Here is a 43260-nt window from a genome sequence, read left to right on the forward strand (position 1 = left end):
GCCCCTCGACACCCGCCCCACCGAGCCACCGGTCGCTGACCCCAGCGAACCGGTGGCCTCGGGCAACACCCCGGCGGCGGCCGACATCGCCGCCATTGCCGGGCTTGGCGCGCAGTTCGACCCGGCCCGCAATCCCGTTGCCGACCTGGAAACGGCCAAGGTCGAGGCCCAGCGCGGCAACAAACGCATCATCCTCGAAGTGGGCAACGCCGCGTGCGAGCCCTGCCATGCGCTGGATGAAGCTGTGGAAGGCAATGGCGATCTGCGCCGCTTCCGTGATGCCCACTACGTGTGGGTGAAGGTCAACGACAGCGCCGAGAACCCGAACGCGGCGTTCCTCGGCCAGTTCCCGCCGCTCGAAGGCGAGCACCCGCACCTGCTGGTGATCGATGCCGACGGCACCCTGCTGGCGCCGCAGCCCAGCGAAGCGATGCGCAAGGGCAAGACCGTGCAGACCGCACGCGTGATGGCGTTCCTCAAACAATGGGCGCCTGACCGGTAGCGCCCGGGCCTCCCGCCCGCTGTCCGGACATCCACGCGCGGCGTGGATCTACAGATCATTACCCTTCGGCCGTTAATGGCAAGGACCTCACTGCGCCATCCGGCGCGACCGGAGCGCCCATGCACAGCGACCACGCCGAACGCCTGCCCGAACCTGCCAGCCCGTTGGCCGAAGGAGAGGCACCCGATGGCGTGAGCCTGCCTGCGCAGGAAGCCCTGCTGGACGACGCCGGCACCGGCGACGACGCGCTGGAGTTGGCACCGCCGCGGCATCGGCTGCCGCAGATTGCCCTGCCCGACAACGTGGTGCTGAAAGGCGCGGTGCAGAAGCTGGTGGAACAGAAGGCGCGGCTGGACCGACTCGCCGCCGAGGGACAGCTGGCCGGCCTGCTGCCGCCGGAATGGCACGGCAACGGCGTGCGTGCGATCGACCTGGCCAGTTTCGTGCAGGGCGTGCTGCCGTTCCTGCAGCCCGCTGAGCGTGGTGAAACCGCACCGGCCCGCCTGCCGGTGCGCCATGTACTGGGCGACGACAGCCGCTGGGGCCTGGCCGACGTACCCGAGCCAAAGTCGCTGGCCTGGTACCTGGCCAGTGATGACCGCGCCAACGCGGGCAGCAAGGATGTCGCCGAGGCTTATCTGGTCGGCGCGCTTGGCCTGGCCTGGATGCAGGAAGGGCGCAGCCGCCCCGGCTTCCTGCGTGCGATGGACCAGGACAGCCTGGCGGCCCGGGTGACCATGCTGGGCTACCCGCCGCCGAGCGAGCTGGCGTTGTACAGCGTGACCGCACACGGCCAGCCGCAGATCTGGTGTGTGCATGGGCGGCGCAGGCTGCGTCCGCTGGTGGCGCCATGGCTGAGCGTGCCGCTGCTGACCGCCTATGGCGTGCCCGCACCGGTGGCGTGGCCAGGCAGCTTCCCGCCCGTCGAGGCCGTGGCCGAGGCGATTGCCGCCGCCCGTCCAGGCAGGCTGCTGCCGGAAGTGGATCTGGGCAGAGTGGTGGCGAAGATCGCCGAAGATGCCTCGTCCGAAGCCTGGCAGCCGGTCAGCCTGCTGCAGCTCAACACCTGGTCGCCACGCTGGCCGTTTTTCCTGGGCACCTTCGTCGGCCTGCCGTCGCTGCTGCTGGTGACTGCCGCACTGGCGTTGCCCGGGGCAGTCGAAGCGGCCACTGTCGCCGCATCGCTGGGCTTTGCAGGTGGCGCCATCGGCGCGCTTGCGGTGCCGTGGATCCATGCGCGGCGCAAGCATCTGAGCTGATCGAGTGGGTCATCCACGCATGGCGTGGATCTGTCGATCCTTGCTGAGTGGAGGCTAGGGATCGATGTCTTCAGCAGTGAGTTCCATGCGTTGCCGGGCACGCTCGGTGGCGGCCTGCAGTCGTTGCTTGAGGACTTCCCGGGAGGGAAGGGAGGTCAGGTACTCCGCCACATGGATGCCTGAGCGGTCCAGCTCCAGCAACTCGATCTGGCCTGCCTTCTTGCCTGTGCAAAGGATGATGCCCAGCGGCGCCTCTTCACCTTCCTCTCGTTCATAACGATCCAGCCAACGCAGATAGAGCTCCATCTGGCCCTTGTACGCTGGCTTGAAGTCACCCATCTTCAATTCGACGGCCACCAGCCTGCGCAGGCGGCGGTTGTAGAACAACAGGTCGAGATGGAAGTCATCGTCGTCGATCTGGATGCGTTTCTGGCGGGCGACGAAACTGAAGCCTGCCCCGAGTTCAAGCAGGAACCCCTGCATTTCACGCAGGATGGCGCCTTCCAGTTCCTGTTCGTCCCAGCAGTCCTTCAACCCGAGAAAATCCAGTACGTACGGGTCGCGCAGGACCAAGCCCGGGGAGAGCTGCTGGTTCCTGCGCAACGCCGACAGCTCATTGGCGATTGTCTGTTCGGGCTGGCTGGAGAGTGCTGTGCGTTCGTACAGCATCGAATCGATGCGCTGGCGCAACATGCGGACACTCCAGCCTTCCGTGCTGGCCATCTGGGCGTAGAAGTCGCGTTTGAGTGGATCAGACAGCGGAATCAGCGCGATGAAATGGGTCCAGCTCAATTGTCGTAGCAGTGATACGACAATCTGCTCGTCGGCAAATGCGATGGAGAACTGCACCATCCTGCGCAGGCTCTTTTCACCGAACGAGCCGCCGAACTCGGTAGACAGCGTTCTTGCGATGCGCTTGAACAGGACCTCCCCATAGCGTGCCCGATGTCCACCCATCTGATCGACATGGATGCGACGTCCTATACGCCAGTAAAGCAGCGTCAGTTCGGCATTGACGGTCCTGACCATTCCGGCGCGGGCCGTGGATATCAGTGTCCGGATATCAGCCAGCAGGTCGTTGGTATGCGGCAGGGTGGGGCGCGGTGTGTCATCCATGAGGTGCTTTCCATCAGGGTCAGGGCTCGGCAATCACCCGCAACGCACTGGCATAGCCCTTGGCGAGACTGGTCAGGTCAAGCAGCCGGTTCAACGACAGCAGCAGGCCTGGCTGGCAGGCCTTCAGGCGATGATGCTCAAGCCAGGCCTCGGTGACGGTTTCCAATGTGGCCAAGGCCTCATCGATGCGCTGCAGGTCGGCATCGCGGTCGATGGGCCCGGTGGTGGGGTGATGGGGGCGTGTCATGGCGAAGCTCCGTAGCGGGCCGCCGGGAAGGCGGCAGGCGATGCGTGGTTGAAAGACCGCTCAAACGCGAAAACGGTGGGCACCAGGCCCCACGCACCGCCCGCCATAAGGCAGACCCGGCTGCAGAATGGCGCCCACCGTAAGATGGGCACCATGGGTGCAGCGTCGTTACGCGTTTGAGTGACGGGCTTTCAACCCCGGCAGCGGTGCTCCGCTGCGCGCCTACCCTCGGACCGATGGGACCGGTAGTCCAATAGGCAATGCCACTCGATACGCGAATGTCGATACAGCCGCTCTGTCGGTCAGGACTCTACCGGCCCGATGCCGAAACATCAGGTGGTAAACGCGACACGTTGAGTCGAACCCGGCCGAAAGACCGTTCGTCGGCGGGCCATGAACACCGCGCGCTGCACGTCATCAATGGCCTGCGCCGGATCCCTCACAGCGCAGCCCGCGACATCATCCACGCCTGGCGTGGATCCATGTGTCGACCAAGGTCGACACCTACCAAGAGCGGCGGCGGGGGGCGCCGCCCCGGGGTCAGACCCCTTCGCCCATCCGCTCCAGGCCATCGCCGGCCAGGCGCAGGATCAGCTTCTCCAGTACCTGCTCTTCTTCCTCGCTCAGCACCGACATCAACTTACGGGTGATCTCGATCACCATCGGCGCGATCGTCTCGTAGACCTCGAACCCCGCCGCCGACAGCGCCAACACCGAACGGCGGCGGTCATCGCCATGCGTCTCACGCTTGATGAAACCGCGCTCCAGCAGGCGGGCCACCGCGCGGCTGACCGCGACCTTGTCCATCGCGATGCGGTCGGAGACCTCGCTGGCCGACGACCCGGGGTACAGCGCCAGGATGGTGATCACCCGCCACTCCGGAATGGCCAGGCCATAGCGGTCGCCGTACAGCTTGGCGATGTTGCCGCTGACCCGGTTGGACAGCACGCTCAGCCGGTACGGCAGGAACTGTTCCAGGTCGAGCAGGACGTGGGAGGCACGCAGGCGGGTGGAAACGGGATCGGCGGGGCTCATGTTGCGGTGCACCTTGCTGGTGGTTTCAAGTGTAACTATAAGTGTCGGGTCCGTACCCTGCATTCTCGCCGGGTCCAACCCCGCCCGCACCTGGTTTGTGCCGATGCGGCACCGATTCGGAGCCACGCCATGAATACCGCAGTCCCGTCCGCCTCGCATCCCAACCCCGGCATGCAGGTCACCACCTTCGAAAACCCGATGGGCATCGACGGCTTCGAGTTCGTCGAATTCGCCGCACCGGCCGGCCGTGGTGCCGAGCTGCACGAGTACTTCCGCAAGATGGGCTTCAGCGCGGTGCTCAAGCACAAGCAGCGTCCGATTACCGTCTATCGTCAGGGCGACGTCAACTTCCTGGTCAATGAAGACCCCGATTCGTTCGCCGCCGACTTCGCTGAAAAGCACGGCCCGTGCGCCTGCGGCTTCGCCATCCGCTTCAAGAAGCCGGGCGCGGAGGTCTACCAGACCGCGCTGGGCAATGGCGCCGAAGCCATCGCCTTCAAGCCGGAAAGCAGGGCGGTCAACGCCCCGGTCATCAAGGGCATCGGTGACTGCATGCTGTACCTGGTGGATCGCTACGGCGCCTCGGGGAGCATCTATGACGGCGACTACGAGCCGATCGCCGGCGCCGAGCTGCGCCCGAAGGGCTTCGGCCTGACCTTCATCGACCACCTGACCCACAACCTGTACTTCGGCAACATGCAGCAGTGGTCGGACTACTACGAGCGCTTGTTCAACTTCCGCGAGATCCGCTACTTCGACATCAAGGGCCTGAAGACCGGCCTGGTGTCCAAGGCGATGACCGCGCCGGACGGCATCGTGCGCATTCCGCTGAACGAATCGTCCGACCCGAAGAGCCAGATCAACGAGTACCTGGACGCGTACAAGGGCGAGGGCATCCAGCACATCGCCTGCTTCACCGAGAACATCTACGAAACGGTCGAAGCCATGCGCGCGCAGGGCGTGGATTTCCTCGACACGCCGGAGACCTACTTCGATGTGATCGACCAGCGCGTGCCCAATCACGGTGAGGATGTCGCCCGCCTGGCGAAGAACAAGATCCTGATCGATGCCGACCCGGAAACCCACCAGCGCAAGCTGCTGCAGATCTTCACCCAGAACTGCATCGGCCCGATCTTCTTCGAGATCATCCAGCGCAAGGGCAACGAAGGCTTCGGCGAAGGCAACTTCACCGCGCTGTTCGAGAGCATCGAACGCGACCAGATCCGCCGCGGCGTGCTGTAAGGTTTCCACCACGGCACCCTCCCACCGGTAGCGCCGGGCCATGCCCGGCGGCTTCCCCAAGGCTTCCAGGAACCTCCATGTCCCCCTCCATCACCGCCCGCGGCTACCAGTCCGGTTTCGGCAACGAGTTCGCCAGCGAGGCCGTGCCCGGTGCGCTGCCCGTCGGCCAGAACTCGCCGCAGAAGGTGGCCCATGGCCTGTATGCCGAGCAGCTGACCGGTACCGCGTTCACCGCACCGCGCGGCAGCAACCGCCGCAGCTGGCTGTACCGGATCCGTCCGGCGGTTACCCACGGCGAGTTCACTCCCTTCGCGCAATCGCAGCTGCAGTGCGATTTCAGTGCACAGCCGGCGTCGCCGAACCAGCTGCGCTGGAGCCCGCTGCCGCTGCCGGAACTGCCCACCGATTTCGTCGAAGGCCTGTACACGATGGGCGGCAACGGTTCGCCCGACGCGCATGCCGGTGTCGGCATCCATCTGTACGCGGCCAACCGTGACATGGTCGGCCGCTACTTCTACGACGCCGACGGCGAACTGCTGATCGTGCCGCAGCTGGGCAGCCTGCGCCTGCTGACCGAGCTCGGCGTGATCGAGATCGAACCGCAGCAGATCGCGGTGATCCCGCGCGGCGTGCGCTTCCGCGTTGAGCTGCCGGATGGCCCGAGCCGCGGCTACATCTGCGAGAACTTCGGCGCACTGCTGAAGCTGCCCGACCTGGGCCCGATCGGTTCCAACGGCCTGGCCAATCCGCGTGATTTCGAGACCCCGCATGCCGCGTTCGAAGACGTCGACGGCGATTTCGAACTGATTGCCAAGTTCGACGGCCGCCTGTGGCGCGCCCCGATCAATCATTCGCCGCTGGACGTGGTCGCCTGGCACGGTAACTACGCGCCGTACCGCTATGATCTGCGCCGCTTCAACACCATCGGTTCGATCAGCCACGACCACCCGGATCCATCGATCTTCCTGGTGCTGCACTCGCCCAGCGACACCCCGGGCACCAGCAACATGGACTTTGCGATCTTCCCGCCGCGCTGGCTGGTGGCGCAGAACACGTTCCGTCCGCCGTGGTTCCACCGCAACATCGCCAGCGAGTTCATGGGCCTTGTGCATGGTGCCTACGACGCCAAGGCCGAAGGCTTCGTACCGGGTGGCGCGTCGTTGCACAACTGCATGAGCGGCCACGGTCCGGATGCCCCGACCTTCGACAAGGCCTCCAATGCGGACCTGTCCAAGCCGGATGTGATCAAGGACACCATGGCCTTCATGTTCGAGACCCGTGGGGTGATCCGCCCGACCGCGCAGGCGCTGGCAGCAAGCCACCGGCAGGGCGATTACCAGCAGTGCTGGAACGGCCTGCGCAACAATTTCCGTTGATCGTCTGCATCCACGCATGGCGTGGATCTACCGGGAATCGCGATATCGCGTGTACGCGTAACGTGGATCCATCCGGGCACGTGATGTAGTAGATCCACGCCATGCGTGGATGCTGTTCGCCGGTTCAGGCAATGGCCGCGAACGCGCTGCAATGCTCCACCGGCAGCGCCTCCATCAGCCGCTGCCGCACGCGCTGGCAGTACCCTTCCGAGGTCAGCGCCGGCAGCACCTGCAGCGCCGATTGCATCACCCGCAGCACCTCGCCTTCGGCACGCGCCTGCTGCAGGTCGCGGAACAGCGCCGCGGCGTTGGGATGCCGCTGCATCTCCAGGATCCCCAGCACATAGATGCGCGCGGCAACCAGCGAGCGGCGGCGCTCGACCGGCGCGGCAGAAGCGGCAGTGACTGACGGCGCCAGCGGAGCCGTCATCGCAACTGGCGCAGGTGGCGTGGAGGCGGGTGTGTCCGCAGCGGTCACCAGGTAGCCGCCTTGGATCAGCTGGATCACCATCGCTGCCGCGTCCTGCCCCAGCAGTGCGGTCAGCTCGGCGATGCTGCGCTGGCCATCACAGAGGATCAGCAGGCGTCGCTGGCGCATGTCCAGCGGTGCGCGGTGGGCCTGCAGCGCGGTTCGGGCGAGGTCGGTCTTGCGCGGTTGCATGGGGAGGACAGCCAAGTCGGTGCTCGCCGAGCCTGAATGAGGGCGATGAAACCGCGATGACAATGCAGCGCCTGCACGCCGGCTGCGGTAGCGTGCACCCACCCTGTGCCAAGGATACGCACCGATGAAGCATCTCCCGATGGCCGGCCTGCTGCTGTTGTCGTTGGCCGCCTGCAACCGTAGTCCCGACACCGCCGCACCGGCAGCGCCGCCCGCGGCCACCGCACCGGCGAAGGATGCCTCCGTTCCCGCCGACGCCGACCTGGCCACCGCTTCGCCGGTGGATCCGCGCAGCGACAGCCCGGCACGCCTGGATGGCTTCGGCGGCGCCACGCTGGGCGCAGGCATCGCCGAGGTCCGCAGTGGCTTCGGCACCCCCTTGCAGGGTCTGGGTACCGACGCCACGGGCAAGCCGCTGCCTGCCGACGATGCCAATGAAGGCTGCTATTTCCTGCGCCCGCAGGGGGCCGAAGACCCGCGCCTGATGTTCGAGGCGCGCAAGCTGGTCCGCTACGATGTACGCAGCCCGTCCATCGTCGCTCCCGGTGGCGGCCGGGTCGGCATGACCCTGGGCGAGCTGCAGGTGCTCTATCCCGAGCGCGCCGACGTCGGTCCTGACAAGTACGACGACAAGGCCCAGCACCTGCGCGTGCGCCCGGCGCAGGACGGAGCGGCGATCATCGATTTCGCCCTCGGCGCTGACGGCAAGGTCGGCGCCTGGCGGGTCGGCAGGACCCCGCAGGTGGACTACGCCGAAGGCTGCGGCTGATCGGCCATCCTCGGCTCACCCGCCGCGGGTGGGCCGAGCGTAGAATCGCGCCACGACCGCTGGGGAGCGCCCGATGATCGCTATTGCCATTGCCTGGTTCCTGCTCGGCCTGCTGTTGCTGGCCCTGGGTGGGGACTCCATCGTCAAAGCCGTGTCCGGCCTGGCGCAGCGTTTCGGCGCCAGTGCATTCACCGCAGGCCTGCTGTTGCTGGGTATCACCACCTCGCTGCCGGAGCTGGCGGTCAACGCCCGCGCGCTGGTGGTGGGCCAGCCGGAGCTGGCCTTGGGCAATGCCGTCGGCAGCAGCGTGGTCAACCTCGGCCTGACCCTGGCGGTGGCCGCGATGGTCTCGCCGTTGCTGCTGCGCGCGCGCCTGCAGGCCGTGCTGTGGTGGGGGCTGCTGGCCGCGGGCCTGCTGCTGATCGTGTTCGGACTCGATGGCCGCCTGCTGCGCTGGGAGGCCGGCGTGCTGGTGGCCGGGTTCGTGGTGGTGCAGTTGCTGCTGCTGCGTCGCGGACGCCATGAGAGCGCCGAGGTACAGGCGATCATTGCCGAGTCGGCCCTGAGCCGCACCAGCCTGCCGTTGAACGTGCTGCGCCTGCTGGTTGCCGCACTGGCGTTGTATTGGGGCGCGCGCCTGGTGGTCGGTGCCGCCGCTGATTTCGGCGCCGCGCTGGGCTGGACGCCGCTGCTGGTGGGTCTGCTGCCGGTGGCGATCGGCACTGCGTTGCCGGAGGTGGCGGCCGCGGTCGCGGCAGCACGCCGTGGTCACGGCGACATGGTGCTGGGCCACGTGCTCGGCTCCAGCGTGGTCAACCTGATGCTGGTGATCGGTGCGATGGGGCTGCTGCAGCCGCTGGCGTTGCCAGCCTCGTTCGTGCGCCTGGAACTGCCGGCGCTGCTGGCCTTCGCACTGGTGCTGTACCCGATGCTGCGCGGCGACCTGCGCATCAGCCGCATCGAAGGTGCGGTGCTGCTGGGCGCGTTCGTGGCCTGGCTGGGGCTGGAAATCGCGCTGGTCACACCGGTCTGAGGTAGTGCCGGCCGCTGGCCGGCAACCTCGGCGAACTCGCAGCCAGGCATGGCCTGGCTCTACTGGCGGTTATCCGGGGTCGTGCCGACCAACGGTCGGCACCCACCGTCAACGCGCGGTGGTTTCCTCTTCCCGCTCCGGTTCCGGCGGGGGCAGCTGCTCGTCTTCGGCACGCTCGTTGCCCGGCAGGCTGGGGCGCGTTTCCATCAGCAGCGACAGTGCGGCCTTGGCCATCAGGTGCGCGCTGATCGGTGCGGTGATGAACAGGAACACGGTGATCAGCAGCTCGCGCGGCTGCGGGTCCTGGCCCAGGAAGATGTGGTAGCACACCGAGCACACCAGCACGCAGCCCACGCCCAGCGTGCTGGCCTTGGTCGGTGCGTGCAGGCGCTTGAAGAAGGTGGACAGCTTCACCAGGCCCAGTGCGCCGACCAGGATGAAGAAGCAGCCGAACAGCAGCAGGATCGACAGCGCGATCTGGATGAAGGTGATCATTCGACGATGTCCCGGCGCAGCACGAACTTGCTCAGCACCACGGTGCTGCCGAAGCCGAGCATGGCGATGATCAGTGCCGCCTCGAAGTAGATCGCCGAATTGAGGTACATGCCGAACAGCATCAACTCGGCGATGGCGGTCACCGACAGCGTATCCAGTGCAAGGATGCGGTCGGGCACGGTCGGCCCGCGCAGCAGGCGCCAGGTGGCCAGCAGCATGGCCAGGCCGACCACGTGCATGCACACCACCAGGGTGGTCTGGATGATCTGGAATCCAGTCATGGGAAGATCTCCATCAACGGGGCTTCATAACGGCGCTTGATCGTGTCGATCAGCTCCTGCGGGTCTTCCAGGTGCAGCACGTGCACCAGCAGGAATTTGCGGTCGTCGCTGAGGGCGGCCGACACCGTGCCGGGGGTCAGGGTGATCATGCTGGTCAGCGCGGCGATGCCGTGGATGTTGGCGATGTCCAGCGGCAGCCAGATGAAACCAGGGTGGATGTTCTTTTCCGGGCCCAGTACCTGGATGGCCACGCGGATGTTGGACATCAGGATGTCCCACAGGGTCACCAACAGCAGCTTCGGCAGCGGCCGCAGGGTGCCGATGCGGGCGAACTCGCGGTCCAGGCGCGCGGCGAACAGCGGAATGACCACGCCCAGCAGCAGGCCCAGCAGGAACTGGCCGAGCGTGAAGCTGTCGGACATCAACAGCCAGAACACCACCACCATCACGCTCAGCGCGGGCGAGGGCAGCAGGCGGCGGATCGGGGAACGCTTGGCGGTCATGGCTGGCGGATCTCCGGCGTGGTCGCGCGCAGCTGCTGCACGTAGTCGCCCGGATGCAGCAGCTGGGTGGCGATGGCGTCGGTGTGCTGCATCAGCGGGGCAGCGAACAAGGTCATGCCGATGCCGTACGCCAGCAGGATGCAGGCGGCAAACAGCTCCACACGGCGCAGTGGTGCCTTGCGCGGTGGCGGTGCATCGGGATCGGGCAGCGGCACGCGCCAGAACAGGCGGATGCCGCCGCGGGTCAGGCCCATGATGACCAGCAGGCTGCTGACCAGCACTGCAGTCCACACCGCGCCGGTGTACTGCGCCGGCATGCCGGCCAAGAGTGCGGCCTTGGCCAGGAAGCCGGACAGCGGCGGCAGGCCGGCCACCGACACCGCCGCAATCAGGAACAGCACGGCCGGGGTCTCCTTGCCGGGCATCGGTGCGATCACTTCCTTGCGGTCGCTGGCGCCGCCACGACGGCGTCGGATCAGGTCGGCGACCAGGAACAGTGCGGCGGCGACGAAGCTGCTGTGCGGCAGGTAGTACAGGCCAGCCGACAGCACCTGAGGCGTGCCCACCGAAAAGGCGATGAACAACGTGGCCGCCGAGACGATCACCAGATACGAAATCAGCACGCGCAGGCGCGCGGCGGCCAACGCGCCCAGGCCACCCAGCACCAGCGTCGCTACGCCGGCCCACAGCAGCCAGTCGCGGCCGTAGCCGGCCATCGCCCCCGCATCCTCGCCGAACCACAGCATCTGGATGCGCAGCACGGCATACAGGCCCACCTTGGTCATGACCGCAAACAGCGCCGCCACCGCCGCCGGCGCACGCGCATACGATTCGGGCAGCCACAGGTACAGCGGCATCAGCGCGGCCTTGGCACAGAACACCAGCAGCAACAGGCCCATCGTCGCCTTCACCAGGGTCAGCTGCGCAGGCGGCACTTCGGCGATGCGCTGCGACAGCTCGGCCATGTTCAATGAACCCAGCGAGGCGTACAGCAGGCCCAGTGCGATCAGGAACAGGGTCGAGGCGGTGACGTTGAACACCACGTAGTGCAGGCCGATGCGCATGCGCAGGCCACGGCCGCCACTGAGCAGCAGGCCGTAGGAGGCGATCAGCATCACCTCGAAGAACACGAACAGGTTGAAGATGTCGCCGGTCAGGAAGGCGCCGTTGAGGCCGACCAGCTGGAACTGGAACAGCGCATGGAAGTGCGGTGCGCGCCGGTCCCAACCCGAACACGCATGCAGCAGGCAGGGGATGGCCAGCAGCAGGGTGGTCAGCAGCATCCACGCCGACAGCCGGTCGGCCACCAGTGCGATGCCCAGGCGCGACGGCCAGTCACCCAGCAGGTACACGCGGATGTCGCCGCCTGCGGTGTCGGCGAACAACACCCCGACCACCACCGCCAGCGCGCCCAGCGCGGTCCACGCCACGGCGCGCTGCACCTTTGGCCCATAGCGGCGGTGTTCAACGAACAGCGACAACGCAGCGCCGAGCAGCGGTACCAGGATCGGCAGGATCACCAGATGATTCATGCGCGGTCCTCATCCCGGCGCGGCGGTGCATCGTCGTCCGGCTCGTGCGCGTCCACGTGGTCACTGTGGTTGTCGCTGCGGCTGCGCATGGCCAGCACGATGCTGACGGCGGTCATCGCAAAGGCAATGACGATGGCGGTCAGCACCAGCGCCTGCGGCAGCGGATCGGTGTAGTTGCCCAGGTGGCTTTCCACCCCTTCCTGCAGCACCGGCGCCTTGCCCTGCACCACGCGGCCACCGGCGAAGATCAGCAGGTTGGTGGCGTAGGACAGGAAGGTCATGCCGAGGATCACATCGAAGCTGCGCGCGCGCAGCAGCAGGTAGATGCCGATGGCGGTCAGCACGCCGATCGCAGAGGCCAGGGCCAGTTCCATCAGTGCATCTCCCCCGTTCGTGCCGAGCGGCGTTGCAGGTCGATCTCGCCCTTGCGCGCGGTGCGCGTCCGCGAGGGTTTGACGGTGGCCATCATCGACAGCATCAGCATCGCGCCACCGAACACCACCAGGTACACGCCGATATCAAAACCAATCGCGCTGGCCAGCGGTACATCGCCGATCAACGGCAGGTGCAGGTCCAGGTGGCCGCTGGTCAGGAACGGCACGCCGAACAGCATCGACGCGGCGCCACTGAGGATGGCGATCAGCAGTCCGATGCCGATGCAGCGGATGTAGTCGAAGCCGAAACGTGACTCCACCGAGGCGGTGCCCTGGATCACGTACTGGATCAGCAGCGGCACCGCCAGCACCAGGCCGGCGATGAAGCCGCCGCCCGGCGCGTTGTGGCCGCGCAGGAACAGGAAGATGGAGACCGTCAGGGTCAGCGGGAACATGATCTGGGCCAGATCGGCCGGCACCGGCAGCTTGATCGGCGGACCGGGCATGATCTGCTCCGGCGCCATCCGCGTGCGCCGCAGCAGCGCATGCACGACCAGTGCGGCAATGCCGAACACGGTGATCTCGCCGAAGGTATCGAAGCCACGGAAGTCGACCAGGATCACGTTGACCACGTTCTGGCCGTACGCCTCGGGCAGGGCGCGGGCAAGCAGCTCGCCGGCCATGGTGTTCGGCGGCAGGGTCATCGCGCTGTAGGCCAGCGCGCCCAGGCCGGCACCGGCCACGATCGCGATCAGCGCATCACGGCGCTTGCGCCAGCGCGGCCGCTCCGGGCCGGACTGTGCCGGCAGGTAGTTCATGCCCAGCAGCATCAGCACCAGGGTCACCATCTCCACCAGCAGCTGGGTCAGCGCCAGGTCCGGTGCGGACAGGAACACGAAGGTCAGCGCCACCATCAGGCCGACGCCGCCGACCAGCAGCACGGCCAGCAGGCGCTGCTTGTACATGCGCAGGGTCGCCACCGCGCAGGACATCATCACCAGCCACAACGCCCAGCCCAGCAGCGGTATCGGCTGCGGTCCGGTCCATTCCGGCGAGGCCGGGTTGGCGATGTAGGGCGCGGCGGCGACCACGATCGCCACCAGCACCAGGCCCAGCAGCATGCGCTGCAGGCTGCCGTTGGCGATGCCGGCGGTCAACCGCTGCGCACCGGCCGACAGCAGGTCCAACTGGTGGTGGAAGACGTTGCGTCCCGGCGTGGTGTTGGTTACCGCATGCAGATCGATCAGCTTGCGCAGGCCGAAGTAGAGGGCCACGCCACCGACCACGCCAGCGGCGCTCATCGCCAGCGGCAGGTTGAAGCCATGCCAGATCGACAGGTTGTACTCGGGCATCGCGCTGCCGAGGATCGAGGCGGCTGCCGCGTGCAATACCGGGGCTACGGTCACGGCCGGGGCGATACCCACCGCCACGCAGATCACCACCAGGATTTCCACCGGTACCTTCATCCAGCGCGGCGGCTCGTGCGGCACGCGGTCCAGGCCATGCGGGCCCTTGCCGAAGAACGTGTCGTGCACGAAGCGCAGGCTGTAGGCCACGCCGAACACACCGGCCAGCAGCGCGGCGATCGACACCGCCGTGCGCATGGTGTCGGTGCCGCCCGCCGAGAGCGCTTCGGCGAACAGCATTTCCTTGGACAGGAAGCCGTTGAGCAGCGGGATGCCGGCCATCGCCAGCGAGGCGATGATCGCCAGCGCGCTGGTGAACGGCATCAGCCTGCGCAGGCCACCGAGCTTGCGCATGTCACGGGTGCCGGTCTCGTGGTCGATGATGCCGGCGGCCATGAACAGCGAGGCCTTGAAGGTGGCGTGGTTGATGATGTGGAACACGCCGGCGACCACCGCCATCGGCGTGGACAGGCCGAACAGCAGGGTGATCAGGCCCAGGTGCGAGATCGTCGAATAGGCCAGCAGGCCCTTCAGGTCATGCTGGAAGATCGCGTTCCAGGCACCGATCAGCAGGGTGATCGCACCGATGCCGCTGACCGTGTAGAAGAACAGATCGCTGCCGGCCAATGCCGGATGCAGGCGCGCCAGCAAGAAGACGCCCGCCTTCACCATGGTGGCCGAGTGCAGGTAGGCCGACACCGGGGTGGGCGCGGCCATCGCGTGCGGCAGCCAGAAGTGGAACGGGAACTGCGCGCTCTTGGTGAAGATGCCCGCCAGCACCAGGAACAGGGCATAGGGGTACAGCGCGCTGGCGCGGATCTGCTCGCCGGCGGCCAGCACCACGTCCAGGTCGAAGCTGCCGACGATGCGGCCGATCAGCAGCACGCCGGCCAGCAGCGCCAGGCCGCCGCCACCGGTGATCACCAGCGCCATCCGCGCGCCCTCGCGCGCGTCCTGGCGGTGCGACCAGAAACCGATCAGCAGGAACGAGCTGATGCTGGTCATTTCCCAGAAGACCATCAGCAGCAACAGGTTGCCCGACAGCACCATGCCCAGCATGGCGCCCATGAACAGCAACAGGTAGGTATAGAAGCGGTGCGCGTTGTCCTGGCTGCTGAGGTAGTAGCGCGCATACAGCACCACCAGTGCGCCGATGCCCAGCACCAGTCCGGCGAACATCCAGGCCAGGCCATCCAGGCGCAGGGTGAAGTCCAGGCCGATCTGTGGCAGCCACGGCACCATCGTGCGCACCACCTGGCCATCAAGCACCGAAGGGGTCAGCCAGGCGAGGATCGCCAGCCCCCCCAACGGCGCCAGCGCCGCCAGCCAGGCAGCAGTCGAGCGCGAACTACGGGGGAAGGCTGCGACAGCCACTGCCATCAGGAACGGCAGGGCCAGCAGCAGGGGCAGGCTGGGGAGCATGCAGGGAATCCATGATTCACGAGCAGGTCAGGGAGCATAACAGGCTGCCAAATGTCGCCGAAACCCATTGAACAGCGATCAATTGCATGTAACGTGCGCTGATTCATTTTTTCTGCGATGCAGCATGCCGCGCGGATGACCCATCAGGACCCGGTGGGCAGGTCCACCCTACGCCCACGCAGGGACAGCGCAGCCCCTGTCGCACAGGGACCGCCGCCGCTGGGCGGGGCAAGGTGAGGAGGTCACCGCGGCAGGCTGGCAGGCGCGCCGTGCAGTGTCGGTGATGGGATCTGCCCGTTCAGGAAACGAAGGCGTCGACGCGGCGACGCTGGTCAGTAGCGCCAGTCGAGCTTGCGATAGGCCTTGGCCATCACCCACGCCGGGCCGATCAGCAGGTAGGTCAGGTCGGTCAGGAAGCTGGGCTTGCGGCCTTCGAACTTGTGGCCGATGAACTGCGCGATCCAGGCGACGACGAATACGCCGATGGCCAGCGAGCGCAGGTTGTGCAGGCCGATTTCCGCTTCCAGCAGCCGGCACAGGCAGCCGAACACGAAGAACTGGATGAGCATGCCGATGCCCAGCGGACGCGACAGCTTGTTGTAGAAGCACCAGGCGCTGAACATCGCCAACGCCGACCAGATGCCGTACTGGAACCAGGTGATCAGCGGCGGCACGCACCACAGCAGGGCCACCACCGACCACAGGATCGACGGCACCGCCACCACGTGGATGCGCTGGTTGACCACATTGCGGTGGTCGTCGGAGTAGCTGGCGAAATAGCGGTCGATCGGACGCGCAAGCTGGGTGCTGGTCTGCATGTGGCCAGCATACCCCGGCCGGGGCCGGCAGTAGAGCCAGGCCATGCCTGGCTTCAGTTTCGCGGGGTTGCCGGCCAGCGGCCGGCACTACCAACCGCCAGTAGAGCCAGGCCATGCCTGGCTGCAGTTTCGCCGAGGTTGCCGGCCAGCGGCCGGCACTACCAACCGTCAGTAGAGCCAGGCCATGCCTGGCTGCAGGTTCGCCGGGGTTGCCGGCCAGCGGCCGGCACTACCAACCGGCAGTAGAGCCAGGCCATGCCCGGCTGCAGGTTCGCCGGGGTTGCCGGTCAGCGGCCGGCACTACCAACCGGCAGTAGAGCCAGGCCGTGCCTGGCTGCAGGTTCGCGGGGTTGCCGGCCAGCGGCCGGCACTACCAACCGGCAGNAGAGCCAGGCCATGCCCGGCTGCAGGTTCGCCGGGGTTGCCGGTCAGCGGCCGGCACTACCAACCGCCAGCAGAGCCAGGCCATGCCTGGCTGCAGGTTCGCCGAGGTTGCCGGCCAGCGGCCGGCACTACCAACCGGCAGTAGAGCCAGGCCATGCCTGGCTGCAGTTTCGCCGAGGTTGCCGGCCAGCGGCCGGCACTACCGACCGGCAGTAGAGCCAGGCCATGCCTGGCTGCAGTTTCGCCGGGGTTGCCGGCAGCGGCCGGCACTACCGCACTCAGAACGCCCCCGCCACGCGGGCCGGGGGCGCAGGGGAATCAGTCGACGCTGATCCCGGCCAGGCGCTGCAGCGCCTCGGCGTACTTGGCGCGGGTGCGCTCGATGATCTCCGCCGGGATGCTCGGGCCCGGGGCGGTCTTGCCCCAGTCCAGCGTCTCCAGGTAGTCACGCACGAACTGCTTGTCGTAGCTCGGCGGGCTGGTGCCCACTTCGTACTCGTCGGCAGGCCAGTAGCGCGAGGAATCCGGCGTCAGCATCTCGTCCATGATGTACAGGCGACCGTCGGCGTCGGTACCGAACTCGAACTTGGTGTCGGCCAGGATGATGCCGCGCTCGCGTGCGTAATCGGCCGCGAACTTGTAGATGCGCAGCGTCGCGTCGCGCACCCGCTCGGCCATCTCCGCACCGACCGTCTTCACCATCGCGTCGAAGTCGATGTTCTCGTCATGGTCACCAACGGCGGCCTTGGTCGAGGGGGTGAAGATCGGTTCGGGCAGCTGCTCGGCCTGGCACAGGCCGTCGGGCAGCTCGATGCCGCTGACCTTGCCGGTGCGCTGGTAGTCCTTCCAGCCGCTGCCGATCAGGTAGCCACGGGCGATGGCTTCCACCGGTACCGGCTTCAGCTTGCGGGTGACCACCGCGCGCTTGGCGTACAGGGCCGCGTCCACGCCCTCGGGCAGCACGCTGGCCACATCGATGCCGGTCAGGTGGTTGGGCATCAGGTGCGCGGTCTTGGCGAACCAGAAGTTGGACACTTGGCAGAGCATCTCGCCCTTGCCCGGGATCGGGTCGGGCAGGACCACGTCGAACGCCGACAGGCGATCGGTGGCGACCATCAAGAGGTAGTCCCCCGGTGGGGTACCGGCCGGCAGTCGCTCGCGCGGGATATCGAACACATCACGCACCTTGCCGCGGTGGCGCAAGGGCAGGCCGGGGAGATCGGATTGCAACAGCGTGGTTGGCACGGGCACTCCTGGGGCTTCGTCGAGACGGCTGCCCAGGGGACCCGGCGGGCCCGCAACTGGTCAGCGGGCGGCCTAGTGTAAAGCGGTCCGGGCCCGCTGTGACGTAAAATGAGCGTCCATTTCGTCGGCCGACCCCGGAGCGCCATGCGCTGGTACGGAAAACTGCTCGGATTCATCGCCGGGGCCCTGCTGTTCCGGCCCAATCCGCTGTTCGGCGCGGTGGTCGGCCTGTTGCTGGGGCATGCCTTCGACAGCGACTGGTTCCGCCTGAACAAGGAGAACCCGTACCGCGAGCTGGGGCTGACCTCCGAGGCCACCGATGCCGAGGTCGAGCGCGCCTACCGCAAGCTGATCTCCCAGTACCACCCCGACAAGCTGGGCGGCGCCGCCCCCGAGCTGCAGCAGCAGGCCGAGCAGAAGTCGCGGCGCCTCAACGCCGCCTACGACCGCATCAAGGCCCTGCGCAAGCGCTGACCCCATTGCCCCGCCTGCGGGCGGGAGACCCCTTTCCCCGTTCCGAAGGCCCCGGCCATGTCCAACTGCCTCATCGCTCCTTCCATCCTCTCGGCCAACTTCGCCCGCCTGGGCGAGGAAGTCGACAACGTCCTGGCCGCAGGCGCCGATTGGGTCCATTTCGATGTGATGGACAACCACTACGTGCCCAACCTGACCATCGGCCCGATGGTCTGCCAGGCCCTGCGCAAGCACGGCGTCACCGCGCCGATCGACGTGCACCTGATGGTCGAGCCGGTGGACCGCATCATCCCGGACTTCGCCGAGGCCGGTGCCACCTACATCAGCTTCCACCCGGAGGCCAGCCGCCACGTGCACCGCACCATCCAGCTGATCCGCTCGCTGGGCTGCAAGCCGGGCATCGTGCTCAACCCGGCCACTCCGGTGGACATCCTCGACTGGGTGCTGGACGACCTCGACCTGGTGCTGCTGATGTCGGTCAACCCGGGCTTCGGCGGCCAGGCCTTCATTCCGTCGGCCTTGGACAAGCTGCGCGCGGTGCGCCAGAAGATCGATGCCAGCGGCCGTGACATCCGCCTGGAGATCGACGGTGGCGTGAAGGCCGACAACATCGGCGAGATCGCCGCTGCTGGCGCCGACACGTTCGTTGCCGGCTCGGCCATCTTCAACGCCAAGTCCAGCTACCAGGACGTGATCGCGCAGATGCGCGCCAACGTCGCTGCAGCACGGGGCTGAGCCATGAGCACAGTGGCCGTGTTGAACATCCGCCCGGCCACCGTCGCCGACGCCGGCCTGATCCTTCGGTTCATCCGCGAACTGGCGATCTACGAGAAGGCTGAGCATTCGGTGCAGACCGACGAGATCGGCATCGCCGAAAGCCTGTTCGGCGCCGACGCCACCGCCCGCGCGCTGGTCTGCGAGGCGAACAGCGAAGCCATCGGCTACGCGGTGTATTTCTACAACTATTCCACCTGGCTGGGACGCAAGGGCATCTACCTGGAAGATCTGTACGTGAGCCCGGAAAAACGTGGCTCCGGCGCGGGCAAGGCGCTGCTGAAGTACATCGCCCGCCAGGCGGTAGCTGAAGGGTGTGGTCGCTTCGAGTGGTCGGTGCTGGACTGGAACACGCCGGCCATCGAGTTCTACACCGCAGCTGGCGCCAGACCGCAGGACGAGTGGACGGTGTACCGGTTGGAAGGTGAGGCGCTGAAGGCATTCGCCGGGTAGGCCGAGTCCTGGTGACTGGTGTGCCGATGAAATACGCCATTGCCGCACTCCGCCAGCGGCTGCCGGCCTCGATTGCTGTCTGCAGGCAGGCGCTGGAGGCTTCCGGCGGTGACCTGTCACAGGCGCACGCCTTGGTGGTTGATCAGCTCGTGGCCGATTACGGGAACCGCACAGGGTTGGGGGCCGCCGAGGCCGCCATCGAGTTGCAGGCCGCTGGCCATGACGTGGAACGCGCCATGATGCTTTGGCGACGCCGCCACCCATCGCCGCCGCCGCGGCCATTGGCGGCGCTTGAAAAGGGATGGGCGCTGGCAGCGGAGCTGGCTTTGGCGGACACCGGGTTGCGCTGTTTCGCCCATGTCATTCCTGGCGAACAAGACACCTACGAGCTGCGCTTGATCACCCACGCCGCACGCTTCACCGAGACCGCCTATGGCTTCGACTACGACTACGCCATGCAGGACGCGCAGACGCGGGTGGAACGCAGGTTCGTGACCGGAATTGCGGCGCTCGACCTTCTGTTGCAGGAGTTCGCAATTGATGAAGCGATGTTGTGCAGCATCGATGCCTTCGACAGCTGCCTCCTGCACGGTCCCATCGAGGCTTACCTGTAAGCCGATATGCAGCGCCGCGCAGCAAAAAAAAAGCCACGCCAAACGCTGGCGTGGCCTTGCTGCATGCGTGGGAGGCTGATCCTGCCTCCATCCGTCGTCCCTGCTATGGCCTTCCATTCTCCGGGTGGCCGATGACACCTGCATGACATGCCGCGCGGGCGAGCCCAGCGTCATGACCTGAACGGTTGCCTCGGCCTTTCACTGGCCACGAACGCGCGGTTGCTAGCCTGTGCCGCCCTTCCCTGGAAGCACCGCATGAGCACACCGCGCTGGCGCCTGATCCTCAACGGCAAGTCCGCAGGCAACGATGACCTGCGCGAGGCCGTGGGCCATTGGCGCGAACGCGGCGTGCAGCTGGAAGTGCGTGTGACCTGGGAAGACGGTGATGCCGAGCGCTACGTCGCCGAGGCCATCGACCACGGCGTGGACGTGATCGTGGCCGCCGGTGGCGACGGCACGCTCAGCGCGGTCGCCGAGACGCTGGCGCATCGCGACGAGCCGGCTGAGGCGCTGCCTTCGCTGGCGTTGGTGCCGATGGGCACCGCCAACGATTTCGCCGCCGCCGCGGGCATTCCGGTGGAGCCGCAGGAGGCCTTCGCACTGGTTGCCAGCGGCCACCCACGCCCGATGGATCTGCTGCGCGTCGATGCCGACGGCAAGCCCTGGTGGTGCGCCAACCTCGCCAGCGGTGGCTTCGGTACCCAGGTCACGGTGGAAACCGATGCCGGCTTGAAGAAGATGCTTGGCGGTTTGGCGTATGTCATTACCGGCATCGCCAAGCTCGGTCGTATCGAACCGATCACCGCGCGCCTGAGCGGGCCGGATTTCCAGTGGGAAGGTGGGTTCATCGCGCTGGGTATCGGTAACGGCCGCCAAGCGGGTGGTGGCCAGCAGCTGTGCCCGCAGGCACTGATCGATGACGGCCTGCTGGATGTCACCGTGGTGCCGGAACTGGAGGGTGAAGTCGCAGCCACCCTTGGACAGATGCTGACCGGCGGCAAGGAGGCGGCGCTGGAGCGTGTCGCCAGGCGCGCGCAGCTGCCGTGGTTGCAGATCGACGCTCCGCAGTCGCTGACGTTGAACCTGGACGGCGAACCGGTGCAGGCACGCCGCTTCCGCATCGACTGCGTGGCGGGCAGGGTGCGGATGCATCTGCCGGATGACTGCGTGCTGCTGTCGGAACGCTGAGCGCGCGAGGACCGGCCGAGGGACGCGATCGACGCCGGTCGCAAGCCGGAGCGGGGAGATCGCGGGCCCCGCAGCAGGTACAGGGAACCCAAGGTCAGCCGCGGCGGATGGGCCTGGGCGAAGACAAACCGCCCGTCGCCAAAGGGTTTCCCTGCGGCCAAAGCTGCGATACAGTCATTGGGTGTCCAGCCTGACGACCCCGCATACCCTTTCTTCCGCACGCCGTTGGTGGCGATGGTGGCCTGTTGCCGTCGTCCGTCCCCATAACGCTGTGTCCCGGAAGGAAAGTCGTCTTGATCTCGCACGCTCAGTTTCAGCAGCAGGCCGCTGAAGGCCACACCCATATCCCCGTTGTCCGCGAAGTGCTGTCCGACCTGGACACGCCGCTTTCGGTCTATCTGAAGCTCGCCGACGGCCCCAATACCTACCTGTTTGAATCCGTCGAAGGCGGCGAGCGCTTTGGTCGTTACTCGATCATCGGCCTGCCGGCGCGCCGCGTGTACGCCTTCCACGGCCACACCCTGACGGTGCGCGAGGACGGCCAGGTGGTGGAAACCCGCAAGGTGGCCGATCCGTTTGCCGAGGTCGAGGCGCTGCGCAGTGCCCACTCGGTGCCGAAGCTGGAAGGCCTGCCGGGCTTCACCGGTGGCCTGGTCGGCTGGTTCGGGTTCGAGTGCATCGGCTACATTGAGCCGCGCCTGGCATCGCCGGCCGGCCGCGACGAGTTGGGTACGCCGGACATCCTGCTGCTGCACTCCGATGAGCTGGCGGTGTTCGACAACCTGAAGGGTCGCTTGTACCTGATCGTGCATGCTGATCCGCGTGTCGAAGGTGCCTTCGATCAGGCCCAGACCCGCCTGGATGCGCTGACCGCCAAGCTGCGTGCGCCGGGCGCGGGCTATCCCGCACCGCTGACCAGCGACGTGCTGGACGAGTCCGATTTCGTTTCCGGCTTCACCCGCGAAGGCTTCGTCGATGCGGTCCAGCGCAGCAAGGAGTACATCCGTGCCGGCGACATCTTCCAGGTGGTGCTCAGCCAGCGCCTGAGCGTGCCGTTCAAGGCACGCCCGGTGGATGTGTACCGTGCGCTGCGGGCACTGAACCCGTCGCCGTACATGTATTTCCTCGATGTCGGCGACCTGCAGGTGGTCGGTTCCTCACCGGAAATTCTGGTACGCCTGCAACATACCCATGACGGCGTGGGTGAAGTGACCGTGCGCCCGATCGCCGGCACCCGCCCGCGTGGTGCCACGCCCGAGCTGGATCAGGCGCTGGAGGCAGAACTGCTGGCCGATCCGAAGGAGCGCGCCGAGCACCTGATGCTGATCGACCTGGGCCGCAACGACGCCGGCCGCGTGTCCAAAGCCGGTACCGTGGAAGTGGGCGAGCAGTTCGTGATCGAACGCTACAGCCACGTCATGCACATCGTCAGCGAAGTGACCGGGCAGCTGCAGCCGGGCCTGAGTTACGCCGACGTGCTGCGCGCCACCTTCCCGGCCGGTACGGTCAGCGGTGCGCCGAAGATCCGCGCGCTGGAAGTGATCCGCGAGCTGGAACCGATCAAGCGCAATGTCTACGCCGGCAGCATCGGCTACATCGGCTGGCACGGCGATGCCGATACCGCGATCGCGATCCGCACCGCCGTGATCAAGGACGGCCGCCTGTACGTGCAGGCCGGCGCCGGCATCGTCTACGACTCGGACCCCGACAAGGAGTGGGACGAGACGATGAACAAGGGCCGCGCGCTGTTCCGTGCCGTCGCCCAGGCCGCCAAGGGCCTGTGAGTTTCCCCGTGCTGTGGCCTGCGCCGCAGCACCCCTCGCTGTTTCCATTCAAGACAAGGAGTACCGGATGAAGCTGCTGAGCGCATTGCTGTGGTTGTCGCTGCTGGCCACGATGGCCCCGTCTGCCTGGGCGCAGGCCAACACCATTCCCTCGCAGCCGCACCTGCTGGTGAAGGGCGAGGGCGCGCGAACGGTGATGCCGGACCGGTTCACCTTCGAACTGCTGGTCAAGTCCACCGATCTTCAGCCGGATACGGCGCGCTCGCGCGTGCAGGGCAATGTCGATGCGGTGCTGGGTGCGTTCAAGCGCAACCATGCACTTCCGGCAAGCGTGGTGGCGGACAACCTGACCATCCAGCCGGACTACCGCTACAGCGTGCAGGGCAAGCAGGAATACTTGGGGACACGGGTGAGCCGGCGCCTGAAAGGCAGCTTCGGCACCACCGGCGACCTGCAGGCCTTCCTGCGCGCGGTCGATGCCAGCGATGACCTGCAGATCAGCAGCATGCGGCCTGGCTACTCGAAGGAAGCCGCACTGCGTGGCGAACTCAAGGCCGAAGCGGCAACGCAGACACGCGCCTCCGCCAAGCTCCTTGCCACGGCCTATGGCGCGCGCATCACCGGCCTCTACAGCATCTCCGACGTGGCCCCGAACTTCGCCTACGGCGTGCAGGCAGGCAACTGGCCCCGCAGCGGTGACATGGTCACACCTCCCAGCCCGCCGGCTCCGGCACAGACCAGCATCGAGACAACCGGCTCGCGCGCGCGCGAATCCATCGAAGCCGGCCCCATCACCTACACCGAAAACGTGTACGCCATTTTCCTGATAAGCGACGGAACCTGACCATGTTGTGGATGATCGACAACTACGACAGCTTCACCTACAACCTCGTGCAGTACCTGCAGACGCTGGGTGCCGAAGTGAAGGTGGTGCGCAACGATGCGATGAGCGTGGACGAGATCGCCGCGCAGAAGCCCGAACGCATCGTCATTTCGCCCGGCCCGTGCACGCCCAACGAAGCGGGCGTGTCGCTGGAGCTGATCCGGCGCCTGGGCCCGACTACGCCGATCCTCGGCGTGTGCCTGGGCCACCAGGGCATCGGCCAGGTCTACGGCGGCACGGTCATCCGCGCCGGAAACATCATGCACGGCAAGACCTCGCCGATCCGCCATGAGGGCAAGGGCGTGTTCGCCGGCCTGCCGGACGGTTACCAGGCCACCCGCTACCACTCGCTGGTGGTGGACAAGAACAGCCTGCCCGACGCGCTGGAAGTGACCGCGTGGACCGAAAACGAGGATGGCTCGATCGAAGAGATCATGGGCCTGCGCCACCGCCAGTTCCCGGTGGAGGGCGTGCAGTTCCATCCCGAATCGATCCTCACCGAGCATGGTCACGCGCTGCTGCGCAATTTCCTGCAGCGCCCGGCTGCCTGATCCAAGGAGTATTCCGATGAGCTTCTCCCCCCAGGAAGCCCTGCAACGCACCATCGAACACCGCGAGATCTTCTTCGACGAAATGGTCGACCTGATGCGGCAGATCATGCGTGGCGATGTCTCGCCGATGATGACCGCCGCCATCCTCACCGGCCTGCGCGTGAAGAAGGAAACCATCGACGAGATCGCCGCCGCGGCAACGGTGATGCGCGAATTCGCGCTGGCGGTGCCGGTTGCCGATACCACCCACCTGGTCGACATCGTCGGCACCGGTGGCGATGGCTCGCATACCTTCAACATCTCCACCTGCGCGATGTTCGTTGCCGCTGCGGCCGGCGCGCGCGTGGCCAAGCATGGCAACCGCAGCGTGTCGTCCAAATCCGGCAGCGCCGACGCAGTCGAGGCATTGGGGGCGGCGATCGAACTGCAGCCGGCGCAGGTGGCCGCAGCCATCGAACAGACCGGCATCGGTTTCATGTTCGCGCCGATCCACCATCCGTCGATGAAGGTGGTGGCGCCGGTCCGTCGCGAGATGGGGGTGCGCACCATTTTCAACATCCTCGGGCCGCTGACCAACCCGGCCAGCGCACCGTCGGTGCTGATGGGCGTGTTCCATCCCGACCTGGTGGGCATCCAGGCGCGCGTGCTGCGCGAACTGGGTACAGAACGTGCCATGGTGGTCTGGGGCCGCGACAACATGGACGAGATCTCGCTGGGCGCCGGCACCCTGGTGGGTGAGCTGCGCGACGGCAAGGTACGCGAGTACGAGATCCATCCGGAAGACTTCGGCATCGCCATGTCGGCCAGCCGCAACCTGCGCGTGGACGGCCCGGAGCAATCCATTGCCATGCTGCGCGCGGTGCTCGACAACGAGCCGGGTCCGGCGCTGGACATCGTCGCCCTGAATGCGGGCGCAGCGTTGTACGTGGCCGGCGTAGCCAGCGATATCGGCGACGGCCTGGCCCGTGCCCGCGCGGTCATCGCCGACGGCAGCGCCCGTGCCCGCCTGCAGCAGTACGTCGATACCACCCGCGCGCTGGTTGCCTGAGCGCGCGGTTCAGCCTGACCCACCCGATGGCCGATAATGGTCGTCCTCACCGCCCCAGCACCGACCCGACGACGATGAGCGATATCCTGCAGACGATCCTGGCCCGCAAGGCCGAAGAAGTAGCCCAGCGCCGCGCCCAGCGGCCGCTTGAGGAGCTGCAGGCCGCGCTGGCCGATGCGCCGCCGGTGCGCGGTTTCGTGCGCGCGCTGCAGGCCGCCGTCGCCAATGGCGATCCGGCGGTGATTGCCGAAGTGAAGAAGGCCAGCCCGTCCAAGGGCGTGATCCGCCCCGACTTCCGCCCGGCCGACATCGCGGTCAGCTATGAGTTCGGCGGCGCCAGTTGCCTGTCGGTGCTGACCGACGTGGATTTCTTCCAGGGGGCCGACGTCTACCTGCAGCAGGCCCGCGACGCCTGCACGCTGCCGGTGCTGCGCAAGGACTTCGTGATCGACGCCTACCAGGTGGTCGAGGCGCGCGTGCTTGGCGCCGACTGCATCCTGTTGATCGTCGCCGCGCTGGACGATACGCAGCTGGCCACGCTGTCCGAACTGGCGATGTCGCTGGGCATGGACGTGCTGGTGGAAGTGCACGACATCGACGAACTGGAGCGTGCGCTGCAGGTGCCGGCGCCGATGATCGGCATCAACAACCGCAACCTGCGCACCTTCGAGGTGTCGCTGCAGACCACGCTGGACATGCGCCTGGCCGTGCCGCGCGACCGCCTGCTGGTTACCGAGAGTGGCATTCTCGGGCCGCAGGACGTGGCATTGATGCGCGATGCCGGCATCCACTCGTTCCTGGTCGGCGAGGCCTTCATGCGCGTGGAAGAGCCGGGCGAGGGTCTGCGTCAGCTATTCTTCGCAGCATGAAAACGCACTATCCAACGCCGCGCGAGGATGCGCCGCTGGTGGTCTTCGACTTCGACCACACCCTGTATGACGGCGATTCGGGCACCCACCTGTTCGCTTCGCTGATCAAGCGCAACCCGCTGCGGATGCTGGCGGCGCTGCTGGTCACCCCGATCGCCGGGCCGATGGTGGCGATGCTGCCGACCCGCCGTGCCGGTATCTCGGTCTATGTCTGGATCGGCAGTTTCGGGCTGCACCGCGCGCGTGAGTTCAACAAGGTGATCGACGCCTACGTGCTGCGCAACGAGGCGCAGATGCGCGCCAAGCTGTTGCCACAGGCGCTGGAGGTGTTCGCCGCGCATCGTGCCAAGGGCGACCGCGTGGTGGTGGCCACCGGTGCGCCGCCGGAGCTGGCCCGCGCGATCCTGGCCTTTGTCGCTCACCAGGACGTGCCGGTGATCGGCACCGAAGTGGGGCCGCGTCTGGGCGGGGTAGGGCCGACCCGACACTGCCACAACGAAGAGAAGATGCGCATGCTGCGCGAGCGCGGCTACGGCGACATCGACATCGCCTATTCCGACAGCACCGCCGACCTACCGCTGCTGCTGGCGGCGAAAGCGCCGGTGGTGGTCAACCCGAAGCCGGCCAAGGTGGAATTCTTCCGCCGCATGCTGCCGGCCGGCACTCGCATCCTCAACTGGGGCTGCGTGGACCGCGGTGGCGACAAGATCTGATGCATGAGGTCCGCCGGGCATGGCCCGGCGCTACCGGATGGTTGGCAGGGTAGCGCCGGCCATGCCCGGCGAGCGCTCAGCGGTGCAGGTACCCGAACAGTGCATGGCCCACCTGGAACAGGCTGATGCCCAGCACCAGCACGCCCACTGCGACCAGCACCCAGCGTTCCTTCACCCGCTTCACCAGCACCGCCGCCACCGGCGCGGCCATCATGCCGCCGATCAGCAGCCCGGCGACGATCTGCAGGTGCTGCACCCCCATCGACAGCAGGAACGTGGCCGAAATGGTCAGGGTGACCACGAACTCGGCCGCGTTGACGGTGCCGATGGTGGTCCTGGCCTGGCCACCGCGGGCGAGCAGGGTGGAGGTGGCCACCGGGCCCCAGCCGCCGCCGCCGCTGGCGTCGAGCAGGCCAGCGAAGAATCCCAGCACCGGCACCCGGCGGATCTCGCCCTTGGGCATCCAGCGGCCGGCCGCGCGGGCCAGGATGATGATGGCCAGCACCAGCAGGTACAGGTAGATCAGCGGGCGGATCAGGTCGCCAGGGACCTGTGTCAGGACGTACGCACCGAGTGCACCACCCAGGGCGCCGGGCAGCGCGAGGCGGAAGAACAGGCGTTTGTCGACATTGCCTGCTACCAGATGCGACACACCGGATGCGCCGGTGGTGAACACTTCAGCGGTATGGACGCTGGCGCTGACCTGTGCGGGAGGCAGCCCCATGCTGAGCAGCACCGATGAAGAAACCAGCCCGAATGCCATGCCCAGCGCACCATCGACCAGCTGTGCGCCAAGGCCGATGAGGATGAACCACCAGAATTCGCTGCTCAGTTCCATGGATCGAGCCTAGCGGAAGCGGGTGTGCGGGACATGCGATGGTACGTCGCACGTATGGCGATCCGCCGGGCATGGCCCGGCGCTACCGGCGCAGGTGTTGTGGCAGCGCCGGGCCATGCCCGGCGGACACCGGGTGGTCAACGGGTGCCGTACAGCACCACGGTCTTGCCGCGGGCGTGCAGCAGGCCGTCGGTCTGCAGCTTCTTCAGCACCCGGCCGGCCATTTCGCGCGAGCAGCCGACCAGGCGGGCCAGTTCCTGGCGCGAGACGCGCAGCTGGCTGCCCTGCGGATGGCTCATCGACTCCGGCTCCTGCGCCAGATCGTGCAGGGTGCGCACGATACGGTCGGTGACATCCAGGAACGCCAGGCGGCTGGCCTTGCGGCTGGTGTCCAGCAGGCGCTTGGAGATCTGCTGACCCAGCGCGTACAGCAGGCGCGGGGCATCGGCCGACAGCGGGCCGAGGAACAGCTGATGCAGGCGCTCGTAACTGATTTCGGCCAGCTCACAGGCGGTGCGGGTGCGCAGGATCACCTCGCGGCGGTCCGACTCCACGAACAGGCCCATCTCGCCGACGAACTCACCGGCGCCGAAATAGCCCAGCACCAGCTCACGGTCCTCGTCCTCCTCGGCCATGATCGAAACCGAGCCGCTGATGACGTAATACAAGGTTCCCGCCGGGTCACCGGGTCGGAAGACGTCGGTGCGGGTGGGATAGCGCCGCCTGTGGCTGTGTGCCAGGAAGCGGTCGATTGTTGCGATGTCCAAGGCCAATGGGCTGCTAGCTAGGCGCACGGTTGACACGATAGGGGCGCTCCCTCTGCGCATGAACGGATTCACGGGGTCGATAGCGGAGCTTAACCAGCGCAATTGTTAAGGGCAAACAGTGTGCCAGAACCTGAGCGTCTTCACGTTCCCCCTGGAGACACTTATGCCGCATAATTCCCCCTTTCCCTTCTTACACAGGAATCGACCGCCGTGGTCAAGCCGTTGCCTCGCCTGAGGTTGCAGGGTTTCAACAACCTCACCAAGGCGCTGAGCTTCAACATCTATGACGTGTGTTACGCGCGCACCGAAGAGGAGCGTCAGCGTTACATTGAATACATCGATGAAGAGTACAACGCCGACAGGCTGACTCAAATCTTGACCGATGTCGCTGAGATCATCGGCGCCAACATCCTCAACGTGGCCCGCCAGGATTACGATCCGCAGGGTGCCTCGGTGACGATCCTGATCTCCGAAGAACCGGTGATCGACAAGAAGCAGGCCGGCAAGGAGCTGATCTCCGATGCCGTGGTCGCGCACATGGACAAGTCGCACATCACCGTGCACACCTATCCGGAAACGCACCCGCAGGAAGGCATTGCCACCTTCCGCGCCGACATCGACGTGGCTACCTGCGGCGTCATTTCGCCGTTGAAGGCGCTGAACTACCTGATCGAGAGCCTGGAATCGGACATCGTGATCATGGACTACCGCGTCCGTGGCTTCACCCGTGACGTGAAGGGCAAGAAGCACTACATCGATCACAAGATCAACTCGATCCAGAACTTCCTGGCCAAGAACATCAAGTCGCGTTACGAGATGTTCGACGTCAACGTCTACCAGGAAAACATCTTCCACACGAAGATGCACCTGAAGGACTTCGACCTGGACCAGTACCTGTTCGAAGAGAAGGCCAAGAACATTTCCTTCAAGGAACGCATGAAGATCGAGGCGCTGCTGCGTCGTGAGATCGAAGAGCTGTTCCACGGGCGGAATCTGGCCGAGTGACCCAAGTGCGATGCCGTCAGGCATCGCCACCCAGGCGGGACGTCCTGCCCCGTGGAACAGGCGCCCTGCGCAATATTCAGTTCCACGGCGATGTACCGACTTACGGCCCGGTGTGAAAACACCGGGCCGTTTCGTTTTTCCCAAAAAGGTAAGGAGCCCCCACCCATGCCCTGGATCTATCTGCTGCTGGCCGGTCTGTTCGAGATCGGATTCGCCCTTGGAATGAAGTACTCCGAAGGTTTCAGCAAACCCGTGCCGACCGCCCTGACGGTGGTGTCGGCGCTGATCAGCCTGTACTTGATGAGCCAGGCGATGAAGAACATTCCGGTCGGCACGGCCTATGCGATCTGGACCGGCATCGGCGCCATGGGCGTGACGGTGCTGGGCATCTACCTGTTCAACGACAGCGCCTCGCCGGCACGCCTGGCCTGTGTGGGCCTGATTGTGGCCGGTGTGATCGGCCTGAAGCTGGTATCACCCAATTAATCCCGGTAGTGCCGGCCGCTGGCCGGCAACCTCATGACCTGCGGTGACCCATGCGGGGCGCCGGCAACCTCATGACCTGCGGTGACCCATGCGGGGCTGCCGGCCAGCGGCCGGCACTACCGTCAGGTGGCCTCACAGCCGGTAGGCAATGGTCTTCATTACCTTGGAGGCCAGCGCCATTGCGCCCGGAATCGGGAACGGCAGGCGGCGCGCGCCGGCCTGCTCGGCATGTTCGGCATGCCGGGCCTCGTCTTCTTTCATCACCCGGATGACCGCGCGGCTGCGCAGGTCGCCGGCCGGCAGGTCGACCAGGTGTTCGTCCAGATGGGCTTCCACCTGGCGCTCGGTCTCGACCACGAAGCCCAGGTTCCAGCCGTCGCCGCGCAGCCCGGCCAGGGTGCCGATGGTGTAGCTGCCGGCGTACCACAGCGGATTGAACAGGCTCGGGCGGCTGTCCAGCTCGCCCAGGCGCGTGGCGCACCAGGCCAGGTGGTCGGTCTCTTCCTGGGCTGCTTCCAGCAGATGTTCGCGGGTCGCCGGGTCGCGTGCCACCGCGGCCTGGCCGAAGTACAGGCCCTGGGCGCAGACCTCACCGACATGGTTGATGCGCATCAGCCCGGCCGCGTGGCGCCGCTGGGCGCGGTCCATGCCGGGCTCGCCGGTGTCCGTGGCCGGATAGGGGCGGCTGGCCGGCGGGTTGCCGAACACCGTGTCCAGGGCGCGCTGCGCCTCGGTCAGCAGGTGGTCCAGCGGGGTGGTCTGGCGAAGCACGGTCATGGCGGCACGGCGTGGAGCGGGGGAGGCCCGATTCTCGCCCGGCCCCGGTCCCCTGCCAACCCGGGGCAGCAGCCCGGTTGCACCCGCCAGCCAAGCTGCGTACAATGCCGCCCCTTACGCTCTACCTTTCACAACGCGTGGCAGAGTTCCGGCGAGTCCTTCGCCGCAATGAGCCCGACCTAACCAAGAGTTCTTCATGAGCACTTTCACTGCCAAGAACGAGACCGTCCAGCGCGACTGGTACCTCGTCGACGCCGAGGGCAAGACCCTGGGCCGTCTCTGCACCGAGCTGGCCCGCCGTCTGCGTGGCAAGCACAAGCCGGTCTACACCCCGCACGTTGATACCGGCGACTACCTGGTCGTCATCAATGCAGAAAAGATTGTCGTCACCGGCAAGAAGCTGCAGGACAAGATGTATCACCGTTTCACCGGTTACATCGGCAACCTGAAGACCGAATCCCTCGCCCAGGCGCTTGAGCGCCACCCGGAGCGCGTGATCGAGACCGCCGTCAAGGGCATGCTGCCGAAGGGCACGCTGGGTCGCCAGATGTACCGCAAGCTCAAGGTCTACGCCGGCACTGAGCATCCGCACGCCGCACAGCAGCCGCAGGTTCTGGATATCTAATCATGGCTATCACTCAAAACTACGGCACTGGCCGCCGCAAGTCCTCCACTGCTCGCGTGTTCCTGCGCAAGGGTTCGGGCAACATCACCGTCAATGGCCGTCCGCTGGACGAGTTCTTCGGCCGTGAGACCGCTCGCATGATCGTGCGCCAGCCGCTCGAGCTGACCAAGAACACCGAGAGCTTCGACATCCTGGTCACCGCCGCTGGCGGCGGCACCACCGGCCAGGCCGGTGCGATCCGTCTGGGCATCGCCCGCGCTCTGGTCGAGTACGACGAAACCCTGAAGTCCGAGCTGCGCAAGGCTGGCTTCATGACCCGCGACGCCCGCGAAGTCGAACGTAAGAAGGTCGGTCTGCACAAGGCCCGCCGCGCCACCCAGTTCTCCAAGCGCTGATTTACCGCGCCTGGTCGGGCTCCTGCGGGAGCCCGCTGGTTGGAAAAGCAAAAGCCCGGCTTCGGCCGGGCTTTTGTCGTTCTGGGGCTGCGCATTTCAGGGTTGCCGGCCAGTGGCTGGCGATGGGGTGGGGTCAGGGCCTTTTCCTTTGGAAAAGGATCCGACCCCGGATCCCTCTCTGGAGAAGAGCCCCCTTGTTGTTCAAAGGGGGCGCGCCGACAGGCGCGGGGATAAGGTGGGATGCGTGACCAAACAAAAAAGAAAAAAGCCTGATCTTTCGATCAGGCTTTTTTCTTTTTTGTTTGGCTGCCCCTGATGGATTCGAACCACCGATGCCTGAGTCAGAGTCAGGTGCCTTACCGCTTGGCTAAGGGGCAATGTAACGTGTAACTATTTTCTCACTTTTCACGTTGAAAAACAACTTCAACGTGGTGGCTATGGGTGGACTCGAACCACCGACCCCAGCATTATGAGTGCTGTGCTCTAACCGGCTGAGCTACATAGCCTTGGTGAGCCCGCTATTCTGCTGATGTGTACAAGGGCTGTCAACACCTTTGTATCGTGCTTGTGGCCCGACAGACGGCGTGGGATAGTCCCAACCAGTAGATTTTCTTAGGAGTCCGCATCGTGATCGATCCGGACGGCTATCGACCGAACGTCGGCATCGTGCTGATGCGGCAGGACGGGCAGGTGTTCTGGGCACGACGTGTGCGCCGGGATGGCTGGCAGTTCCCGCAGGGTGGCATGAACACCGACGAGACGCCTGTCGAGGCCATGTATCGTGAACTGCAGGAAGAGACCGGGCTGTTGCCGGAGCACGTTGAAGTGCTTGGGGCGACACCGGGCTGGCTGCGTTACAAGCTGCCGGCGCGTGCCATCCGCCGCAATGAACGCCAGGTGTGCATCGGCCAGAAGCAGGTCTGGTTCCTGCTGCGCCTGACCGGTGATGAGGCCCACGTCAGCCTGGACCATACCGACTCGCCCGAGTTCGATCATTGGCGCTGGGTCGACTTCTGGTACCCGGTGGAGCATGTGGTGGTGTTCAAGCGTGGCGTCTACGCGCGCGCCCTGCGCCATCTGGCGCCGTTGGCCCAGGGAGTGGCCGGGCAGGGCATCAGCGCCATGCCCAAGAGCGCTGCCGAGGCCTGGATGCCGGGCCATGCCGCTGGCCACGACAGGCCACGCAAGCGCACCCCCAAGCGCGGCGGATACTGGCCGCGCAAAGCGAAGGGTGAGCCGGGGGCCGTTTGACGGGGAAGCTGCGCAAAGCGCGGAGCGAGCTGTCACAACGCCCACCTGCCGGTTATTTCCGGCAGCAACTGGCTGTCCGCTTGGCAAGCCTGCGCTGGCTGCTGTTGTGCGGGGTGGTCCTTGCCGACATCGCATGGATGCCGCTTGCGCTGGGCGTGGTCCCGGCCTTGGCCACCTGTGCCGGCGCCCTGTTCCTGGCGGACTACCTGATTCGGCTGAGGGCAGCAGGTGGCGGACGCTGCTGGCTGATCGTCTTCTTCGGCACGCCGGTGCTGGCGCTGTTGTGTCTGTAGCCGCCTTGCGGCGGGCCGGACGGGCTGGATACTGAACCTTATCGAGAATGGTTCAGGTCTCTGATTGACAACCATTCTCGTTTCCATTGGAATAGTCCCCAGGCCGCTACTGGCCTGTTGCCTTGGTTCCCGCCCGTGTACGTCTGCATCTGCAACGGTGTTACCGACCACCAGATCCGCGAAGCCGCCAGCCATGGCGTCACGTCGGTGGCCGAGCTGACCATGCGCACCGGATGCGGCGCCACCTGCGGTTCCTGCCTGGACATGGCCGGCGAGCTGCTGGCCAAGGCGCATGCCACCCACGATCTGCCGTTGCCGGTATTGGGCCTGGCACAGGTCGCCTGAGTCGTTTCGCGGCGCGTTGACGCCGCGCGCTCCTGGTCTTCATTGCTGGCCGCAGTGGCCAATGCACACGATTCGCGTTCCTTCACTCGCAGGCGCAAGGCGCTACAGTGCCCGCGTTTTCAGCGTGCAGGAGCATCCCCATGAAGGGCGACACCAAGGTCATCGAATTCCTCAACAAGGTCCTCTACAACGAGCTGACCGCGATCAACCAGTACTTCCTGCACGCCAAGATGCTCAAGAACTGGGGCATCAAGGAACTGGCCGAGCATGAGTACAAGGAATCGATCGAGGAAATGAAGCATGCCGACATGCTTGCCGATCGCATCCTGTTCCTTGAAGGCCTGCCGAACTTCCAGGCGCTGGGCAAGCTGCGCATCGGTGAGAACCCGACCGAGATCCTGCAGTGCGATCTGTCGCTGGAACGCGATGGCGTGGTCACCCTGCGCGAGGCCGTGGCCCATGCCGATTCGGTCGGCGACTACGTCAGCCGCCAGCTGTTCGTGAAGATCCTCGATTCCGAGGAAGAGCACATCGACTGGCTGGAAACCCAGCTGGAGCTGATCGAGCGCATCGGTGAGCCGAAGTACCTGCTGAGCAAGCTCGAAGACTGATTCAGCACGCTTGGCCGGCGAGGTAGCCGGTCAGCGCCACGCGCGCGCGGGCGAACTCCGCCACCAGCAGTGCCACTGCCACGGCAGGGCGCTGCAGGCTGCCACTGCGGGCTTCGTGTTCGATCCGCCGCGCCACCGCTGACAGCGACAGCGCGCCGACGTTGGCGCTGGAGGATTTCAGGCTGTGCGACAGCGCCTGCAGGCGTTCGGTGTCGTTGCCCTGCGCCGCCTGCTGCAGCTGCTGCACCAGCTGCGGTGCGTCTTCCAGGAACACCGTTACGATCTGCGCGGCGGCATCGCCGATCACCGCCTGCAGTTCATCCAGCACGCTGCGATCAAGCACCGGCTGTGGAATCGGGGTCGCGCGCGTTCGTTCATCGTCCAGGCTTTCGCCGTCGGGCACGCTCGGGGCTGCGGCAGGTTGCACAGGTTCCGGCAGCAGTGCATGTCTGCGATCCACGGAAACACGGCCCCAGCGCTGCAGCAGCGCATGCAGCGCTTCACGCGTGATCGGCTTGGAAAGATAGTCGTCCATGCCCGCCTGCAGGCAGCGTTCGCGATCACCGGCCATGGCGTTGGCGGTCATCGCGATGATCGGCAACCGCGTGCGCCCCGCTTCGGCTTCCTCCCTGCGCCAGCGCTGTGTCGCGCTGTAGCCGTCGAGCACCGGCATCTGGCAATCCATCAGCACCACGTCGATTCCACCTTCGCGCAGCAGTGCGAGGGCCTGCTCGCCGTCGGCGGCATTGCGCACCCGGCACTGGAAGACCCGCAGCAGGTGCTCGGCCACCATCCGGTTGACCGTGTTGTCTTCGACCAGCAGCACATGCAGATCCAGCGGTGGCAGCGCGGCGGCCGGCCTGGCGTCTTCGGCGTTGGCCAGCAGCGCTGCGGGGCGCGCGGTGGCTGTTGGCTGGGCCAGCAGGGCGTGCAGGTCGGCATCGTTGAATGTGCTGTGCAGCTGCTGCTGGCGCGGCCGTGCTGCAACCGGATCGTCCTGCAGCCACAGCACCTGCAGTGCGTCGTCGGCACCGCGCTCGGCCAAGGCGCGCTGCAGGGCCACCTCACCATTGCGGCGGTGGCGCGCGTCGACCAGCAACCATGCCGGTGTGCTCTGGCCCGGGCGTGGTGCGGCGCGCAGGCGTTCCATGGCCTCATCAATGCTGGCCAGCGGCTGCACCTGCAGGCCGTGGTGCGCGGCGATGCGTTCGACGCGGGGCTGCAGCTGTGCATCGGCGGTGTACAGCAGCAGCGCTGCCGGCGAGCGGGCCAGCGCCGGCAGGTCGCCGGGAACCTTCAGCAGCGGTATTTCAAACCAGAAGGTTGCGCCCTGGCCTGGGGTGGAGTGCACGCCGATGTCGCCATGCATCAGGTCGGTGATGCGCTTGCAGATGGCCAGGCCCAGGCCTGTGCCACCGTAGATGCGGGTGGTGGACGCGTCGGCCTGGCTGAAGGACTGGAACAGCCGTGCCTGCTGGGCCTCATCGATACCGATGCCGGTGTCGATCACTTCGAAACGCAGCTGGTGCTGGGCGGGGCCTTCGCCCAGCCGCTGCACCCGCAACTGCACCTGGCCGCGTGCGGTGAACTTGATGGCATTGGCCAGCAGGTTGCCCAGGACCTGGCGCAGGCGCACCGGGTCGCCGCGTACCGGCAGGCGCACGGCCGGATCCAGTTGCAGGCTCAGCGTCAGGCCCTTGGCTTCGGCGGCACGTTGCAGCAGCTGCACCACGCCGTCGAGCAGTTCGCGCAGGTTGAAGCTGGTGATCTCCAGCTCCAGCGCCTGGGCTTCCAGGCGCGAGTAATCGAGGATGTCATCGACGATGCGCAGCAGCTGCTGCGAGCTGGCCGAGGCGGTGGCCAGCATCTGCCGCTGGTCCTCGCCGAGCGGGCCGCGGGCAATCAGCTCCAGCATGGGCAGGATGCCGTTGAGCGGCGTACGGATTTCATGGCTCATGGTGGCCAGGAACTCGCCCTTGGCCAGCACCGCTGCTTCTGCAGCCTGCTTGGCCTGCAGCAGCTGATGTTCCAGCTGGCCCTGGCGCTCGGTGGTGCGCCGCAGCTGGTCGCGTTCACTGGTCAGGGTGATGCGTTCGCGCTGCAATGCCGCCAGCGCGCGATTGCGCGAACGCAATCGCAGGCCCATTACCAGCAGGGCGACGATGGCCAGCGCCAGAACCGCCAACAGCCCGACCGTCGGTGACACTCAGAGCACCGCGTTGTGGAAGTCGAAGTTAAGGTCGCTGCCGGCTGACTGCACCATGTTGCCCTGGATGTAATCGACACCGCCGACCCACATCGCGGCCGCTGCCTGCGGGTCCTCGATCTGCTGGCCGATGATCTGCAGGCCGGCTGCATGCGCCTGCTCGATCGATCGGCGCAGTTCTTCGCGCGTGTCGGGGTTGGAGTGGCTGCTGGAAAAGCGTGCGGCCATGCGCACGAACGACAGTGGCAGCTGGGTGAGCAGGGCCAGGGCTTCGCTGCCCGGTTCGAACTGGCTCAGGCAGAAGCGCACGCCGACGCTGGCCATGCGCTGGCAGAACTGCTGCAACGGCACGGTGTGGATCAGTGCGTCGGGCAGGCGCACGTCGATCACCAGCGCGCTGCCGGGCAGGCGGCGCTGCTGCAGCGACTCCAGCAGCCAATCGGCGAAGGCATCGCGCTGCAGGGTGCGCAGCGACTGCGAGACGAACAGGTTCAGCGGCTGGGTGGCGTGGCGATACAGGTCCAGCAGGCCCATCGCATGCTCCAGCACCTGCTGGTCGAGGTCGGCGATGCGGCCGGCCGCCTCGGCTGCCGGAATCACCTGGCCGGCGGTCAGTACGCTGCCATCGGTCCGGCGCAGGCGCAGCAGCAACTGGTACTGCGCGCTGCTGCCGCCGGCGACGGCGACGATCGGCTGGTAAGCGAGCTCAAGCTGGCCCTCCAGCAACGCCAGGTGCTCCTGCTCGGTGGTGACCTGGCGATGCACGTGGCCGGCCACGCCAGCGCTGAGCAGGCGTGCCTGCAGGGTGGTACGTTCGACTGCTTCCAGGGCGCTGCTGGCATCGTCGAAACCCGGCGACAGCGGCGCGTAGCCGACCACGCCACGCAGGTGTACCGATTCGTCGTCGCGGATGACGAAGGCGCGCGCCGACAGCTGCTCGCGCAGGGTGCCGGCGATCGCCTCCAGGCTGTCCTCATCGGCGTTGCGCGCCAGCAGCAGGAAGCTGTTGTCGTTCAGGCGCGCCAGCAGGTGCGGATGGCCAGCCTCGGCAAGGCGTTGCCCGGCCTGCACCATCAGCCGCTCGAAGGCCGCATAGCCATAGCGCTCGCGCAGGCCCAGCGCGCTGGAGATTTCCACGAAGAACACGCCACCGGGTTCGTGCTGGGCCAGCGTCGCGTTGAGTTGCTGCAGCACGTGGTGGCGCGTGGGCAGCCCGGTTTCCGGGTTGCTGGTGGCCGGCGCACCGTTGGCACCGGGCAGGGTCGCTGCCTGCGCGCGTGCGCGGCGGATACGGTTGGCTACCGCGGCAATCAGGTGGCGCGGCCGGATCGGCTTGCTCAGGTAGTCGTCGGCACCGCAATCGAGTACTTCGAACTGGCGCTCCGGATCCGGGTCGCCGCTGAGGAAGACGATCGGCAGCAGCTGCATGCCGGGTTGCTGGCGGATCATCGCGGTCAGCCGCATGCCGTCCAGCCCGGGCAGGTGCAGATCCATCAGGATCAGGTCAGGACGTTGCTCGCGGATGGCCTGCTGCACGCCATCGGCATCGCCGAGCACGATCGCCTGCATGCCGGCGCCATGCAGCACGCTCTGTGCGAACAGCGCTTGGGCACGATCGTCTTCGACGATCAGCACGCGGTAGGGCGCGTCGGCATCGACAGGCGGGATGTCACTGTTGCCCGCCTCCGGCAGTGCCGCGGTGGAAGGCAGGGGCGGCGGAGCCGCCAGTCGGGCGCCGTCGCCGGGCACCGACAGGGCCGGTGCCTCTGACACTGCCGACACTGCTTCGGCGGGCGCTGCCGCGGCCAAGGGGGCGGCCCAACGTTGCCAATGATCGGTCGGAGGGGTTTCAGCGCGTCCCGGGCGGGGGCCCGCGGCGGATTCGTTTGCGGCCATCGATGCTCCTGGTGTTCGCGGCCATTATGCGACAAGCCTGCCGATCAACCGGTACGCGGTTGCCGTTGTCCGTGGTCGCTGCCGCCACGTGCCAACCAGCGCACGCTTTTCCACAGGGTGCGCCAGACCAGCCAGACCAGCAATGCGCCGGCCAGGCTGCAGGCCAGCACCACCACCAGCGCGATCCATGGATGCGCCAGCGCGAGTGCCAAGCCGCCGATCACCACGGTATCTTCGGCCGCAGAGGCGACCCAGTTGCTGGCCGGTTCCGGCGAGGTGTTGAGCAGGGCGCGGGTGCCGGCCTTCAGGCCATGGCTGGCCAGCGCAACGCCCGCGCCGGCCACCAGTGCACCGGTGCCCAGGTCGCCATCGGGCGACAGTGTCGCTGCCGCGAGGAAAGCGCCGGCGGGCACGCGCGCCAGAGTCTGCACCAGGTCCCAGGCTGAATCCACGCCGGGAATCTTGTCGGCGAAGAATTCGGCAATGGCCAGCGCCGCCGATGTGCCCAGCACCCACCACGACTCGGTGGCCTGCAGCGCCGGTGGCAGGTCGACCCAGCCGAGCAGGCCGGCGATGCCGACGCCGAACACGGTGAGGTAGACGCGGATGCCGGCCAGCCAGGCCAGCAGGATGCCGATCACGAACAGGTGGGCTTCGGTCATGGCGGGCTCCGGCGGCGGAACTGTGCGGGGTGCCACACTATCGACCATGGAGTGGCTGAATGCCACCGCCCGGTGCCGGCCGGCACCGGGGAAACCTGCCGTTCCTGTCATACACTAGCCCGTCGTTTGCCCCAGGGGCCGTACTGGCGGCGCTTCGGCGCTGCCACGGAGACTACCCATGAACAACCGCCCTCCCATGCGCGTGCAGGTCCGCCTTCCCGGTGCCGCGCAACCACCCGCCGACCGCCGTCGCCTGCTGGTGATCGCCGGCATCTGGCTGCTGAGCCTGGTGCTTGCGGTGCTGGGTGGCTGCTGGCTGGGCACGCCGCGCGGTGAACAGGGCCAGCGCGTGCAGGCTGCCGAGAAGCGCGCCGATACGCTGCAGACGCAGCTGACCGAACTGCGCCAGAAGCAGGCCACGCTGGAAGCGTCGGACCGCATCAGCCGCGCCGCCAACAACGAAGTGCAGTCCTCGCTGGCCGAGCGCGATGAAGAGATCGCCGGCCTGCGCGCTGACGTCGCCTTCTACGAACGCCTGGTGGGCTCGACCAGCCAGCGCAAGGGCCTGAACACCCATTCGATCGAATTCAGCCCGGAATCGGCCGGCACCTGGCAGTACAGCGTGGTGCTGACGCAGAACCTCAACCGCGGAGCGATCAGCCAAGGGCAGATGCGTTTCACCGTGGAAGGCGTGAAGAACGGCAAGCTGGCCACCATCAGCTGGGACGAGCTGCACCAGCGCAGCAAGGTGCCGGGACAGGATTACTCGTTCCGGTACTTCCAGCAGCTCACCGGCAGCGTGATGCTGCCGGCTGACTTCACCCCGCAACGGGTGAAGGTGACATTGGGGAGTGGTGCGGGGGGCACCACGCAGGTATTCGACTGGAAACAGGCCGGCGCACCGGCCAGCAAAGGGGAGTAGGCAGATGTTCGGAAGCAGCAAATCCAGCCGTGATGGCCAACTGGTGGTGGATGCCCTGATCGGCAACCAGGTGGTGATCCGTGGCGATGTGGAATTCAGTGGTGGCCTGTACGTGGAAGGTCGCATCCATGGCAAGGTGATTGCCCAGGAGGGTGCCAGCGCGGCGACCCTGACCCTCGCCGAGCATGGCGTGATCGAAGGCGAGATCCGCGCCCAGGTGGTGGTCATCAGTGGCCGCCTGGACGGTGATGTCCATGCCACCGAGAAGGTCGAACTGACCCCGAGTGCCCGGGTCAACGGCAACGTTCACTACCAGGTGGTGGAAATGAACGCGGGTGCCCAGCTGAACGGCCGGCTGATCCATGCCAGCGCGCCGATGCAGGCCCTGCCTGCGCCGGAGGGCGAAGCGTCCGGCGACGGCAAGGGCGACACCGCCGCCCGCCGCAAACTGGCCGAGGCGATGGCTTGAAAGCCAGCGCCGGTGCCCCCATGCTGAGCCCATGACCACGCTCGTTTCCCTCCCCGGCGCCACGCCGGCTGCCGCGCCCGACTACCAGTCGCTGGATCGGCCGCTGAACTTCACCGAGGCCGCTGCGGCCAAGGTCAAGGAACTGATCCAGGACGAGGGCAACCCCGACCTGTCATTGCGTGTGTACATCGAGGGGGGCGGCTGTTCGGGCTTCCAGTACGGGTTCGAGTTCGACGAGAACCGTGCCGGCGATGACCTGGCGGTTCAGACCAGCGGGGTCACCCTGCTGGTCGATCCGCTCAGCCTGCAGTACCTGATGGGTGCCGAAGTGGATTACACCGAGAGCCTGACCGGTGCGCAGTTCGTGATCCGCAATCCGAACGCCAAGACCACCTGCGGCTGCGGCAGCAGTTTCAGCATGTAATCGCAGGGCGTGGGGCATGCACCCCGCGCGCTGCCTTCGCTGGATCCACGCCATGCGTGGATGACCGTTACTGCAACGACAGGCGGGTTTCTGCACAGTCTGCGGCTTGCCACTTGCCGTGATTGGCGGCAGGCTAGCTGGATGCTCAATTCTCCTTCGCCGCTTTCCGGTTTTGCCTTCGTGGGTGAACCGTTGGAGCGCGCCGATGCCATGCGCGAAGATGCCGATGCCCTGGCGCGCCTGTGGCCCGATGCGCGCATTCTTGTCCTGGACCAGGACGGCACCGCCTTCACCGGTGATGACGACCAGCCGCTGGGGTTGACCGGCGCCGATGTTGGTGGCGGGCCCGGTGTCGCGATCTTCCTCGGCCTGCGTGGCGAGCAGGCGTGGTTCTCGGTGGAAGCGTCCAGCGTGACGGTCACCGCGCCACGCCGGCTCGACCTGCGCCAGGCGGCGCTGCTGTGGACCGTGGCCGATGCGACCGCCTTCAGCTACGCCCGTGGCATGTCCTACTGGCAATCGCGTACCCGCTTCTGCGGTGTCTGCGGCAGTGCCGTGACGTTCGCCCGGGGTGGCTTCGTCGGCCGCTGCCCGCAGTGCGCGACCGAGCACTATCCGCGCGTCGACCCGGCCGTGATCGTCGCAGTGGAAAACCAGGGCCGGCTGCTGCTGGGCCGCCAGTCCAACTGGGCGCCGCGCCGCTATTCGGTGCTGGCCGGCTTTGTCGAGCCGGGCGAGACCTTCGAGCAGACCGTAGCGCGCGAAGTGCACGAAGAGAGCAAGGTGCGGGTGACCGCCTGCCAGTACCTGGGCTCGCAGCCCTGGCCGTTCCCCGGCGCATTGATGGTCGGTTTCCGCGCGCAGGCACACGACGACGTGCCGACCGTGGATGGCGAGCTGGAAGACGCGCGCTGGTTCAGCGCCGAGGAAGTTGGCGCGGCCCTCGCGCGTGACGTCGAGGACGATGGTGAAGGCATCCGTCTGTCACCGCCGATTTCCATTTCGCGGGGCCTGATCGAGCATTGGTACCGCCAGCAACCGGCATCCGGCGGCGCCAGCATTGCCGCCACCTGAACACGCTGCCGGTTACAGTACGGTTCACCGCTGACGGCGACGCTGCGACAGGTAAGGTAGCGACGCCGAACGCTCGCTCGTAGGGAGACCTGCCATGTTCACCACCCTGGTCGCCGTGTTGGTGGCACTGGCCCTTGGCCATGTCGCCCCGGCCGCTGCCGCGTCGCTGCGCCGTTTCGACGGCTTCCGGCGTTGGCTGGGCTGGCTGGACGCGCGCGGTGGTCGGGCATGGCAGGGGGCTGCCGGCGTGGCGCTGGCGGTCGTACCGCCACTGCTGCTGATGGCGCTGATCGCCTGGCTGCTGCGCGGGGTGCTGTTCGGCCTTCCGGCGCTGCTGCTGGGCGTGGCCGTGCTGGCCTGGTGCTGGGGCCCGCGCGATCTGGACCGCGACATCGAAGCGATCATCGATGCCGACGACGCGCCAACCCGGCAGGCGGCGGTACGCAACCTGCAGTCGGCCGGTGGCAGCCTGCGCGAGGATGTTCCTTCACTGGTCGAGGCGACCGTGCTCAACGCCCTGCGGCGCTGGTTCGCGGTGCTGTTCTGGTTCCTGCTGCTGGGCCCGGTGGGGGCTCTCGGTTATCGCCTGCTGGCACTGATGGCGGAGAGCCCGATGCGCGCGCGCGTGCCGGTGGAGCCGCTGGCGCTGGCACAGCGGCTGCTGGGCTGGATCGAGTGGCCGGTGGCACAGTTGATGGCGTTCTCGATGGCCCTGGTCGGCAACTTCGACACGGCCTGGAAGGCATGGCGCCAGGCGCATGGTGAGCGCTTTGCCGGCGGCATTGGTTTCCTGGGCGCGGTGGCGCGTGCCAGCGTCAATGCCGAGCTGCGCGAGGACGCTCACGATTACACCGAAGCCGGCCTGCTGCCGGTGTGGCAGCGGTTGCCGGACCTGCGGGATGCGATGAGCCTGGTGTGGCGGATGCTGCTGCTGTGGCTGGCGGTGCTGGCCCTGCTGGTGATCGCGGGCTGGGTGACCTAGTTGTTCTTTCTGCAGGGCTTGCTGCCCTGCACCCGCTGGAAGCAACTGCAACTGCAACAGCGGCTCTGGATTTCTGTGGGTTTGGTGGGGCGGTGTGGGGCTGCAGGACACGCCGTTAACCCATCCATGGGGGCTCGATGGCGCCATCCATGGCGCCAACGGTCCTGCAGCGGTCCTGCAG

At 66.6% G+C, this 43260-nt stretch carries 48 protein-coding genes and 2 tRNA genes; 30 read left to right on the forward strand and 20 right to left on the reverse strand.

Going from position 1 to position 43260, the window contains the following annotated elements:
* The coding region (locus TEP_RS01420) for a thioredoxin family protein (protein ID WP_132826418.1) at positions 1 to 502 on the forward strand (502 nt) is incomplete at its 5' end.
* A 119-nt stretch (positions 503 to 621) separates the two neighbouring features.
* Positions 622 to 1761, forward strand: a complete 1140-nt coding sequence (locus TEP_RS01425) for a hypothetical protein (RefSeq protein ID WP_132823861.1) — start codon at positions 622 to 624, stop codon at positions 1759 to 1761.
* A gap of 54 nt (positions 1762 to 1815) precedes the next feature.
* Here TEP_RS01425 and TEP_RS01430 read toward each other — a convergent pair whose 3' ends face one another.
* The 3 genes from TEP_RS01430 to TEP_RS01440 all read right to left on the reverse strand — a co-directional run bounded on the left by TEP_RS01430 (position 1816) and on the right by TEP_RS01440 (position 4159).
* On the reverse strand, positions 1816 to 2877 hold the full coding sequence (locus tag TEP_RS01430; protein ID WP_132823863.1) for a PDDEXK nuclease domain-containing protein: 1062 nt from the start codon (positions 2875 to 2877) through the stop codon (positions 1816 to 1818).
* 19 nt (positions 2878 to 2896) lie between these two features.
* The gene (locus TEP_RS01435) at positions 2897 to 3124 is read right to left on the reverse strand and encodes a hypothetical protein (protein WP_033832409.1); all 228 of its coding nucleotides are present in this window, start codon (positions 3122 to 3124) and stop codon (positions 2897 to 2899) included.
* A 540-nt stretch (positions 3125 to 3664) separates the two neighbouring features.
* A complete protein-coding gene (locus TEP_RS01440) occupies positions 3665 to 4159 on the reverse strand; it encodes a MarR family winged helix-turn-helix transcriptional regulator (protein WP_132823864.1) in 495 nt (164 codons plus the stop codon).
* 129 nt (positions 4160 to 4288) lie between these two features.
* Here TEP_RS01440 and hppD point away from each other — a divergent pair, with 129 nt between their 5' ends.
* The gene (hppD, locus tag TEP_RS01445) at positions 4289 to 5401 is read left to right on the forward strand and encodes a 4-hydroxyphenylpyruvate dioxygenase (protein ID WP_206140165.1); all 1113 of its coding nucleotides are present in this window, start codon (positions 4289 to 4291) and stop codon (positions 5399 to 5401) included.
* Positions 5402 to 5478: 77 nt separating this feature from the next.
* The gene (gene hmgA, locus TEP_RS01450; protein WP_032976636.1) at positions 5479 to 6777 is read left to right on the forward strand and encodes a homogentisate 1,2-dioxygenase; all 1299 of its coding nucleotides are present in this window, start codon (positions 5479 to 5481) and stop codon (positions 6775 to 6777) included.
* 124 nt (positions 6778 to 6901) lie between these two features.
* On the opposite strand, the gene TEP_RS01455 is transcribed toward hmgA, so the two are convergent.
* The gene (locus TEP_RS01455) at positions 6902 to 7438 is read right to left on the reverse strand and encodes a hypothetical protein (protein WP_132823866.1); all 537 of its coding nucleotides are present in this window, start codon (positions 7436 to 7438) and stop codon (positions 6902 to 6904) included.
* A gap of 124 nt (positions 7439 to 7562) precedes the next feature.
* Between TEP_RS01455 and TEP_RS01460 the strand changes: the two genes are divergently transcribed.
* Positions 7563 to 8207, forward strand: a complete 645-nt coding sequence (locus TEP_RS01460; protein WP_025874595.1) for a hypothetical protein — start codon at positions 7563 to 7565, stop codon at positions 8205 to 8207.
* A gap of 73 nt (positions 8208 to 8280) precedes the next feature.
* A complete protein-coding gene (locus TEP_RS01465; protein ID WP_132823868.1) occupies positions 8281 to 9240 on the forward strand; it encodes a sodium:calcium antiporter in 960 nt (319 codons plus the stop codon).
* Between the two features lie 108 nt (positions 9241 to 9348).
* Here TEP_RS01465 and TEP_RS01470 read toward each other — a convergent pair whose 3' ends face one another.
* The 8 genes from TEP_RS01470 to TEP_RS01505 form a co-directional block, all read right to left on the reverse strand.
* Complete coding sequence (locus TEP_RS01470; protein ID WP_025874597.1) at positions 9349 to 9735, reverse strand: Na+/H+ antiporter subunit G; 387 nt, start codon at positions 9733 to 9735, stop codon at positions 9349 to 9351.
* Positions 9732 to 10016 carry a K+/H+ antiporter subunit F gene (locus tag TEP_RS01475; protein ID WP_025874598.1) on the reverse strand — a complete coding sequence of 95 codons (285 nt, stop codon included), beginning with the start codon at positions 10014 to 10016 and terminating at the stop codon, positions 9732 to 9734. Before TEP_RS01475 ends, TEP_RS01470 begins: the two co-directional genes overlap by 4 nt.
* A complete protein-coding gene (locus TEP_RS01480) occupies positions 10013 to 10519 on the reverse strand; it encodes a Na+/H+ antiporter subunit E (RefSeq protein ID WP_093818195.1) in 507 nt (168 codons plus the stop codon). The genes TEP_RS01475 and TEP_RS01480 overlap by 4 nt, the downstream gene beginning before the upstream one ends.
* The gene (locus tag TEP_RS01485) at positions 10516 to 12051 is read right to left on the reverse strand and encodes a monovalent cation/H+ antiporter subunit D (RefSeq protein ID WP_132823870.1); all 1536 of its coding nucleotides are present in this window, start codon (positions 12049 to 12051) and stop codon (positions 10516 to 10518) included. The genes TEP_RS01480 and TEP_RS01485 overlap by 4 nt, the downstream gene beginning before the upstream one ends.
* A complete protein-coding gene (locus tag TEP_RS01490; protein WP_132823872.1) occupies positions 12048 to 12425 on the reverse strand; it encodes a Na+/H+ antiporter subunit C in 378 nt (125 codons plus the stop codon). The genes TEP_RS01485 and TEP_RS01490 overlap by 4 nt, the downstream gene beginning before the upstream one ends.
* Positions 12425 to 15253 (reverse strand): monovalent cation/H+ antiporter subunit A, encoded by a 2829-nt coding sequence (locus TEP_RS01495; RefSeq protein ID WP_132823874.1) that lies wholly within the window; start codon positions 15251 to 15253, stop codon positions 12425 to 12427. Before TEP_RS01495 ends, TEP_RS01490 begins: the two co-directional genes overlap by 1 nt.
* Before the next feature lie 332 nt (positions 15254 to 15585).
* On the reverse strand, positions 15586 to 16071 hold the full coding sequence (locus tag TEP_RS01500) for an Mpo1-like protein (RefSeq protein WP_132823876.1): 486 nt from the start codon (positions 16069 to 16071) through the stop codon (positions 15586 to 15588).
* A 702-nt stretch (positions 16072 to 16773) separates the two neighbouring features.
* Entirely contained in the window at positions 16774 to 17700 is a 927-nt protein-coding gene (locus tag TEP_RS01505; RefSeq protein WP_165933882.1) for a phosphoribosylaminoimidazolesuccinocarboxamide synthase, read from the reverse strand.
* A gap of 144 nt (positions 17701 to 17844) precedes the next feature.
* Here TEP_RS01505 and TEP_RS01510 point away from each other — a divergent pair, with 144 nt between their 5' ends.
* The 11 genes from TEP_RS01510 to TEP_RS01560 all read left to right on the forward strand — a co-directional run bounded on the left by TEP_RS01510 (position 17845) and on the right by TEP_RS01560 (position 27051).
* A complete protein-coding gene (locus tag TEP_RS01510; RefSeq protein WP_132823880.1) occupies positions 17845 to 18174 on the forward strand; it encodes a DnaJ domain-containing protein in 330 nt (109 codons plus the stop codon).
* Between the two features lie 57 nt (positions 18175 to 18231).
* A complete protein-coding gene (gene rpe / locus TEP_RS01515) occupies positions 18232 to 18909 on the forward strand; it encodes a ribulose-phosphate 3-epimerase (RefSeq protein WP_132823882.1) in 678 nt (225 codons plus the stop codon).
* 12 nt (positions 18910 to 18921) lie between these two features.
* Complete coding sequence (locus TEP_RS01520) at positions 18922 to 19401, forward strand: GNAT family N-acetyltransferase (protein ID WP_132826420.1); 480 nt, start codon at positions 18922 to 18924, stop codon at positions 19399 to 19401.
* A 26-nt stretch (positions 19402 to 19427) separates the two neighbouring features.
* Positions 19428 to 20015, forward strand: a complete 588-nt coding sequence (locus TEP_RS01525; RefSeq protein ID WP_132823884.1) for a hypothetical protein — start codon at positions 19428 to 19430, stop codon at positions 20013 to 20015.
* Between the two features lie 255 nt (positions 20016 to 20270).
* Positions 20271 to 21203 carry a lipid kinase YegS gene (gene yegS, locus TEP_RS01530; protein ID WP_132823886.1) on the forward strand — a complete coding sequence of 311 codons (933 nt, stop codon included), beginning with the start codon at positions 20271 to 20273 and terminating at the stop codon, positions 21201 to 21203.
* A 293-nt stretch (positions 21204 to 21496) separates the two neighbouring features.
* On the forward strand, positions 21497 to 22987 hold the full coding sequence (gene trpE / locus TEP_RS01535; protein WP_132823888.1) for an anthranilate synthase component I: 1491 nt from the start codon (positions 21497 to 21499) through the stop codon (positions 22985 to 22987).
* Between the two features lie 67 nt (positions 22988 to 23054).
* Positions 23055 to 23831, forward strand: coding sequence for an SIMPL domain-containing protein (locus TEP_RS01540; protein WP_132823890.1), 777 nt, complete (start codon positions 23055 to 23057; stop codon positions 23829 to 23831).
* Between the two features lie 2 nt (positions 23832 to 23833).
* A complete protein-coding gene (locus TEP_RS01545) occupies positions 23834 to 24421 on the forward strand; it encodes an aminodeoxychorismate/anthranilate synthase component II (protein ID WP_025874614.1) in 588 nt (195 codons plus the stop codon).
* 16 nt (positions 24422 to 24437) lie between these two features.
* A complete protein-coding gene (gene trpD, locus TEP_RS01550) occupies positions 24438 to 25469 on the forward strand; it encodes an anthranilate phosphoribosyltransferase (RefSeq protein WP_025874615.1) in 1032 nt (343 codons plus the stop codon).
* A 74-nt stretch (positions 25470 to 25543) separates the two neighbouring features.
* Entirely contained in the window at positions 25544 to 26338 is a 795-nt protein-coding gene (trpC, locus tag TEP_RS01555) for an indole-3-glycerol phosphate synthase TrpC (RefSeq protein WP_059065380.1), read from the forward strand.
* The gene (locus TEP_RS01560) at positions 26335 to 27051 is read left to right on the forward strand and encodes a haloacid dehalogenase-like hydrolase (protein ID WP_132823892.1); all 717 of its coding nucleotides are present in this window, start codon (positions 26335 to 26337) and stop codon (positions 27049 to 27051) included. The genes trpC and TEP_RS01560 overlap by 4 nt, the downstream gene beginning before the upstream one ends.
* A 76-nt stretch (positions 27052 to 27127) precedes the next feature.
* Here the strand turns inward: TEP_RS01560 and TEP_RS01565 are convergent, their stop codons facing one another.
* The gene (locus TEP_RS01565; RefSeq protein WP_117311584.1) at positions 27128 to 27889 is read right to left on the reverse strand and encodes a sulfite exporter TauE/SafE family protein; all 762 of its coding nucleotides are present in this window, start codon (positions 27887 to 27889) and stop codon (positions 27128 to 27130) included.
* Between the two features lie 137 nt (positions 27890 to 28026).
* On the reverse strand, positions 28027 to 28716 hold the full coding sequence (gene crp, locus TEP_RS01570) for a cAMP-activated global transcriptional regulator CRP (protein WP_132823893.1): 690 nt from the start codon (positions 28714 to 28716) through the stop codon (positions 28027 to 28029).
* A 150-nt stretch (positions 28717 to 28866) separates the two neighbouring features.
* On the opposite strand from crp, the gene speD reads away from it, so the two are divergent.
* Together speD and sugE are read left to right on the forward strand one after the other, a co-directional pair.
* Positions 28867 to 29661, forward strand: coding sequence for an adenosylmethionine decarboxylase (speD, locus tag TEP_RS01575; RefSeq protein ID WP_025874620.1), 795 nt, complete (start codon positions 28867 to 28869; stop codon positions 29659 to 29661).
* Between the two features lie 165 nt (positions 29662 to 29826).
* The gene (gene sugE / locus TEP_RS01580) at positions 29827 to 30147 is read left to right on the forward strand and encodes a quaternary ammonium compound efflux SMR transporter SugE (protein WP_025874621.1); all 321 of its coding nucleotides are present in this window, start codon (positions 29827 to 29829) and stop codon (positions 30145 to 30147) included.
* Between the two features lie 132 nt (positions 30148 to 30279).
* Here the strand turns inward: sugE and coq7 are convergent, their stop codons facing one another.
* A complete protein-coding gene (gene coq7 / locus TEP_RS01585; protein ID WP_132823895.1) occupies positions 30280 to 30924 on the reverse strand; it encodes a 2-polyprenyl-3-methyl-6-methoxy-1,4-benzoquinone monooxygenase in 645 nt (214 codons plus the stop codon).
* A 196-nt stretch (positions 30925 to 31120) separates the two neighbouring features.
* Between coq7 and rplM the strand changes: the two genes are divergently transcribed.
* Positions 31121 to 31549: a 50S ribosomal protein L13 gene (gene rplM, locus TEP_RS01590; protein WP_025874623.1), complete on the forward strand. Its 429-nt coding sequence runs from the start codon at positions 31121 to 31123 to the stop codon at positions 31547 to 31549.
* A 2-nt stretch (positions 31550 to 31551) separates the two neighbouring features.
* Positions 31552 to 31944 carry a 30S ribosomal protein S9 gene (rpsI, locus tag TEP_RS01595; protein ID WP_005411311.1) on the forward strand — a complete coding sequence of 131 codons (393 nt, stop codon included), beginning with the start codon at positions 31552 to 31554 and terminating at the stop codon, positions 31942 to 31944.
* Between the two features lie 303 nt (positions 31945 to 32247).
* Here the strand turns inward: rpsI and TEP_RS01600 are convergent.
* Both TEP_RS01600 and TEP_RS01605 read right to left on the reverse strand, forming a co-directional pair.
* Positions 32248 to 32321: transfer RNA gene (locus tag TEP_RS01600), tRNA-Gln, on the reverse strand.
* A 52-nt stretch (positions 32322 to 32373) separates the two neighbouring features.
* A tRNA-Met gene (locus TEP_RS01605) sits at positions 32374 to 32450 on the reverse strand.
* 121 nt (positions 32451 to 32571) lie between these two features.
* On the opposite strand from TEP_RS01605, the gene TEP_RS01610 reads away from it, so the two are divergent.
* The 4 genes from TEP_RS01610 to bfr all read left to right on the forward strand — a co-directional run bounded on the left by TEP_RS01610 (position 32572) and on the right by bfr (position 34444).
* The gene (locus tag TEP_RS01610; protein WP_049466578.1) at positions 32572 to 33195 is read left to right on the forward strand and encodes an RNA pyrophosphohydrolase; all 624 of its coding nucleotides are present in this window, start codon (positions 32572 to 32574) and stop codon (positions 33193 to 33195) included.
* Between the two features lie 80 nt (positions 33196 to 33275).
* The gene (locus TEP_RS01615) at positions 33276 to 33488 is read left to right on the forward strand and encodes a hypothetical protein (RefSeq protein WP_240790612.1); all 213 of its coding nucleotides are present in this window, start codon (positions 33276 to 33278) and stop codon (positions 33486 to 33488) included.
* Between the two features lie 135 nt (positions 33489 to 33623).
* Positions 33624 to 33833 (forward strand): bacterioferritin-associated ferredoxin, encoded by a 210-nt coding sequence (locus TEP_RS01620; RefSeq protein WP_012512307.1) that lies wholly within the window; start codon positions 33624 to 33626, stop codon positions 33831 to 33833.
* Positions 33834 to 33973: 140 nt separating this feature from the next.
* A complete protein-coding gene (gene bfr, locus TEP_RS01625; RefSeq protein ID WP_132823897.1) occupies positions 33974 to 34444 on the forward strand; it encodes a bacterioferritin in 471 nt (156 codons plus the stop codon).
* 1 nt (position 34445) lies between these two features.
* On the opposite strand, the gene TEP_RS01630 is transcribed toward bfr, so the two are convergent.
* Genes TEP_RS01630 through TEP_RS01640 form a run of 3 tightly spaced genes read right to left on the reverse strand, consistent with a single transcriptional unit; the run spans position 34446 to position 39208 of the window.
* Positions 34446 to 36590 (reverse strand): ATP-binding protein, encoded by a 2145-nt coding sequence (locus TEP_RS01630; protein ID WP_132826422.1) that lies wholly within the window; start codon positions 36588 to 36590, stop codon positions 34446 to 34448.
* Positions 36591 to 36650: 60 nt separating this feature from the next.
* Positions 36651 to 38546, reverse strand: a complete 1896-nt coding sequence (locus TEP_RS01635) for an EAL domain-containing protein (RefSeq protein WP_132823899.1) — start codon at positions 38544 to 38546, stop codon at positions 36651 to 36653.
* 44 nt (positions 38547 to 38590) lie between these two features.
* Positions 38591 to 39208 carry a DUF4126 domain-containing protein gene (locus TEP_RS01640; protein ID WP_132823901.1) on the reverse strand — a complete coding sequence of 206 codons (618 nt, stop codon included), beginning with the start codon at positions 39206 to 39208 and terminating at the stop codon, positions 38591 to 38593.
* A 178-nt stretch (positions 39209 to 39386) separates the two neighbouring features.
* Here TEP_RS01640 and TEP_RS01645 point away from each other — a divergent pair, with 178 nt between their 5' ends.
* The 5 genes from TEP_RS01645 (at position 39387) to ampE (ending at position 43079) form a co-directional block, all read left to right on the forward strand.
* A complete protein-coding gene (locus tag TEP_RS01645; protein WP_025874629.1) occupies positions 39387 to 40130 on the forward strand; it encodes a DUF6776 family protein in 744 nt (247 codons plus the stop codon).
* A 4-nt stretch (positions 40131 to 40134) separates the two neighbouring features.
* Positions 40135 to 40599, forward strand: coding sequence for a polymer-forming cytoskeletal protein (locus TEP_RS01650; RefSeq protein WP_132823903.1), 465 nt, complete (start codon positions 40135 to 40137; stop codon positions 40597 to 40599).
* 31 nt (positions 40600 to 40630) lie between these two features.
* Positions 40631 to 41023: an iron-sulfur cluster insertion protein ErpA gene (gene erpA / locus TEP_RS01655; RefSeq protein ID WP_132823905.1), complete on the forward strand. Its 393-nt coding sequence runs from the start codon at positions 40631 to 40633 to the stop codon at positions 41021 to 41023.
* A gap of 141 nt (positions 41024 to 41164) precedes the next feature.
* A complete protein-coding gene (nudC, locus tag TEP_RS01660) occupies positions 41165 to 42097 on the forward strand; it encodes an NAD(+) diphosphatase (RefSeq protein WP_132823907.1) in 933 nt (310 codons plus the stop codon).
* 94 nt (positions 42098 to 42191) lie between these two features.
* Positions 42192 to 43079 (forward strand): regulatory signaling modulator protein AmpE, encoded by an 888-nt coding sequence (ampE, locus tag TEP_RS01665; RefSeq protein ID WP_132823909.1) that lies wholly within the window; start codon positions 42192 to 42194, stop codon positions 43077 to 43079.
* Positions 43080 to 43260: the final 181 nt, after the last annotated feature.

Origin of the sequence: Stenotrophomonas sp. TEPEL (assembly GCF_004348785.1) — a bacterium.
In the GTDB taxonomy this organism is placed as follows: Bacteria; Pseudomonadota; Gammaproteobacteria; order Xanthomonadales; family Xanthomonadaceae; genus Stenotrophomonas; species Stenotrophomonas indicatrix.

Coding starts and splice junctions, on each gene's coding strand:
- hppD (WP_206140165.1), top strand. CDS start 4,289: ATGAATACCGCAGTCCCGTCCGCCTCGCATCCCAACCCCGGCATGCAG.
- TEP_RS01500 (WP_132823876.1), bottom strand. CDS start 16,071: ATGCAGACCAGCACCCAGCTTGCGCGTCCGATCGACCGCTATTTCGCC.
- rpe (WP_132823882.1), top strand. CDS start 18,232: ATGTCCAACTGCCTCATCGCTCCTTCCATCCTCTCGGCCAACTTCGCC.
- TEP_RS01560 (WP_132823892.1), top strand. CDS start 26,335: ATGAAAACGCACTATCCAACGCCGCGCGAGGATGCGCCGCTGGTGGTC.
- bfr (WP_132823897.1), top strand. CDS start 33,974: ATGAAGGGCGACACCAAGGTCATCGAATTCCTCAACAAGGTCCTCTAC.
- yegS (WP_132823886.1), top strand. CDS start 20,271: ATGAGCACACCGCGCTGGCGCCTGATCCTCAACGGCAAGTCCGCAGGC.
- trpC (WP_059065380.1), top strand. CDS start 25,544: ATGAGCGATATCCTGCAGACGATCCTGGCCCGCAAGGCCGAAGAAGTA.
- TEP_RS01650 (WP_132823903.1), top strand. CDS start 40,135: ATGTTCGGAAGCAGCAAATCCAGCCGTGATGGCCAACTGGTGGTGGAT.
- TEP_RS01470 (WP_025874597.1), bottom strand. CDS start 9,735: ATGATCACCTTCATCCAGATCGCGCTGTCGATCCTGCTGCTGTTCGGC.
- nudC (WP_132823907.1), top strand. CDS start 41,165: ATGCTCAATTCTCCTTCGCCGCTTTCCGGTTTTGCCTTCGTGGGTGAA.
- TEP_RS01435 (WP_033832409.1), bottom strand. CDS start 3,124: ATGACACGCCCCCATCACCCCACCACCGGGCCCATCGACCGCGATGCC.
- rpsI (WP_005411311.1), top strand. CDS start 31,552: ATGGCTATCACTCAAAACTACGGCACTGGCCGCCGCAAGTCCTCCACT.
- TEP_RS01540 (WP_132823890.1), top strand. CDS start 23,055: ATGAAGCTGCTGAGCGCATTGCTGTGGTTGTCGCTGCTGGCCACGATG.
- TEP_RS01510 (WP_132823880.1), top strand. CDS start 17,845: ATGCGCTGGTACGGAAAACTGCTCGGATTCATCGCCGGGGCCCTGCTG.
- TEP_RS01465 (WP_132823868.1), top strand. CDS start 8,281: ATGATCGCTATTGCCATTGCCTGGTTCCTGCTCGGCCTGCTGTTGCTG.
- TEP_RS01565 (WP_117311584.1), bottom strand. CDS start 27,889: ATGGAACTGAGCAGCGAATTCTGGTGGTTCATCCTCATCGGCCTTGGC.
- trpD (WP_025874615.1), top strand. CDS start 24,438: ATGAGCTTCTCCCCCCAGGAAGCCCTGCAACGCACCATCGAACACCGC.
- crp (WP_132823893.1), bottom strand. CDS start 28,716: ATGCGCAGAGGGAGCGCCCCTATCGTGTCAACCGTGCGCCTAGCTAGC.
- TEP_RS01630 (WP_132826422.1), bottom strand. CDS start 36,590: ATGGGCCTGCGATTGCGTTCGCGCAATCGCGCGCTGGCGGCATTGCAG.
- TEP_RS01430 (WP_132823863.1), bottom strand. CDS start 2,877: ATGGATGACACACCGCGCCCCACCCTGCCGCATACCAACGACCTGCTG.
- TEP_RS01635 (WP_132823899.1), bottom strand. CDS start 38,546: ATGGCCGCAAACGAATCCGCCGCGGGCCCCCGCCCGGGACGCGCTGAA.
- coq7 (WP_132823895.1), bottom strand. CDS start 30,924: ATGACCGTGCTTCGCCAGACCACCCCGCTGGACCACCTGCTGACCGAG.
- ampE (WP_132823909.1), top strand. CDS start 42,192: ATGTTCACCACCCTGGTCGCCGTGTTGGTGGCACTGGCCCTTGGCCAT.
- TEP_RS01440 (WP_132823864.1), bottom strand. CDS start 4,159: ATGAGCCCCGCCGATCCCGTTTCCACCCGCCTGCGTGCCTCCCACGTC.
- TEP_RS01475 (WP_025874598.1), bottom strand. CDS start 10,016: ATGACTGGATTCCAGATCATCCAGACCACCCTGGTGGTGTGCATGCAC.
- TEP_RS01645 (WP_025874629.1), top strand. CDS start 39,387: ATGAACAACCGCCCTCCCATGCGCGTGCAGGTCCGCCTTCCCGGTGCC.
- TEP_RS01490 (WP_132823872.1), bottom strand. CDS start 12,425: ATGGAACTGGCCCTGGCCTCTGCGATCGGCGTGCTGACCGCCATCGGC.
- TEP_RS01425 (WP_132823861.1), top strand. CDS start 622: ATGCACAGCGACCACGCCGAACGCCTGCCCGAACCTGCCAGCCCGTTG.
- TEP_RS01525 (WP_132823884.1), top strand. CDS start 19,428: ATGAAATACGCCATTGCCGCACTCCGCCAGCGGCTGCCGGCCTCGATT.
- TEP_RS01480 (WP_093818195.1), bottom strand. CDS start 10,519: ATGACCGCCAAGCGTTCCCCGATCCGCCGCCTGCTGCCCTCGCCCGCG.
- TEP_RS01545 (WP_025874614.1), top strand. CDS start 23,834: ATGTTGTGGATGATCGACAACTACGACAGCTTCACCTACAACCTCGTG.
- TEP_RS01485 (WP_132823870.1), bottom strand. CDS start 12,051: ATGAATCATCTGGTGATCCTGCCGATCCTGGTACCGCTGCTCGGCGCT.
- hmgA (WP_032976636.1), top strand. CDS start 5,479: ATGTCCCCCTCCATCACCGCCCGCGGCTACCAGTCCGGTTTCGGCAAC.
- erpA (WP_132823905.1), top strand. CDS start 40,631: ATGACCACGCTCGTTTCCCTCCCCGGCGCCACGCCGGCTGCCGCGCCC.
- TEP_RS01460 (WP_025874595.1), top strand. CDS start 7,563: ATGAAGCATCTCCCGATGGCCGGCCTGCTGCTGTTGTCGTTGGCCGCC.
- TEP_RS01455 (WP_132823866.1), bottom strand. CDS start 7,438: ATGCAACCGCGCAAGACCGACCTCGCCCGAACCGCGCTGCAGGCCCAC.
- TEP_RS01640 (WP_132823901.1), bottom strand. CDS start 39,208: ATGACCGAAGCCCACCTGTTCGTGATCGGCATCCTGCTGGCCTGGCTG.
- rplM (WP_025874623.1), top strand. CDS start 31,121: ATGAGCACTTTCACTGCCAAGAACGAGACCGTCCAGCGCGACTGGTAC.
- TEP_RS01495 (WP_132823874.1), bottom strand. CDS start 15,253: ATGCTCCCCAGCCTGCCCCTGCTGCTGGCCCTGCCGTTCCTGATGGCA.
- sugE (WP_025874621.1), top strand. CDS start 29,827: ATGCCCTGGATCTATCTGCTGCTGGCCGGTCTGTTCGAGATCGGATTC.